The sequence below is a fragment of the Planococcus wigleyi genome, assembly GCF_014836985.1.
In the GTDB taxonomy this organism is placed as follows: domain Bacteria; phylum Bacillota; class Bacilli; order Bacillales_A; family Planococcaceae; genus Planococcus; species Planococcus notacanthi.
This window is the reverse complement of sequence record NZ_JACSPU010000006.1, coordinates 114,836-172,506: the sequence shown is the minus strand read 5'-3', so window position 1 is coordinate 172,506 and position 57,671 is coordinate 114,836. Positions and strand designations below refer to the sequence as shown.

Sequence of the window (57,671 nt, the reverse complement as noted above, 5' to 3'; positions counted from 1 at the left end):
GAACGGCTTCCAATTGATGCGCATCAACCCGAATTACCTGCAGGATGATTTGGCTTCAGGCAAATACGCGACATTGATGGAATGGAACAATGTTGATTACAAGCCGATTTCCAAACGCCATTTCAAAACCAGCTTGCCGGTCCGGATCTGTGTCGTGCAGTATTTGATGCGCGCCATTAAATCATTCGATGACTTGGCCAGCCAGGTTGAATACTTTGTGGACGTGGCTTCAGATGCCCATTCGGATTTCGTCGTATTCCCTGAAATCTTCACGACGCAGCTGATGTCATTCCTGAACGAGCCATCGCCAAGCCAGGCCGTACGCAAGTTGACGGAGTACACGCCTCAGTATATTGAATTGTTTACAGATCTTGCTGTCCGCTACAACGTCAACATCATCGGAGGTTCGCATTTCGTTAAAGAAGAAGATGACGAAATCTACAACATTGCGTACTTGTTCCGCCGTGACGGTTCAATCGACAAACAGTATAAGATCCACATCACACCAAATGAACGCAAATGGTGGGGAATTTCTGCCGGGGATTCTGTCCGCGTCTTCGATACAGATTGCGGAAAAATCGCCATCCAGATCTGTTACGATATTGAATTCCCTGAACTTGCCCGCATTGCGACAGATATGGGAGCGAACATCATCTTCACTCCATTCTGTACGGAAGACCGCCAAGGATACTTGCGCGTCCGTTATTGTGCACAGGCACGTGCTGTGGAAAACCAAATTTACACAGTCATTTCCGGAACTGTCGGCAACTTGCCGCAAACCGAAAATATGGACATCCAATATGCCCAATCAGGTATTTTCGCTCCATCCGATTTCGAATTTGCGCGTGATGGAATTGTCGGAGAAACCAATGCCAACCTGGAAATGGTGCTCATTGGAGATGTCGATTTGGAAATTCTGCGCCGCCAACGCCAGAACGGGACAGTCAAGCAACTGAAAGACCGTCGCCATGATGTCTACCGTGTCGAATACAAAAAAGACTGATCACAGCCGCTTCCAAAAATGGGAGCGGCTTTTCTTTGGAATATTTGCTAAACTGAAGAGTAAACAAAAGAATATTCTTTTTATAGAAGGCTTCAGGCAGAGCTGCTGCAGGAATGCGCAGTTGTTTTGTAGAATATCAACAGATGAGGATGAGTAATTCAAGCTAGATCATTATGGATGGAGGAATGGATATGTCATGGAAAGAACGCATTAAACGGTGGTTGGAGCATGATGCACTTGATGAAGAAACACGTCAGTCATTGACTGTGCTGATGGAAGACGAAAAATCCGCGGAAGATGCTTTTTATCAGGATTTGGTTTTCGGTACTGGAGGCATGCGCGGGGAAATTGGACCGGGCACAAACCGGATGAACGTCTATACCGTCCGAAAAGCGTCACAGGGAATTGCCGATTACATAAAAGAAAATGGCGAATTGGCGATGTCACGTGGAATGGTCATTGCTTATGACAGCCGCCGCATGTCCCCGGAATTTGCGGAAGAAGCAGCGCGTACATTTGCCGCGAACGGAATTCATACGTATTTATACAGCGGTCCACGGACGACACCGCAATTATCATTCAGTGTCCGTTATTTGAATGCTTTCATGGGCATCGTCATTACGGCAAGCCACAATCCGCCGGAATACAACGGCTATAAAGTATATGCAGAAGACGGTGCCCAATTGAATCTGGAAGATGCAGACCGTGTCATCGACTACGTCAGCCGTGTGGAAGATGAACTGTCCATCGTCAATGAAGGCTATGAAGAATCGCTGCTCGTGCGCATTGATGAGAAATTGGATGAAGCTTATTTATCCAATGCACTGACGGTCCAAGAACACTCAGCCAGCCCGATCGAAGCAGTTTTCACACCGCTTCATGGCGCTTCGGGTGCGACAGTCAAAAACCTGCTCGATCGAGCGGGTTATGATCAAATCACCTATGTTGCTGAACAGATGGAACCTAATGGTGAATTTCCGACAGTCGCATCACCGAACCCCGAAGAAGGTTCTGCCTTCGAACTGGCGAAAGAATACGGCAAAAAATCAGGAGCTGATCTGCTGATTGCTGTGGATCCGGATGGAGACCGTGTCGGGATTGCAGTCTGGAGCGGCAGCCAATACGAATTATTGAGCGGCAACCAGACCGGTGCTATTTTGATCGAGTATCTGCTTAGCCAGAAACAGGCAAAAGGCACTTTGCCGACAAACGGGCGCATCTTCAAGACCATCGTTACATCGGAATTCGGCCGAGTGGTTGCTGATTCTTATGGAGTCGGCTGTGAAGATGTCCTGACTGGCTTTAAATTCATCGGCGAAAAATTGAAGCATAATGATGCCAATCCGCAATTTGAGTTTTTATTCGGCTACGAAGAAAGTTACGGCTATTTGATCCGTGATTTTGCACGGGACAAAGATGCTGTGCAGTCGGTCTTATTGCTTGTCGAAGCGGCAGCATTCTATAAGAAACAAGGAAAAAACCTTCACGATGTTCTGGTTGAACTTTATAACCGCTTTGGCTGGTACCGGGAATCGCTGGTATCGGTCACCAAAAAAGGCATTGATGGCGCGCGCGAAATCAAAGCCTTATTGGAAAACTTGCGTACGGAACCGGTTAAGGCTTTGGCAGGGATTCCAGTCGTGTCGATTGAGGACTATGAAACACAGAACCGAGTTTTCGTCGACTTGGGCACAGATGAAAAAATCGAGTTGCCACAGTCGAATGTCATCAAGTACTTCCTGGAGGATGGTTCCTGGGTATGTGTACGCCCAAGCGGCACGGAACCGAAAGTAAAGTATTATTTCGGAATCACCGCCAAAACCCAGCAGGAAAGCGACGAAAAGCTGGAACTGCTGAAGGAATCGTTTTTGGAAGAAGTCAATAGCCGTTGAGGATCGGGCTCCCTGAAAAGGGGGCTTTTCCTTTCTGTCTTATGCCCGGCAGAGCTGCACGGGCGCTTCCGCTTTTCTCGGTGTCCAGACTCCAGCGCCCAGCTCTTTGGGTCATAAGCCAGCCCAACTGCGTGGCAAAGAACGCCACACTGCCGGTCTGTCTTATGCCCGGCAGAGCTACACGGGCGCTTTCGCTTTTCTCGTACAAAAGTACGAGGGAGGATTAGTGTGGAAAAGTGTATGGTTAAATCAGCATGAATGAGGTGGATGATGATGGTTATGAGTGAACCCTCCAATATCACGTTATTGAAAGAAATAGCCGAATTGCTCAATGAAGAAACGGACATGGCGCGTATGTTGGATGGTGCGATCCGGAAATTATTGAGTGCTTCGACTTTTGAGACAGCGTGGATATTTTTTATCAATGAAAAAGGAAAGCATCAACTGGTGGCGCAGGCAAATCTGCCGGCACCATTGGAAGACAATAATTGCCGCCATCTTCAAAAAGGAGGATGCTGGTGCGTCAAACGTTACCATGATGGCGATCTGGATAAAGCGTCGAATATCATCGCCTGCCAACGTATTGAAAATGCCATGCCAGCCAAAGCACGAAAGCAAGGCAGCATCACGCATCATGCGACAGTGCCTCTGCAATCGGGAAAAGAAAAGTTTGGACTGCTGAATATTGCAGCACCGGACACTGTCGGTTTTTCAAAAGATGAATTGGCGTTGTTGGAATCGGTGGCTTTTCAGATCGGATCGGCCATCAAGCGGATCGGACTGACCAAACAGGAACAGGAATTGGCACTCGTGAAAGAGCGCAACCGGTTAGCGCGTGATTTGCATGATTCGGTCAACCAATTGCTGTTTTCGGTGACATTGACTGCCCGTGGAGGCGTCGAAATGTCGGAAGATCTGTCCGTTCAGGAGACATTCCGGGATATCCAACACCTGACGCAGGAAGCGTTGAATGAAATGAGGGCGTTGATTTGGCAACTGCGGCCGAAAGGGCTGGAAAGTGGGCTGTTGGAGGCCATCAAAGGCTATGGCGAAATGCTTGGGTTGACCGTTGAAACAAAAATGACGGGCGTCATCCAATTGCCTTCACGGATTGAAGAGACCTTATTCCGAATTGCTCAGGAATCATTGAATAATGTGCGAAAACACGCCGGCGTCAATAAAGTGGAATTGTATTTATCGGTCACTGCAACCGATGTGTTATTGGTTTTAAGGGATGAAGGACGGGGATTCGCCTTCGATCACGAGGTGCATCTGCCATCTATCGGCATCCAAAGTATACGGGACCGCGCCAAAGCAGAAGGTGGAACAGCCGATTGGTCCAGTGAAATTGGCAAGGGGACGGAAATCCTGGTCCGGATTCCGTATTAATGAAGGAGTGAAGAACATGGTGAAAGTATTGATAGCCGATGACCATCATGTGGTGCGGCGAGGCTTATTGTTCTTTTTGAAAACACAAAAGGACATCGAAGTGGTAGGGGAAGCAGTAAACGGTCAAGAAGCAGTAGAAATGGCTGCTGTCCTTCAGCCGGATATCGTCCTGATGGATTTAGTGATGCCGGTCATGGATGGCATCCAGGCTACCCGGAAAATTAAAGAACAGTATCCTGAGATCATCGTCCTGATGCTGACCAGTTTTTCAGATCAGGATCATGTAGTGCCGGCGATTGAAGCAGGAGCGGCAGGGTATCAGTTAAAAGACATTGAACCCGACGAACTGGTGGCTTCATTGCGCAGTTTGATGCGCGGTGAAAATACCCTTCATCCGAAAGCGTCTTCCGAGCTGATGAAAGCTCCAACGGAACCGGCGCCGCATACCGTCAACCAGTTGACGCCGAGAGAACAAGAAGTATTGGCCGAATTGACAAAAGGCAAAAGCAACCGGGAAATTGCGTCGGCATTGTTCGTTACAGAAAAGACGGTAAAGACCCATATTTCCAATATTTTCATCAAACTGGCTGTCCAAGACCGGACGCAGGCGGCGCTATATGCCGTCAAGCATGGGCTGACAGAACCGGGAAGAAATTAAAAAGAGTGCGACGGAAAATTCCGTCGCACTCTTTTTTAACGTTTTTTAACGGGCCGTTTCCGGCTGTCTTTGGTGACTTGTTTCCATTTGCTGCGCTCGGCTTTTTGGGCAGCGGCATCGCTTTTTCGTTCCATATGGGCAAGCTCACGCTTTAGCTTCAAGTAGCTCCGGTACCGTGCGGCATCCAATTCGCCGTTTTGAAGGGCTTCCTGGACAAGGCATCCCGGTTCATCGTTATGGGCACAGTCACGGAAACGGCAAGCAAGCGCCAATTCTTCGACATCGTTGAAACCTGCTTCCACGCCTTCTGAATAATCACCGAGCTGGAATTCACGCATACCGGGAGTGTCGATCATCAGTCCGCCTCCAGGCAGCAGGATCATTTCCCGGTGTGTTGTCGTATGGCGGCCTTTGCTGTCATCTTCACGAATGTCCTGCACCATCATCATTTCACTGCCGGACAGGGCATTGATTAGAGAGGATTTTCCGACTCCAGAAGAACCGAGCAGGGCACCCGTCTTGGAGCCGGCCAATTGCTTCTGCAATTCCTCGATGCCTTCTCCTGTATGGGCGGATACAGCGTAGACCGGAACGCCAAATGCCACGCTCTCGACTTGGCGCAGGTAAGGTTCGATATCCGCACACTGGTCTTTCTTAGTCAGGACGATAACCGGGTTAGAACCGGAATCCCAAGCTGCCAGCAAATAACGTTCCAATCGGCGAACGTTAAAATCATGGTTCAGTGACATCGTCAGAAATACGGTATCGACGTTGACGGCGATCAATTGAATATCGGATGTTTCTCCTGCCGTTTTTCTGGAAAATTGTGAAGTGCGGGGAAGCACCTGGTGGATGATGCCTTTTTCTTCGCCCGGCATCTGCTCAACGACAACCCAATCCCCGACGCATGGGAACTCGGTGCGGCTATGCTGGTGCCGGTATTTCCCGGATAACGAACAAAGCCATTCTCCGTTGTCTGTTGCTACGCGGTATAAGTTTTTATGTTCTAAAGTTACGCGGCCGGGAATTCCCGGTACGGATATTTTTTCTTTCCAGCTGGAGTTCCAGCCGTACTGGTTAATGTTCGTCAATGATAATTCCTCCTAATTTATGCAAAATAAAAAACCATGGATGCGCGCAATTCGCAGTCCATGGTCTCCGGGCATAATGGAAGAAGCGTATCGTCAGCGATACACAGAAGGAGACACTATAGACTGGAATTGTGTATTCAAAAATAAAATCGCCATAATGCCTCACCTCTTTCTTCAAGTTAAATCTACAATACCGTAAGCCTATTTGAACGTCAAGTTATTTTTCTGAAGATTCTATTGAATAATAAATGAAGACTTGCATTTTTAAATTGGAAACGCTAACATAATGGTAATATTCTGAACATACCAACTGGTTAGTATTTAATGGTATGTCCCACACGTCTTTTTAACTACTAAGGAGGATGAAAATGAAGACAGAACAGACTTGGAAGAGCCATTACCCAAAAGGAATTTCTGCAGAAATGAAGTTTTCGGAGAAGACAATGCCGCAATTGCTTACGGAAACAGCGGAGAAAATTCCGGATCATACCGCAATTAAGTTTTATCAGAAAGAAATCTCCTACAAAGAATTGGACCTTTTCTCGACGCTCTTTGCTTCGTCACTTCAGCAAACTGGAATCCATAAGAATGATCGCGTTGCCATCATGCTGCCGAATTGTCCGCAATACATCATCTCGTATTACGGGATTTTAAAAGCAGCTGCCATTGTCACACAAATAAACCCGATGCTCTTGGAAAAAGAGCTGAGTTATTTATTGAACGATTCAGGAGCGGAAACCATTGTCGTTTATGAGCCTCTATACCCGCGCATTCAAGCGATCGCAAAAGACACTGCTTTAAAAAATATCATTGTCGTCAGTTTTGAAACGGAAAAGCCTGAGCTTGAACAGGCTATTCATTTTGATTCGTTTATTGGAAAAGGGGATGGCAAAGTCGCTTCAGCTGCGATTGACCCAGCAGAAGATGTAGCCGTATTGCAGTATACAGGTGGAACGACCGGGCTATCCAAAGGTGCTATGCTGACTCACCGCAATATTGCTGTCAACGCATTGCAAGCCCAGGAGTTTTTCAAAGATGAAGTGACGTTCGGTGAAGAAAGCTGCCTGACGGTCATTCCATTATTCCACGTATTTGCCATGACCTCTGCGATGAATTTATCGATTTTAAACGGCTCCAAAAATATTTTATTGCCGCGCTTTGATCTTGAAGAGGTACTTGAAACGATCAAGCAGGAGCAACCAACGACATTCCCCGGTGTACCGACGATGTATATTGCCATTACCAACCATCCGAAAGCGAAAGAGTACGGAATAGATAGCATCAATGTATGCAATAGCGGCAGTGCGCCGATGCCTCTGGAAACCATGAAGGAATTTGAAAACAAAACAGGAGCCAAAATTTTAGAGGGCTATGGGTTGTCTGAAGCGTCACCGGTTACGCATTGCAATCCTCCTTTTGCCGAGAGAAAGCCAGGGAGCATCGGAATCGGTTTTCCTTCTACGGAGTACAAAATCGTCGATTTGGCTACGGGAGAAGAAGATATGCCGACCGGAGAGATAGGGGAATTGATCATTCGCGGACCGCAAGTGATGAAAGGCTATTGGAACATGCCGGAAGAGACAGCACATACTTTGAAAAACGGCTGGCTTTTCACAGGTGACATCGCCAAGATGGACGAAAGCGGCTATGTCTATATCGTCGACCGCAAAAAAGACCTGATTATTTCAAGCGGCTATAATGTCTATCCGCGGGATATCGAGGAAGTTCTTTATGAACATCCGGCTGTCCAGGAAGCGGTGGCCATTGGAATTGCTGATCCGTACCGTGGGGAAAGCGTCAAAGCGATTGTTGTGAAAAGACAAGGAGCTGACATCACTGAAGAACAGTTGATAGTTTGGGCAAAAGACAAGATGGCTGCCTATAAAGTACCGCGCGTTATTGAATTCCGCGATGAATTGCCGAAAACCAATGTTGGGAAAATTTTGAGGCGAGCACTTCGGGAAGAACAGAACTGAATGGGGTAGGCGAAAAATACACAAGATTCCGGGTTATTTCTGAATGCAGGAAAATTTAGTTGAAGAGGTGAAGGAGCATGTCGGTACAGAAAAACATGACGATTCCGGTAAGAGCTGGAGAAGAATTGGATTATGCAGAGCTTGAACGTTTTCTGCGCAATCATATCGATGAGCTGCCGACAGGGGAATTGAAGGTCCGGCAATTCGGTACCGGGCATTCGAACTTAACTTATGCACTGCAAATCGGCGGCTGGGAAGCTGTACTCAGAAGACCGCCCTTAGGGCCGGTCGCTCCGAAAGCGCATGACATGGAGCGTGAATATAAAATTTTGTCCGCTCTGCATCCGGTTTTTAAAACAGCACCAAAACCTTTTGTATTTTCAGCTGATGAATCCATTATTGGCAGTCCTTTTTTTGTGATGGAAAGGCGGCATGGCATTGTATTGGATACCGAATTTCCAGAAGGGATTGAACCGACGAAAGAACTGGGCCGAAAAATTTCGGAGAAAATGGTCGATCTGCTTGTTGAACTTCATGCGTTGGATTATACAAAAACACCGCTTGCTGACATCGCCAAGCCTGAAGGTTTCATGCAACGGCAAGTGGAAGGCTGGATTGGGCGTTATGATCGCGCCCGGACCGACGACATTGAAGGCGTAAAGCAGTTGAAGGAGTGGATGCTGAAAAACATTCCAGTTTCAAGGGAACCCGCCATCATCCATTACGATTTCAAACTGAACAACGCTTTGTTTTCGGAAGACTTTTCCGATATGACAGGACTGTTTGATTGGGAAATGACGACAGTTGGCGACCCGCTGGCTGATGTAGGTGTAGCGATGAGTTACTGGATTCAGGCAGATGATCCTGAATTGCTTAAAAATGGGCTTGGCAAACCGCCGGTAACGGTATTGGATGGGTTTTATAGCCGCAATGAATTTATTGCCCGCTACGGTGAAAAAAGTGGGCGGGATGTTTCAAATATGCATTTTTATTTAACTTTTGCGTATTTTAAATTGGCTGTGATCATTCAGCAAATCTACTATCGTTATAAAAAAGGACAAACGCAGGATTCGCGTTTTTCTCATTTTAATCAATTTGTTAAAAGTTTGATGCAGCATGCGTTGGCGACAGCGCAGAGGGAGTGAATCGGTGCCGAAACTTCATGTATTATTGAAAAAAGAAGAAATTGATGATGCCAAAATGCAAGAAGATAAAACCGCAGTGATATTCGATGTGCTGCTGGCGACCTCGACCATCACAGCCTGTTTTTGGCACGGGGCAAACGAAGTCGTGCCGGTGTTGAATGGCGAAGAAGCGCTCCGTGAAGCGAAAGGAAGAGAGGCCGACAGTTTTTGTTTGGTCGGGGAATACAATGGCAAGACCATCGAAGGTTTTTTAGATCCGAATCCGTTGCAGTTGAAGGAGCAAATCAAAGGGAAAACCGTACTGCTGTCGACCACAAATGGAACCGTAGCCATACGGAAATCTGCTGCTGCAAAGAAAGTGTACACCGCTAGTTTGTTGAATGGGGAGGCAGTAGCAAAGAAGATAGTTGCAGTCCATCGTGGAGAAACGATTGTCGCCGTCTGTTCAGGATCAGGCGGAGAATTTTGCATGGAGGATTTATATGGCGCGGGGTATTTTGTGGATTGTCTGATGAACCACACAAACCATTGGGAGTTGACGGATTCGGCAAAAGCAGCGCGTCTTTTTTACCGTTCGAATGCTCACCAGGCAGAAAAAATTTTGAAGGATTCACGGGTAGGAGAAATGCTGATGCGCAGTGGATTTGAAGAAGAAATTGATTTTATTGCTAATTGCGGATTGATCGACCTTGTGCCTTGGCTAGAAGATGGAAAATTGGTTATCAAATAAGATTGAGGGGGAAGCAAAATGGAAAATAAACACTTAAACGTTAAATTGCAAGGGGCTGTACTGTCGCTGCAACTGAATCGGCCTGACAGTTTGAATGCATTCAGCCCTGAAATGATTGAAGGGTTACATCGTGAAATACTGGGCGCTGCCAGCAATCCGGACATCCGGGTAATTATCCTGTCAGGAGCAGGCAGATCATTTTCTGCAGGTGGAGATGTGAAGACGATGGGCCAAGCGGGATCTCAAGAAACATATGACCATATCGGAAAATTGAACAAAGTGGTATTGGCGATGCGTTCACTGGAAAAGCCGATCATCGCAGCGGTCCATGGCTTTGCAGCAGGAGCTGCTTTTAACATCGCTTTGGCGAGCGACATCATCTTAGCGGCTGAAGACAGCAAATTCGTTATGAGCTTTTCTCAAGTGGGGCTGATTTCAGATGGGGGCGGTTTGTATTTCCTGCCACGCCTAATCGGCCCTTACCGCGCCAAGGAATTATTTTTTAACGCACAGCCGATTACTGCTGAAACTGCTCATCAATGGGGCATCGTCAATCATATGCATCCACTGGAAAAATTGGAGCAAGAGGCCTTCCGCTTTGCTGAAAAATTGGCGAACGGCCCAGCTAAAGCCTTCGGGCTGATGAAGAAAATTGCAGATCAATCGGCGACGATGGGATTGGCGGAAATCTTGGAACAGGAACGCATCACGCAAGCAATGATGATTACGACAGAAGATCATTTGGAAGGCGTCTCTGCTTTTAAGGAAAAACGCAAACCCGTGTTTAATGGAGTGCAAAGTGTGCTATGAATTGAAGGAATAACATATAGGAGAATTTGGTAAATTTGAACGAGATGATTCCAGTGGAGGAGGGGTATAGAAAAGGAAAAAGGAGGAGTGGCAATGACTTCAGACCGTACCGGTAATTACGGCTTGTTTTCGGAACAATTTACACAAAATCCCTATCCGGTCTACAGCAAATTACGGGAAGAGGACCCTGTGCACGCGGTTCGTTTTCCCGATGGCCAGAGCGGCTGGATGGTGACGCGATATGCAGACGCAGAAGAAGTCTTGAAAGACCCCCGTTTTATTAAGGATATGTCGAAAATCTATGGGGGCAGTATGGACATGTTGAGTGTCTTTACACAAAACATGCTATTTGCTGACCCACCGGATCACAAACGGCTGCGCGGACTTGCCCAGAAAGCTTTTACGCCTAAAATGATTTCGGGTATGCGGGGCAGGATCCAGGAAATAACGGATGAACTATTAGCGGATATGGAAGGAAAAAATCAAATCGATTTGATTGATGAATTTGCTTTTCCGCTGCCGATTATTGTCATTTGTGAAATTTTAGGTGTTCCTTCGGCTGACCGTAATAAATTCAGGCTTTGGTCCAATTCACTGATTGAAGGGACCAGTGGAGAACTGGGAGCTACTGTCTATCAGCACATGAATGAATTTGTCCAATACCTGGGACAGTGGTTTGCGAAAGTCCGGGAGCAACCGGGAGATGATCTGATCAGCAGCCTCATTCAAGCGGAGGAAGAAGGTGACCGGTTAAGCGAACGTGAGCTGTATGGTGTAGTGACGTTATTGATCATCGCCGGACATGAAACCACGGTGAATTTGATCGGCAATACAGTGTTGTCCCTGATGGAACATCCGGAGCAGCGACAACTGTTGGAACAGCAGCCTGAGCTGATTACTCAAGCCATCGAAGAATCTTTGCGCTTTAATGGACCCGTGGAATTCAGCACGTCGCGATGGGCGGGCGAAGATTTCGAGTTTCAAGGAAAACAACTGAAAAAAGGCGATTTGGTGGTAGTGTCGTTGAATTCTGCAAATCATGACGAAGCGCAATTCGAACATCCTGAGCTATTCAATATCGAGCGTGAAAAAAGTCCGCACTTGGCATTTGGTAAAGGAATTCATATGTGTCTTGGAGCACCTCTAGCGCGCTTGGAAGGGGAAATTGCCATCGCCAGTCTGTTGAAACGGTTTCCGCAAATGAAGCTGGCTGCAGACAGCGATAGATTAGATTGGCGGCCGGGCATGATTGTCCGCGGCGTCAAGGAATTGCCGATGCTGCTAAAATGAAGATGAAACAAAGGCTGGAAGCTATCCAGCCTTTTTTGTTTGTCCAAAAGCCATCAAGGGAAAGGGGATTAGAAAGGGCGTGACAAGAGAGGGGAGGAAATATGAAGTCGCTATCATTTTGGATGAAGGAAAAACTGTGGCTTACTCCAGCTTTGTATATCTTGATGGCAGTTCTCCTGTCGATTACGTTTTTCTACATTGACCTTTTATACATTGAAAGACTCAAGCCTTATATCCCTTCAATTTTATTGCCGAATGTTGATCTGGCTAAGACTATTATGGGGAGTCTATCAGGTGCACTTTTGACCATGACCACCTTTACTTTTTCAACAATACTGGTTGTTCTGACTATGTATTCTTCACAATTTTCACCACGAACATTAAAAAATTTCATTCACGATAAAATTACCTGGCGAGTTTTGGGGATTTTTCTCAGTGGCTTCATTTACAATACATTATCATTGCTGTTTATGAGAGATGATTTATATAGTACTGACGTAATTTCCACGTTTGTTGGAATTGTTATCGCCTTTTTCTGTCTCTCCACTTTTGCTTACTTTATTCATTACATTGCTACCCATGTGCAGGTTGGTCAATTAGTCAATGAGTTGATTGGAGATACAGAACGAGCTATTTCCAAAATCAGAGAATTGCAAGAAAGCGAAAACGGAGAAGCAATAGAATGGAATCCGATTGGCATCAAAGAAATCCATCAGGCAGAAAAAGAAGGCTATATTCACTATCTTTCTTTTGGCAAGCTGGTGGATTACGCAGAAAAACATGACTTGAAAGTAGAGATTCTTGTCAAAACTGGAGATTATGTATACGAAGGCAAGCCGATTTTTCATATTTACAAAGTAAAGGAGTTGGAGCTTCCTGCTGCAAGATTTTATTCGCTCGGGACTTCCAGGACTTCTGAACAGGATTTCGATTTTGCGATTCAAAAACTAGTCGAAGTTGCCTTGCGTGCTATTTCTCCTGGGATTAACGATCCCAACACTGCCAATGAAATCATCATCCGGCTAGGTCGCCTGTTAGGGCAATTAGGCTGTTTGAAAACTGGCCCATTCCTTTTGGGGGGCGGCAAGAAAAGTGAGCGGGTGCTGTACCGTTTTCCATCTTATAAAAATATCTTGTACAATACTTTTTACCAGTTATCCCATTATGGAAAAGAAGATATCTCGGTTTTGACCTCCATGATGGAATCATTGAAAGTGGCAGCTGAACTTGCACCCTGCCAGCATCACCAAGAACTATGGGAAGTTCACGGCTATATTCTGGAAAACATCGATCAAAATCAGTTGAAATCATACGATCATATTGCGCTTCAACGAAAGGTCGACCAACTTGCTGAAGCCACTGGCCGGCATTCTTATAATATCTTATTAGAATCGCCCGTCATCAGCCGGTAAAGGAGGGAAATGATGCAAAGCAGCCAGTTGTTTAAAGGAATTGATTTCTTACGGAATTTGTCTATCGGGGAATTTTTCATGTTCTTCGTTTATCTTGCATTGATACTCATAGCAAAATCTCTGGTTTTATTCCTCTTTAGGAAGCTGAGCCCTTCCAAAGATTTCAAAGAGCGTATTTACCCAGTGATTGAAGATGTCTTAAATTGGCTTGTGCTCTACGGAGGCATCCTTTTCTTCCTCTTCTATTTTTCCAGAGAACAATGGTTAACGCTGCCTTTTTACGAAACAGAAGGAGTGGAGATATCCATTCTGCTCATAATAGTGGCTATAATGATTGTGACATTTGCCAGCCGCCTCATAAAAGCATTTAACCATTACGTCATGCCGTTTGTTTATGAACAATTCAATATTGACATTGGCATGGGCTATACTATTAATCGGCTTCTGTATTACGTGGTGATGTTCCTGGCATTGGCCATCAGTTTCACGACAGTTGGCTTAGATTTAACAGCTCTCGGTTTCGTGTTCAGTGTTCTAGGAATCGGCATCGGCTTCGGTGTGCGCAATATAGCTGCCAACTTTGTATCAGGCATTATTATTCTGTTTGAAAGGCCGATGGAAGTCGGTGAAATGGTGGAAATCGATAAAAAGATTGGACGTATTACAAAAATTAAACTCAGATCAACTGTTATCGAGACATTGAAAGAAGGGACATTGGTAGTTCCCAATCAGTATTTTATCGAACAAATCGTTAAAAATCGTTCCAGTGCACAATTATATGCTCGGGTTGTCGTAAGTGTCGAATACGGCAGCGATACAGAACGAATTGAAAGGATTCTCAAAGATGCCGCAATAAAGGCGGCGGAATTGATGAAAGGGATACCTGAAAAAAAAGCCGATGTTCGGTTTATTGATTTCCGGAATTCGGCATTGGATTTCCAAGTGGAAGTACAAGTGGCTGATGTTGAAATGAAAGAAAGGCTTGAAAGCAATATTCGCCATGCCATTGCGGAAGATTTTATTAACCATGATGTGAAATTGGCTAAAACGGTATATGAAACACAATAAAAGTCCATGGCTTCCGAAAAGCCATGGACTTTTATTGTGTTTGAGCATCTTACTTCATTTATTCGTCAAAGTCATCTTCCTGAGCGGCCGTAAAAGAATAATCCGGTTCAATATGGACGAGAATGACGCAATGCGGTTTCACCTTTTGGATTTTGCGTTCGATTTCTTCAGTAATCCAATGGCTTTCCACTACATTCAAGTTAGGAGCGACACTGACCGTCAAATCGATGAACATGACATTGCCGTGGTTGCGTCCTTTAAAGTCACGCAGTGTAATGACACCGGGGACTCTTCTTACCAGCACAGACAAGGTCTCCACTTCATCTTCGTCAAAGCCATCCGTCAAGGTAATGACAGACTCTTTGAAGATATCCAGTGCGGTCTTGATGATGATCAACCCGACGATGAAAGCTGTAATGATATCAAGGACCGGTGCTCCGAAAATTGCACCGATGATTCCGATTCCGGCACCGATACTGACCAGTGCATCTGAACGGTTGTCATAGGCTGCGGCACGGACCGCCGAGCTCTTGATTTCCCTGCTGAGTTTTAAATTATAGCGATAGACGCCATACATGACGATAGCGGAGAAAAAAGCGATCCAGGCGGTGAATAAAGAAGGAACTTCAGCAACCGGCTCGAAAATCGAACGGACCGCATTCATCAGAACTTGCAGCCCGATAACCGCCATGATGAACGAAGCCAACAAGGAGGCAATGGTTTCGGCGCGCAAATGTCCGTAGTGATGGTTTTCGTCCGGCGGCTTCTGGGAAATCCTCAGACCAACGAGGACCGCGATTGAAGCGATAATATCCGTCAAGTTGTTTAAACCATCAGCTTTAAGGGCTTCAGAAGAACCCAAAAAACCGAAAGTTAGTTTAATGGCACTGAGGAAGACGTACGCACCGATACTGATCCAGGCACCTTTTTCCCCTTTGCGCAAATTTGTATACAGGTCCATAAAGTTTCCCGCCTCCAAGTCTCTGAAACAAAGTGAAACGACCCTCAAAGGAGGGCCGCTTCATGATCTTTATCTATCATATAAGTTGTGGACTGTATTTTGGTAATGTTGAACTGGACCCGAATATAAGCCCGATTCGACAGGCATGCAGAAATAGAGATTAGCAAAGCGTCTTTAAATAGTATCAATGTCTTTTTCAGCAATGTCAATAGTAAATGACTTTATGACAGGTCGGTTCATAATCTTTACATAAATTTAATGTTCACTTATATAAGCAAAAGATTATACTTGAAGTGAGAATAATTTTTTTAAAGGAGAGGGCTATGGCTAAGAAAAAAAACAACTATGCAGAAATTTTAAAGGCATCTACGAAATTGGGGCTGACGTCCTTTGGAGGACCGGCAGCGCATATTGGTTATTTCAGAGATGAGTATGTCACGAAAAGAAAGTGGTTGGATGACAAGGCTTACGCAGACTTAGTGGCTCTTTGCCAATTCCTTCCGGGACCGGCAAGTTCTCAGGTGGGGATTTCCATCGGAATGCTGCGAGGCGGAATGTTCGGTGGGTTTTTATCGTGGTTCGGATTTACAATGCCTTCGGTCATTTTATTGGTATTGTTTGCACTGCTTGTCACCAATGGTTCATTCGACAGCGGATGGATACAGGGGTTAAAAATTGTAGCGGTGGCTGTAGTGGCGCACGCTCTCTTAGGTATGGGCAAAAATCTGGCACCTGATAGGCAACGGATTGCAATCGCCGTAGGAGCAGCTATTGTGATTTTATTAATACCGACCACTTGGGCTCAAATTGGAGTGATTGTTCTAGCAGGCGTCCTGGGATATGCCATTTACCGTAAGGAAGATGCACCGGAACCTGTGAAGCTGGCATTAAGTTTCGGCAAAAAAACCGGCATTGCGGCTTGGTCGATTTTTGCGGCTTTGTTGATCGGTTTGCCGCTGATCCGCCCGTTTATCGAGTCTGCTTCCTTTGCAATTTTTGATATCTTCTATCGTGTCGGTTCGATTGTTTTCGGCGGCGGACATGTTGTACTGCCGATGCTGGAGCGTGAAGTAGTGTCGGATTGGATGACACCGGATTCGTTTATTGCCGGTTATGGTGCGGCACAGGCTGTTCCAGGACCACTCTTTACCCTGGCTGGTTACTTGGGGCAATTGATGAATGGGGGATGGGGAGTGGTCATTGCTGTAATTGCCATGTTTTTGCCATCATTCTTGCTGATCGTGGGAACTTTGCCGTTTTGGAGTATTATCCGGACAAAATCCGGTGTGCAAGCTGCATTGAAAGGGGTTAATGCAAGTGTGGTCGGAATTTTGCTGGCTGCTTTGTACGATCCTGTCTTCACATCAGGAATCCGTGGCCCTGTCGACTTTGCAATTGCGATAACCGCCTTTACAATGTTAGTCTATTTTAAACTGGCTCCTTGGATTGTCGTACTGGTGACGGCAGTTCTAGGCGCAGTCGCTTATGCGATTTAATGGCTAGAGGGGGATGGAAATGAATTCAGGCAAAAGATTGGATCAACAGGATCCGTTGGCGAATTTTAAACAGGAGTTTTTTGTGGAGAAAGAAATGGTGTACATGGACGGCAATTCCCTTGGATTGATGTCTAAGCGAGCAGAAACAGCATTGCAGAACTTGATGGAAAGCTGGAAGACATTCGGTATCGATGGATGGACCGAAGGGGAGCATCCGTGGTTTACGTTAGCGGAATCGTTGAGTGCGCGTGTTGCGCCTTTAGTAGGTGCACAGCCGCATGAAGTGATGGTGACGGGATCGATCACCTCAAACATCCATCAAATGCTGTCGACAGTGTTCCAGCCGAGGCCTGAGCGGTTTGCAATCGTCGTGGACGATTTGAATTTCCCATCGGATATTTACGCGGTGGAAAGCCACCTTCGTCTGCGTGGATTGGATCCGGCTGAAGCGATGCGCAAAGTGGGGAGCCGAGATGGGTATACATTAGATCTGAATGATATTATCGAACAGCTGACAGACGACGTGGCTGTATTGCTGTTGCCGTCTGTGTTGTACCGGAGTGGCCAGTTGTTGCCGATACGGGAAATTGCAGAAGCTGCCCATCAAAAAGGCATTCTTGTCGGCTTTGATTTAGCGCACTCAATTGGCGCTATGCCACACGAACTTCATGACGCTGGTGTGGATTTTGCTGTTTGGTGCCATTATAAATACATGAACTCCGGACCGGGTGGAACTGGCGGCCTTTATTTGCATGAACGGCATCATCACCTATTGCCAGGAAATGCTGGCTGGTTCGGTTCTGATAAGACGCGCCAGTTCGATATGGATCATGAATTTTCCAAAGCTGAAGGAGCAGGTGCCTATCAGATCGGGACACCGCATATTTTCAGCATGGCTCCTCTTCTGGGCAGCCTGGAACTGTTCGAAGAAGCAGGCATTGAAGCAATCCGCCAAAAATCGCTGCAGCTGACAACACTTCTAAGACAGCTTATTGGCCAACAGGTTCCTGAACTGGTCGATGTGACACCGATAGAGGACGATGCCAGAGGCGGGCATATCGCTTTTGCCCATCCGGAAGCGGCAAGAATCTGCAAAGCTTTGAAAGAAGCAAAAATCATTCCGGATTTCCGCGCACCGAACATTATCCGGTTGGCGCCAATCTCTTTCTATACATCGTTCAGCGATGTCGAACAAGTGGCAGAAAAGCTGAAGAACATTATGGAAAATGAAACTTATAAAAATTTCAGCAACGAACGAAATGTGGTGGCTTGAATGAAACCTGAAAAAATTATTGATATTTCGATGGAATTGAGTGGCACAACGCCGGAATGGCCGGGAGATGTGCCGTTTAGCTATGAACTTTCTGTAACTAAACAAGAAAGCGGATCAGTCAATGTCGGGAAACTGCAGAGCAGTACCCATATCGGCACTCATATCGATGCACCTTTTCATTACGATGACCAAGGGTTGCAAACGCATGAGCTGCCATTGGACATCTATTTATGCAAAGCGCAGGTCATGGACGTCAGTGGACTTAACAAAATCAATTTATCTGATTTGAAACCACTTGAAGAAGGCGTTACAGCTGTCTTGTTGAAAACGGCTTCCTGGAAAAACAGAACTGCATTTCCGGAAACCTGGCCAGTGTTCGATGTATCGATTGCCCAATGGTTGACAGACAATGGAGTCAATCTTTTAGGAGTCGATGTGCCATCGGTCGATCCCGAAACCAGCAAGGAATTGCCGATGCATCAGGCAATGAACCGTCATCAGCGTTTTATCTTGGAAGGAATCGTACTCGATGATGTAGCAGAAGGGATATTCCGATTAGCGGCATTGCCCCTGAAGATTAAAGGCGGGGACGGGAGTCCGGTCCGAGCGGTTTTGTATAGTTAGAAAAGCACAAGCGCCCGTTTAGTGGACCATGAACTAAAAGTGAGATTTCCTGTTGCAACGTTCAGCTGATCCGGCGCCTTCGGAACTCTGGAATAACATTTAGCGAAAAATATCTATAAGACGCACAAAACCTTCACCAATATACCGGTGAAGGTTTTATACGTAATCTGCACGGAAATAAGGTTCCATGTTTTTTATATTCACAGCGATTTCGTCGCAAATTTCCTGATAAAGTGCCCATTGTTCAATGCTGTCGCTACTGCGCAGCTCGGGGTTGCGAATGTCCCATCGCAGTAATTTTTGGCTCGGTAGATCCGTTGGGATATCTCCATGCTCCAGCTCTCCATCATGTAAAGCGATGATCAGATCGGCTTCACTCACTTCTTCAGAATTATATTTGCGTGGTTCAACTGGCGGCAAATCCAATATCACTTCTTTCATTACTTCTAGAGGAATTTCATTGAAAGAAGATTGAGGGCTTTGCGTCCATGCAGCGCTGCGAATTTCCCAGTCAGGAAGCATTAATCGATTAGCCCAGATTTCAGCCATCAATCCACGGTCCTGGTGAGAAGATAGAAAATAAACAGTATGTCTTGGCATGGGTGATCCCTTCTTCCTATTGGTCGAACTGAATTTTGCTACTAGTAATCTTTACCCATCTATCGTAAAGTTAAACTGCTCAATTTGTGATGAAAATGTGATCGTTTTTCACTTTTATGCTAAAAAGACCCGGTACTGCTGATGGTTATATAAGTCCAGCAGACCGGGTTTCTTATTTGACGACTAAAATGGAGCTGGCTGAATCTTTGATCAGCTTTTTGCTGACTGAACCCACAAAGAATTTCTGCAATCCCGATTTTCCGCTGTTGCCGATGACCAGTAAGTCAATCTTCTGCTCTTCGATAAAAGCGGCAATCGTTTTAGCTGCATTTCCTTCCAGAGCCAGTACGGAAGCTTTAATTTGGTGTATATCCAATTGCTGCTGGATAGAGTTATGCATGTGCTTTGAATATTCCACTGTTGAGTTATCGTAGTCGTTTGGTGGCCGGTAACCTTCATCGCCAATTTCAGGTGGCATGAACTGAGCATAATTACTGTCGACATTTGCTGAGATTACGGGAGCTGAAGCAGTGCCTGTACTCATGTAACCGACACTCTCACGATAATCTTCATTGACATAAATCACTGAAAGTTTGGTATCGGGCAACGCTTTAACAAATTCAACAGCTTTATCGAATGCAATCCGGCTTCCGTCAGATCCATCATAAGCCACTGCAATGTTTTTATACATTTCCTTTCACCTCGCCTTATTCTCTTAGTTCTAAATTACCCTCAGACCTCAGAATGAAACATCCGCTATTTTTTGGAAAATTTATTTTCGAAAAATGTTGACAATTCAAAAAAGACTTTGGTACTCTTGATTTAACAAATAAAGTGAAACTTCAGTCAGTGTCGAATTTTTGCTGAGTGTTAGTTGATCAAATCGGACTGACCGTTAACGTGGGATAAGAGAAAAGGAGGTAATGACGATGGAAAAGTTTAAAAATACAACTTCAATCAATTTAATATCATCGCCAGACCCTTCTGTTATTATTCTTTAAATTTATTTCGGAATTAGAAGTAAACAGGACGGGTCTGCTACCTTGTCTTGTTTATATGAGCGTGCGCCCATAAACCAGGCGTGCGCTTTTTTGTGTTTTATTCAGTTTTTTAACTGTTTAAATAAAGAGAAACTTCACTCAGTGGAAGTTTTTCCCCACTGAGTGTTAGTTGATCCAATCGGACTTTTACGGACAGTAGACTCCCACTCGGAGAAGAAGGAGTCGTACTGAACGTTAAAGCGGGATAAAAAAATACGAGGAGATGTTGGAGATGAAACAAATTCAAAAAGGGAAAATCATGATTAAGGAATCGTTAGAAGGCGATTAGCCAACGGGAAAAAGAAAGAAGGCGTAAGTAATGTTTGATGTGTTATGGAAATTAAGATGGTTTTTTAAAGAAAATTGGGTGCGATACACCACAGCTATCGGCCTGCTTTTCATTGCAAATATTATAGAAATTATTCCGCCCTGGCTGATTGGGGTCGCCATCGATTCGATCGCACAGGAACAACTGACGGCAGAATTGATGTGGCAGTATATTGCTGTTCTCGCCGTGGCGATGGTGTTGGCTTACTTCATCAACTTTGTCTGGCAGTATCAATTGTTTGGCGGAGCCTATGTCATTGAACGCCAATTGCGGTCAAGTTTAATGGGGCATTTCCTGAAGATGACACCGACTTTTTACGAGAAAAATCGGACAGGTGATCTAATGGCCCGTTCAACAAATGACTTGAAGGCGATTTCCGAAACAGCCGGATTTGGTATTTTGACATTGGTGGACTCGACTTTATACATGGCGACCATCATTGTGGCTATGGGGATGCTGGTGTCTTGGGAATTGACGTTCCTGGCGATGATTCCTTTGCCGATACTGGCAATTATCGTTCAGATGCTGGGCAAAAAGATCCACGTGCGCTATATGGAAGCACAGGAAGCGTTTGGAGATATGAATGACAATGTTTTGGAATCAGTCGGAGGCGTTCGGGTGATTCGGGCATATGTCCAAGAACGTGCGTCAGAGCAGCAATTTGCTGAGATGACCGATGATGTCTATGAGAAAAACATGGCTGTTGAGCGGATCGATGCGCTGTTTGCTCCAGTGACCAAGGTGCTGACTGCTATCAGTTATATGATCGGGCTCGGTTATGGAGCGTTTCTGGTGGCGGAAGGAACCATGTCGCTTGGAGATCTGGTCGCTTTCAATGTCTATTTGGGCATGATTGTCTGGCCGATGTTTGCAATCGGCGAACTGATCAATATTCTTCAGCGGGGCAATGCTTCCCTTGACCGTGTCAATGAGACATTGGATTATCCGGAAGACGTAACGGATCCAAAAGAACCCGCAATAACAGGGCTGCCGGAACGAATCGGCTTCAAGGACTTCAGTTTCACTTATCCACAGTCTAATGCCATCAATCTACAAGGCATCAATTTGTCCATGAACAGTGGCCAAACACTCGGCATTGTCGGCAAGACGGGCAGCGGAAAAACGACTTTCGTCAAACAATTGATGAGAGAGTATCCGACGGGACAAGGATCTATTTTGATGAATGGCATTGAATTAAAGAAATTGACGAAAGACCAATTGCGCAGTTGGATTGGTTATGTGCCTCAAGACCATGTCTTGTTTTCACGGACAATCCGGGAAAATATCCTGTTCGGAAAATCGGATGCCAGTGAAGAAGAATTGATTGAAGCGCTGCGCTTGTCCTATTTCGAAAAAGATTTGGCCTTGTTGCCGAATGGACTGGATACGCTGGTCGGTGAAAAAGGCGTAGCTTTATCCGGAGGACAGAAACAACGGATTTCTATTGCGCGTGCTTTGATCAAGAATCCGGAAATCCTGATTCTTGATGATTCGCTGTCAGCCGTCGATGCGAAAACGGAAGCACGCATCATTGAAAATATCCAGGCAGAACGTTCCGGTAAAACTACGATCATCACTACGCACAGGCTGTCTACAGTACAGCACGCCGATTGGATTGTGGTGCTGGAAGATGGCAAGATACTTGAAGAAGGAACTCATGGTGATTTGCTGGAAACGAATGGCTGGTATAACGAACAATACCTCCGACAGCAAATCGAGGAGGTGTAGTCATGGGAACAGGAAGACGTTTAGTACAATATGCTTTAAATTTTAAATCTGTGCTGATTTTGGGATTGGTGATGCTGGCGATTGCAGTAGCTGCCGATTTGGCAGCGCCGCTGATTGCCAAGGAAATTATCGATAACCACATAGCCGTTTCAGGAGATGCGTTGGACTTTGAACCGATTGCTTATCTGCTGGCTTTGTTTTTCGCATTGGCGATTGTTACGGCGATTTTCCGGTATTGGCAATCCATTCTTTTGCAGAAGGGAGCTAACCGGATTATTCGCAAGATGCGCAATGATGTCTACGAGCATACACAAACCTTGCCGATCCGCTATTTTGATAATTTGCCGGCGGGTAAGGTGGTATCGCGCATCACCAATGACACAGAAGCCATCCGTGACTTGTTTGTGACTGTCTTGTCTGAATTTGCCACCAGTTTCATGTATATGGGCGGTATTTACATCGCCTTGTTTTACCTTGACTGGAAAATGGCTGCGATGACCCTGGTTTTGATTCCGCTGCTTTATGTCTGGATGTTGGTCTACCGAAAATATGCGGCCCGCTACAATCATGTGGTACGGGAAAAAGTCAGTGAAATGAATGCCATGATCAATGAATCGATTCAAGGCATGACGATTATTCAGGCGTTCCGCCGTGAGCGCCAGATGAAGGATGAGTTTGCTGAACTGAACGATGAACATTATAAATACCAGAAGAAATTATTGGTGCTTGAAGGAGCGGCTTCCTATAACTTAGTGGGCGTGCTCCGCTCCATGACGTTCATTTTGTTTGTCTGGTATTTCGGGGGAGCGTCCATGTCCGGCAGCACAGTTGTGACGGTCGGTGTCCTGTATGCGTTTATCGATTACATTATCCGTCTCTTCAATCCAATCAACGGCATCGTCAATCAGTTCGGCCGCTTAGAGCAGGCTTTGGTGGCGGCTGAACGGGTATTCCGTCTGCTGGATCAAAAAGGGGAGCCTGTAGTGGACAAAAAGGTAGCTCGCTATCAAGGCAATGTCCGTTTTGAAAATGTTTGGTTTGCTTATAAGGAGCAGGAATATGTTCTGAAAGATATTTCATTTGAAGCGAAGCAAGGAGAAACAGTGGCTTTAGTTGGCCATACCGGTTCCGGAAAAAGTTCGATTATGAACCTGCTGTTCCGTTTCTATGATGTATCGGATGGTGCCATCACGATTGACGGCACCAATGTCAACGATATGCCGAGACAAGCAGTCAGGGAGCATATGGGGATTGTGCTGCAGGATCCGTACCTGTTCAGTGGAACAATCGAATCGAATGTCACGCTGGGTGATGAACGGATTACCAGGGAAATGGTGGTCGATGCGCTGGCGGCAGTCGGAGGCGATCGAGTATTGAATCATTTGCCGAAAGGCATCGATGAGCCGGTAGTGGAAAAAGGCAGTACCCTTTCTTCCGGTCAACGGCAATTGGTCTCTTTTGCCAGAGCTTTGGCATTTGATCCCGCGATTTTAATCCTGGATGAAGCAACTTCCAATATCGATACAGAAACGGAAGAAATCATCCAGCATGCCATGGATGTCCTTAAAAAAGGGAGAACGACATTCATCATTGCGCATCGCTTGTCGACGATTAAAAATGCTGACCGTATATTGGTCCTGGAAAAAGGAGAAATTGCCGAAGCGGGTTCTCATGAAGAATTGATGAAGCTTGGCGGCACCTATTTCCAAATGTACAAAATCCAATCAGGAATGTCCCAAACCCAATCAGTTGGGTAAAGGGGCATTCCCTTTTTTATTTGTCGAGAAGCTCTCGCTGTTCAATTCTTCCGGTGTTCCCTATAATTGAAAGAGCGGACGAAAAAAAGCGCTGGAACTTTCCAGCGCTTTAATCGTATACATGATAGAGCATCAGCTCGTGAATCATTGTTTTGATGGTTTCTTCGTCTTGAGGCGGTTTAGAGCGCCAAACGATGCTGCCATCCGGATGGTATTCTCCAGTGATCCGTTCGTTTTTATAGAAAAAGGAAATGTCCCACCCCGGCAGTTGACGATTTTCGAACATCGGCTTAAATTTAAAATGTTGAAGCATGCAGATCCCCCTTTGCTATACTCTTTCTATTATAGGGGATTCCAGGAAATACACAAAGCAGAAAAAGAAATGAGTGACAAAAGTGAATATTATAGGGACTTTAGTTTTTATGGCAATTGTAGGCGCGCTGATCGGTGGCCTGACAAATCACTTGGCGATCAAGATGCTATTCTGGCCTTACGAAGCAAAATACATTGGAAAATGGCGCATGCCCTTTACGCCTGGGTTGATTCCGAAACGAAGAGATGAATTATCCCGTCAATTGGGCCGTACCGTGGTTGAACATCTGTTGACTCCAGAAACTTTCAAAAAACGTTTTTTCAATGATGAAATGCGTGTGAAAGTAGAAAACTGGATCAATCGGCAGCTGAATAAACACGTATTCGATTCGCCAAAATCGTTTAACGATTGGCTGTTGGCAGCAGGACAAACCGGTGTGGATGTTAAAATTGAAGGCAAATTGGATGAATTGGTCGAGATTCAGAAAGATTCGCTGCAAGCATACATTGAAGGGAAAACCATTCGTGAATTGATGCCGGACAATTGGAAAGCGGAAGCGGAAACAAAGTTATTTGAAGGAGTACAGTACGCAATCGATCAAGGGACGGTTTACTTTGAATCGCCGCATGGCAGACAGACCATCAAGTCATTGCTGGATGAATTCCTGGAGTCGCGCGGGCGCTTCGGGCATATGCTGCATTCGCTTCTTGGCGAGTCAAGGCCATTAGTTGACCGCATCCAACCGGAGATCATCAAATTCCTTAACTCGCCGCGTACGTTTGAATTGGTCGGAACATTAGCATTCAGTGAATGGGAAAAAGTCCAGGACCGGAGAGCCGATGAACTGCTGAAAGAATTCGACTTTGATACGGCATTGGCAGCAGTCAAACAATATGTCCGTGAAAAAGCGGCGGTATCCCGCCGTTTAAACGCAACACTTGCAGAGACTTGGCCAGGAGGGTTAGAATGGACAAGTGTCAATATTACTCCACTTGTGACAGACTTTGTCTTCGAGCAAGCAGAGCATAAATTGGAAGAAACCATATTGAAGATTGATATGGAAGGTATGGTGAAAGAGCAAGTCGATTCTCTGCCGCTCAGCCGCCTGGAAGAATTGGTGCTTGGGATATCACGGAGAGAATTTAAGATGATTACCGTATTGGGCGCATTTCTGGGAGGATTCATCGGAATCTTCCAAGGGATTTTCGTCATGGTACTAAACTAATTACAGAGGAGATTGATGAAAATGGCAGTAAACATTTACGACGACATCAACAAATTGGAAAGCACGTTCCGTTCTACAGATGAGTTCAAAAAATTAGAAGAAGCCGTAGCACAAGTGACTTCAGACAACGAAGCGAACGAATTGTTCAAAAGCTTCCGTGATTTGCAGATTTCTCTTCAGCAAAAACAGACTCAAGGCGAAGAAATCACAGAAGAAGAAATGATGGACGCGCAGAGCACTGCACAAGCTGCTCAGCAAAACGAAAAAATCCTGGCTATGCTTGAAGCGGAAATGGGATTGAGCCAAATGATCGAAGAAGTGAACCGTGTCTTGATCAAACCGGTACAGGCGTTATACGAAAGCATGTAATTTTAAATAAATAGAGGATTTTTTAAGGGAGACACCGAATACGTAAACGTGAATGACAATTCATTTTTACGAAGGGGTGTCTTTTTTTATGTATGAAACGATTGAATTGACAAAGCAGGGACGGATTGGCCATTTGGTTTTGAATCGTCCCAAATCCATGAACGCAATGAACGGAACCATGATGAAAGAGCTGGCTGATTGCTTTGAATCGCTGCTGCAGGACAGCACACTGCAAGTGCTGATCATCCGGGGCGAAGGCAGAGCGTTTTCAGCGGGTGGAGACATCAAAGAAATGATGGATCCGGAAAATCCGATGGATATCGAATTGGTCATGAAAGATGTCAGCCGATTGGCGAAAGCACTTTATACGCTTCCGCAAATTACAATTGCGGCAATTCACGGAGCCTCAGCAGGACTCGGTTTCAGCATGTCCTTGGCATGCGACCATGTCATCGCGGAAGAAAACAGTAAATTGGCGATGAACTTTATCGGCATTGGACTGGTGCCGGATGGCGGCGGCCATTTCTTTATGAAAGAACGTGTCGGCGTACCGAAAGCCAAGCAGATTATATGGGCAGGACAAACTTTAAAAGCGCATGATGCATTGGCAAAAGGGTTGATTGAGGAAGTGACAGCTGAAGGACGCGGGCTTGAACAAGCTGAAAGCTACGCAGCTGAAGCGATTGCGTCGCCGCTAAGCGCCAAATTGGCGTCCAAGCATATCCTGCATCAATTGAAAGTCAAAGAATTGGAACAGGTACTGGAGATGGAGGCAAAAGCCCAGTCAGCTATGCGGAAATCAGCCGATCATCTAGAAGGCATCCAGGCGTTCGTGGAAAAGCGCAAACCCGAATTTAAAGGTGTATAAAATATAGAAAAACCCACAGATCTTTTTGTTGTCTGTTGGAGTTGAAGTGAAATATAAAAGCATGGCGGAAATGTTCTCCGCCATGCTTTTTAGGTTCCTATGAATGGAAAAGAAGAAGTTTTCCGGCAGGTGATGCCAAACGATGCGTTTGCTTGGTCAATCCCTTTTCTTCCAAAATGGCTTTTCCTTTATCGCGTGCTTCTTCATCAGTTTCAGCAGTGAAGGTTTCGTCCATTATCTGCTTGCCTGTTTGTTCGAATGCAGTCAATTTGTAGGTCCTCAAGAAGAATCAATCCTTTCTGAATGGATATTCATTTTAAGTATATAGGGTTTCTGTGAAAATGTCCTGCAATTTTTGAAACATTTCGTCATATGCTTCGTAGTATGTATAAAGGAAGGGGCGAACGGAAATGGCTTTATATGTAGAACAAGTAACAAAGAAGTTCGGTGATTTCACCGCAGTGGACAATCTTTCGCTGTCCATTGAAGAAGGAGGCATGCACGGATTCCTCGGTGCCAACGGAGCCGGCAAGACGACGACGTTCCGGATGATTCTAGGTTTATTGGACCCCACGCAAGGGACAGTCCGTTGGAAAGGCAAACCCATTACATATGCCAGCAGTCCAGATATCGGCTATTTGCCTGAAGAACGCGGTCTGTATCCAAAAATGAAAGTGGAAGATCAATTGGTGTATCTGGCGCAGCTGCGAAAGATGTCAAAAACAGATGCCAAGCGCGAAACAGCTGGCTGGCTGGAACGTTTTGAAGTGCCTCATTATGGCCAGAAAAAAGTGGAGGAATTATCAAAAGGCAACCAGCAAAAAATCCAGCTGATTGCATCACTATTGCACAAACCTTCACTGTTGATATTGGATGAACCTTTTTCAGGACTCGATCCCGTCAATGTGGAAATGTTGAAAAAAGCCATTCTGGACTTTCAGAAACAAGGAGCAACGATTGTCTTTTCCAGCCATAGGATGGATCACGTAGAGGAATTATGCGACGACATGAGCATTTTGGATCGTGGAAAAGTCGTGGTTGGCGGATCGATTAAAGAAGTGAAACGTTCCTTCGGCAAACAAAAAGTCCGTTTGAACGTAGATGCCGACCTCAGCCACTTGAGTGCTCTTCCGGGTGTCGAAAATTTTACCAAAACAAAAGAGGGCGCATTGTTTCAAGTAACGGATGAAGAGGTGGCACAGGTCTTGTTGGCCAAAGCGATGGAGTTGGGGACACTTCGTCATTTTGCGTTGGAAGAACCTTCTTTGGAAGAAATTTTCATTGCAAAGGTGGGGAAACACCATGCATAGTTTCTGGATTATCTTCAAGCAGGCATTCATGACTAAAGCAAGAACAAAATCTTTTATCATTACAACACTGGTTGTCGTTGCGGCTTTTTTTCTCTTAGCGAATATATCGAATATTATCGCCGTCTTTGATGGTGATGAAACAGAGGAAAACGTTCTGCATGTTTTGGAAGAGGCTCCGGGCCTTGTGCCGGACCTGCAGGCTCAGCTGGAAGCACTGGACAGTGGCATCCAAGTTGTTCCGACTTATCTGACTGAAGAGGAGTTACAGGAAAGCATTGCGGAAGGCACAATCGATGATTACTTGGTTTTAACGCAAAATGAGCAATTGAGTGCCCGCTATGTATCCGAATCTGCCAACGAAATGGGGAGCGGCAGTGAAATTGAAATTGCAGTTCAAGCCATACATACAGCATTGACGGCAGAATCACTCGGATTGGATGACAATCAGGTAGGCCAATTGTTTATGCCGGTCGAATTTGAACGGCAAGCCATTTCAGAATCATCCAAATCACAGGAAGAATTAAGCCAGGCAAGAGGACTGGTTTATGTCCTGATTATGCTCATTTATGTAGCAGTTATTTATTACCCGAACATGATTGCCATGGAAGTGGCAACAGAGAAATCATCCCGTGTTATGGAGATCCTCATTTCCAGTGTGTCGCCAGTTAAGCATATGTTTGCGAAAATTGCAGGCATCGGCAGCTTGGGTATTCTGCAAATGATGATTTTCGGACTGGCCGGTTATTTTGCCATAAAAACGGCCGGTACGGACCTGACAGAAGGTTTCTTCAGCGTCATGGGCTTTTCGGAAGTGAAGATCAGCACGTTCCTGTTTGCCATTCTGTTTTTCCTGCTGGGTTATTTCCTCTATGCTGTACTGGCGGCCTTGCTCGGTTCATTGGTCAGCCGGACTGAAGATGTGCAGCAGTTGATGTTGCCGATGATGGTTTTGATCATCATCGCATCGCTCATTGCATTTTCAGGGATTTCCATTCCGGAAGCCCGCTATGTGACCATTTCTTCTTTTATTCCATTCTTTGCGCCATTAGTGATGTTTCTGCGTGTCGGCATGTTGGACTTGCCGCTATGGGAGCCGCTGTTGTCGATTGCAATCATGCTGGTGACCATCGGAATTCTGGGTTGGTTCGGAGCCCGTGTTTACCGAGGAGGAGTGCTGATGTACGGTTCGTCGCAATCGCTGAAGGACATCCGCAAAGCGATCCGTTTGGGCAATAGCAAGTAAGGATATGCCTTCAACGCAGCTGAAGAATCACGAGACGTTACTTTAAATTCGAACCAAATGGGCTGTTTGCAGGAAACTTTCTGCAAACAGTTTTTTTTATGGAAATTCCATGGTAAAATAGGAACAAATATTCGGTCTTTTAAAAGGGGTTAATTATGGAATCCATTCGATTTATCCACACGGCAGATTTACACTTGGGAAGCCCGTTTGTCGGCATGAAAGGTTTACAGAAAGAACAGTGGAACAAGCTGAAAGACAGCACGATGGATGCTTTCGATCGGCTGATTCAGTATGCCCTTGAACAGCAGCCGGATTTTGTGCTGATTGTCGGAGACATTTACGACGGTGAAGACCGCAGCCTCCGTGCACAAGCCCGCTTTCAGCAGGGGATGAAAAGGCTGGAGGAACAGCGGATTCCAGTGATTATCAGCTACGGCAACCACGATCACTTGAGCGGCAATTGGACACGTTTTGAACTCCCGGAGAATGTCCATGCTTTCGATGATGCAGTCTCCCAATATACTTTGGAAACTGCAGGAGGGCAGGTGGTGTTTACCGGTTTCAGTTACGGCAAACGGCATATCAGTGAAGCAATGATTGAGCAGTACCCGGAAGCGCGAGGGACAGCCGGTTTTCATATCGGTATGCTGCATGGCAGCCTTGACGGCGATGCGTCACATGCCGTGTATGCGCCATTCAGGAAAGAGCAGTTGCTCAGCAGGCATTATGATTATTGGGCACTTGGCCATATCCATAAACGCCAGGAGCTTCATCAGGATCCGTCAATCATTTATCCCGGAAACATTCAAGGGCGCCATCTCAAGGAGTCCGGACCAAAAGGCTTTTATGATGTTACCTTGACTAAAACGGACACCTCTTTGGATTTCATCCCGACATCCGTCGTCCAATTCGATCGGTTGGCCATTTCAGCAAAAGGGCTTCTTCATATGAATGAATTGATTGATGTCTGCCATAAAGAGCTCAGCGCTTATGGGGCAACCATTGGGACAGGAATTGTGGAAGTGATGTTTACTGAACTGGATACCGAGAGTTTTGGACTGATTGCAGAGATTCCGGAAAATGAATTACTTGAAATGCTCCGTGAATCGATGGAGGCACTCGATCACCTTGTATGGATTCAAGGGGTTGGGTTTGAGCAGATAGAAAGTGAAAGCGAACTTTCGCCGCTTGGAGCCCTGCTTATTCAGACGGTGGAAGAATGGAATATCGAAGAATGGAAGACGGTACTGAAGGATTTATACAGGCATCCGAAGATCAGCCGTTTTTTGGAACCGCTGGAAAATGAAGCCGTCGAAGATCTTCAGCTGGCAGCTGAACAAAAAATCCGGCGCAGCATGCAGGCAGGAGAGTGACATCATGAGAATTGATAAAATGATCATATATGGTTTTGGCAAACATGAAAACCGCACCATCGACCTGCAGGACCAAATGGCCTTGTTTTATGGTCCCAATGAAGCCGGAAAGACAACCATGCAGCAATTCATTGTCCAGATTCTGTTCGGATTCCCTTCACGCAAAGGTGCACAATTGCGCTATGAACCGAAAAATGGCGGAAAATATGGAGGCAAACTCCACGTAACGGACCCCGACTATGGGGAAGTGGTGATTGAGCGGATCAAAGGCAAATCAGCGGGGGATGTTACGGTTTGGTTTGCGGATGGCCGGCGGGGAGCGGAAGCCGAGTTAAAGCAGCTATTGCGCAATTACGATCGCTCCTCTTTTGAGGCGATTTTTTCATTTTCTATTCATGAATTGCAGGGGCTTGATGTACTCAGTGAAAATGAACTGAGCCGCACGCTGCTGGCTTCTGGAACTACAGGCATTGATGCAGTGACACGCCTGGAAAACCAACTTGAAAAGGAAATGTCCTTGCTGTTCAAAAAAGGAGGGCGCAATCCGGAAATGAATATGCGGGCTGAAGAGCTTCGGGATATTGAAGGACAGCTGAAGGAATACAGACAGCGGACCGAATTATACAGTCCTTATCTGGAGCGGCTGCAGGAAATTGGCGGGCGCTTGACGGCTATTGAAGCAGAGGAAACGGAAGCAGAGAAGGAATTGAAAAAAATCAGCAAATGGCAGCAGGCAGCTCCCTTAATCGCCGATCAACATGCTTTGACCGAACAGCTCAGCGCAATAGGGCGGGTGCAGTTTCCTCTGGATGGCAAAAGGCAGATGGACCGCTTGATAGACAAGCTGTCAGAGGCGAAAGCAGGAGTGGAACATTTAACGCAGCAGCTAGACAGCTTGCCGCCGGCTGAAGAACCTGATCAGTTCTTGGATTTGGAAAATCTATTGAACCGGGAGTCGGATTGGCATCAGCTGTCCCTTCAACTAAAAGAAAAGGGTGAAGAACAATTAAGGCTGTCCGAAGACCGGGAGGCCACATTAGCCCTGCTCGGACTGTCGGAACAACAGGCAATGGCGGTGGATGTGTCTTTAAGCAATGAAGAACAATTGCTTAAGCACCTTCAGGAACTGGACGTCGAAGAAGAAGATGAACGTTTCCGGCTGCGCAATCAGCAGGATGCAAAAGACCGATTGTCCCAAACAGAAAAAGAGCTGACTGTTTTCCTGGCAGGAGAACCTACTGGGAAAGAACGGCTGGCTGCTGAAGAATGGCCAGCCATTTCAGCTGAATTGGCAGAAGCCAAGGCAGCGGAAAAATTTCAAACAAGCAGTGGTGGGAACAGCCGGATGGTCAATTATGCGCTGATTGCGTTAGGCCTGATTATCGCAGGTTATGGAATGTCCCAATCCATGGTTTTGCTGATTGTTGTGGGTTTGGCGGCTGTTGGAGCCGCGGCATGGCTTTTCTTTAACACAGCAAAGCCTGGTGAGTTGTCAGGCAAATACAAGACAGTCTTGAAGAACTATGCAGGCAAAGAAAGTGAATACCAGACAATCACGAAAAAAGTGGCGGAGTTTGATCATCAGCTTGACGGATTGATGGCAAAGCGGGATGCCATTAAAAACGAAATTGCAACTTATTCAATAGGGGATTTTCAGCGTCCGGCCAAAGCCGCTTATCAGAAAATGCTGCAGAATATCGGTTTACAGCCTGATACCAGCCGGACAATGGTGCTGGAGCTATTCGAAAAACTCCGTAACGTGCATGCCGGCCATGCGCGTTTGCAGCGGCTAAAACATGAAATCGGTTTATTGGAGGACCAGCAACAGGGATGGCTCAAGAAAGCGGAAGTTGCATGCGGCAAAGAATTAGCAATCAGTGAATTGATGCCCTCACTGCGCTCCGAACTGTCATTGAGAAGACAGCAGCAGGAGAAATACGCTAAAATAAAAGAACAACAATCCACATTGCAGCAGGAGAGCAGTCGTTTGGCTGCTTTTCAGCAACAACTTGAAAACGAGCAGCAGGTATTGCTGGATTATGCCCAAGCAAAAGATGCATTTGATTTTTACGGGGCAGCGGATGCCTGGGAGCGCAAACAACAGCTGGAAAAAGAAATGAATCTCGTTTCAGGGCAATTAAAAACAATGGATGAAATTGACTTGCCAAAAGAATGGCAACCGGATGATGCACCGCTTGCTGTTAGCCGGCTTGAAGAACACCTGGCAGCGCTGAAGACAGAGCGCAACGGGTTGTTGGCTGAACAGGCCGATAAACAGCAAGTGACCCGTAATCTGTTGTCTGATAGCTCCTATGAAGAAAAGCTTCAGCTTTTTGAAGAGAAAAAAGCGGAATTCGCTGATCTAGCCAAACAGTGGTCCATCAATAAAGCGATTATAGAAGCAGTTAACCGAACGATGAATGAGTTGAAAGAAAAGAAGCTGCCTGCAGTATTGGCTCAGGCCCAACATTACTTCAACAAATTGACTGCTGGCGCTTATCACGGATTAACCATGAACATGGATGGGTATTTTGAGGCGGAACGGAAAGACGGCACTTATTTTCGGATTGCTGAACTCAGCCAGGCAACTAAAGAACAGGCTTATCTGGCCTTGAGGCTGTCTTTGGCCGTATCAATGAAGGAAAGCCATCCGTTTCCTCTCATAATGGATGATGCTTTTGTCCATTTTGATCGCAGTCGGCTGCAGCAAATGATAAACTTAGTGACAGAGCTGCAAAAGGATCACCAGTTCATTTATTTTACTTGCCACGAGGGTATGCAGGAGGCTTGGCCTAATGCGCAGATCATCAAGGTGGCCAACACCGAAAGGAGCGTTCATTCATGACTAAAGGAATTACACAGCGTGCAGTTGGAGAAACGGTTGATGAATTCCTGCTGATTAAGCAATCAGTCAAAGGAGTCACTACTACTGGCAATCCATTTATTTCATTGGTTTTGCAGGATAAGAGCGGAGATATCGAAGCAAAGTTATGGGATACGAAAGATGAACAGGAAAAAATCTTTGCAGCGGAAACCATTGTCCGTGTCGGAGGGGAAATCCATAACTACCGAGGGAAAAACCAATTGCGGATCAAAAGCATCCGACCGGCAAAGCCCGAGGAAAACCAGTCGATTTCAGATCTGATGCCGTCTTCGGAAAAATCGACGGATGAATTACTAGAAGAAGTGATGAAATATCTGTTTGAAATGGAGAACCCGCAGATTCAACGCATTACCCGTTTTATGCTGAAAAAATACCAGCAGCAATTTTTGACATATCCTGCGGCGACGCGCAATCATCATGATTACGTATCCGGTTTAGCAGATCATGTAGTGTCGATGCTGAAATTAGGAAAAGCCTTGATTGAAATTTATCCGGGGTTGAACAAAGATTTACTGTATGCGGGAATCATTCTTCATGACATCGGCAAAGTCATCGAACTTTCCGGACCGATTGCAACGACGTATACCGTTGAAGGCAATTTAATCGGCCATATTTCCATCATGGTGACGGAAGTGGCAAAAGCGGCTGAAGAGCTGGAAATAGAAGGCGAAGAAGTGATGCTGCTGCAACACATCATCCTTTCCCACCACGGCAAAGAAGAGTGGGGCAGCCCGAAAAAACCGATGATCAAAGAAGCGGAAATTCTGCATTATATCGATAATATTGATGCCAAGATGATGATGCTCGATCGCGTTCTTGGAAAAACCAAGGAAGGCGAGTTTTCTGAACGCGTCTTCGCTTTGGACAACCGTTCCTTCTACAAACCGAAAATTTAGTCAGAAGAAATGCTGCCCGAGTTTGAACCTGAATGAAAAGTTAAAATAGCATGGTTTCTTAAGACTGAAAACCCCCGCTTCCAAAAAAGGGAGCGGGGGTTTTTGCATTCATGTATTATTCTGCTGGTGCAGCTTCTGGAGCGGGTTGTGGATTCAAGATATCATCCAAAGCGCCTTCCAGATCTTCGTCTTTGATTTCAACGTTTGCTTCTTTCATCAAGTCAGCGACTTTCGGAAGCAATGTGGTTTGATCCGCTTTTGAGATTGCAAGTTCAGAACGGATATCTTCTTTTTGGTCTTCAAAAGCAGGCTGGTCTTCAACCTTGCGCTTATCAAGAACCTGGATGATATGGAATCCGAATTCAGATGCCACAGGCTCGCTGATTTCGTCAACTTCCAACCCGTATGCAACTTCCTCGAATTCAGGAACCATTGCGCCAGGGCCGAACCAGTCAAGGTTTCCGCCGTTTGCGGCAGATCCTGTATCAGTTGAGTTTTTCTCAGCTAATGCGGCAAAATCGCCGCCTTCATCCAATTCCTTTTTGAGTGAGTTGGCAGTTTCTTCATCAGCCACTAAAATGTGGCGGGCGTTCAACTCTGTACCTTGGCGGTCATATTGTGCTTGGATTTCTTCGTCCGTTACTTCAACGTCTTCAGTCAACGCTTTTTCCTGCAATAAATTCAAGCGGATGACTTTCTTGTAGCTTTCTTCCGTTTGGTTATTTTGTGCCAGGAATTGATCGAAGCTTTCGCCTAATTCTTCTTTATTGCTGTTGTATTCTGCGTCTACTTCTTTGTCGGTCACTTCGTAGTTTTCGGCAAGTACTTTTTCAATCATCAGAATCTGTACAGCCTGTTCACCGATTGACGTTTTCATTTCTTGGTAAAGCTCATCTTTTGTTACATCACCAGCATCAGAAGATACGATGACTTCTCCATCTCCGCTATCACTGCATGCGGCCAAGGCTAATACGGATGCTGCCAGGGTAACTGTTAAAAAGGACTTTTTCATTGAATTTCGCTCCCAACTTTCTATCTAGATGCATTATTTATTCTACTATAAATATTCAAAGAAGTGTAAATTTCCTAAAAAAAGACACTTGCCAGGAGGCAAGTGGATTTAAGGGGTAAATTCTACGCCTACATACAACGATACCAATAGTATTGTAATCAATATATTAATGGTACGGAATATTTTCTGGTGATTTTCTTCCGGAATTTCCCGTGAAGTGACAAGTGCTAATGTCATCCGATTTATCTGGAAAAGGTAAAATACGGAGAACATAACGATGAATGCGATAATCATGGATTTCCTCCCCTCTGACTTTACAACCTAGTATAACAAATCCGAGAAGAAAAAACAGGAATCAACTAACCACCGGCGGCACAAGAATTTCAAAGCCGGTGTCTGTTTCCTCGATTAATGCATACTTCGGAGAACGTGCCAAATTCCGCAGATAGATGATATCGGTTAAACATAGCCCGCTATGATAGGCCAATAGCATAGCAAAATAATGGCCATAGGCTGGCATCAACGTACTCATCGTCACAATGGCTGTGTTCATGATAAGGAAAGGCGCAGCCAATGAGAGAAGAAAGCGGGTTTTCGGAACAGGTTCATTTATATGAAGCAATATAGCCGGACAGATTTTCAACTGCTTACGAATAATAAGTTTCAATGACTTATAACAGCCGATCAGCGGCAGAAAATGCAGAATCTTATGAAGCGGATAAATAGCAAGCAAGGCTAAGATGAATAATAGGAAATACTGATCGGATAGAGGTGTAGCGTATACGATTGCCAGTCCGATATAGGAGGCCATGAAAACAGCGATTCCAAAAAGCGCTGAAATCATGAAAAGCCGGTCAAATCCATATTGTTTTTTTACATTGATCGTTTTCCAGCAGTGCATATGTGCATCTCCTATTACTAAAATCATTTTTGAGTCGATACATACAATACAATGATTTTTTAGGAAATGCAACCATAAATTAATTTTGGAAATTCACTGATTATTGCTGGCTTTCCTGGTGCACAATTACATGGTTTTCTTCACTAAACCGGTTCTCGATATTTTTAAAGGAAGCTTCAAAAATCTCCATGAAATCATCGCCGTAAATGTTGCGGATTACTGCCATAATATCCATAAACTCAGGGAATTTTCCATACAGTTCGCGCAGTTGAAGAGAACCGTCTATTACAGAATGGGGGGTTTCGTGATAATTTTCAATCATTTCCTGCATGAGCTTTTCGCCTTTCTCAGTCAGTTGGACGTATGTATTGCGTTTGTCGGTATCCCGTTTTGAAAAAGACAGCAATTCACGTTCTTCCAGTTTTTTTGAAAAGTTAAAAGCAGTCGAAACATGCATGACGCCAAACTTTGCGACATCAGAAATGGAAGCTCCTTTTAAATGGTAGGAGATCCAAAGGATGTGGTGCTCATTAATATTCAGGTCATAAGGTTTTATCCATAACTGCCAGTCTTTTTCTACAGCTTTCCAAAGAGCTTTTGACAATTGTCCGATGCGCTGGCTAAACAGCATAGCCTCTTTCATGGTATATTCCTTCTCGTTCATGTAGGCACCAACTTTCCTCCGAAATATTTTCTTTATTATAGCAGTAAAGCAAACGTAATTAAAGTAAGAATAGTAAAATAATTTACATTTGAAAAATTCCTTTAATCTATTGCTTTTTTCTACGTATGAAACGCAAAAAAAAACAGCCGCCCGAAGGCAGCTGCTCTAGTCCGTTCTTCTGTAAAGAAGGGATAAAGAACTTCACTGAGCGTAAAATCCAGCTTTACGCAGTTTGTGTATCGTCATCGACTTTTTCTTTTTTCGGTTTATCATCGTCGTCTTTGTCTTTTTTATCTTTGCTGAGTGTATTCTGCAATTCTTCAATAGCATTCTGGATTGCCATGATCTCCAATTGAAGATGCTCTTTAGCTGGTGCAGTGCTTTCTGTCCAATTTTCCAAAGAAGACTTTAATCCTTCAACTGTTTCAGGCAGTTGGGATTTTGCTTCTTCTGTTAAATGGTTAATCGACTCTTTTAAGCCATTCACTTTTACCTTCAGTTCGTTTAAGTACTCTTTCCATTCAGATGATGTCGACTTTACCGATGTACGCAAATCCTGCCCTGATTGCGGTGCAGAAAATAAGGCCGTTGCAGCTCCTGCTGCCAAACCTGTAGCGAGTCCTAAGAAAAACCTTGATGCTCTCATGTATGAAACGCCCCTTTCTTCCTATAAGCTTCTTTTCCTTTATTTTAACTAATTAAAACATAAAATTGAATGACTATTCAATAAAAAAAGCTTTTCGCCAAAAATAATGACGAAAAGCTTTAGGTTTAAGCTGCTTGCGAAACAGCCGTTTCAAATTTTGAACGCTTGACCAATGTAATGACAATCGGGTAAATCAAAGCGAAAGCGACTCCGTTCATCACTACTGCAGGCAATACCACTGTCACAACCAACAGGCTGAATGGGATATTGGCGCCAATTACAAAAATGGCAGCAGACAGGAAAATCGTTCCAGACAATAAAGTTCCGACTGAACAAAGGGCAATGGTTACTGGCAATTTGGAAACGAATTTCTTCAGGATCATCACCAAAGCAAGGAAAACAAATGCCGTGATGAATTTATCGATGATATTCGGGAAAAATCCTCCTGGGAATGTAGAAAACAGTCCGGATAGAACACCCGTCGTTACCGCCAATAAAAACACATTTTTTACATTCGGGAATAATAGGATGCCGACAAACATCATGGTCAACATGAAATCGGGCTTCATCCCGCCGTTAATGCCTGGAATCACCACATAAAGAGTGGCTCCGACGCTGACCAGCAACGCCATTAAAACTAAATTCTTCGTATTCATTTCTCATCTCTCCTCAGCTCTGTGCTAGTTTCTTTTTCCCGGACGTGTCCTCATGACCGCCGGCGAAAAACTTATACTGATTCTATCCTGTTCACCCTAGAAAATCAAGCATCAGCGGCTAATTTTTCTTTGACGCTTTCCGCAAGTTCCTGGATGCGTTCAGATGTGAATTCCTTTTCTTTAGTCATCCATTTTGCACCGAACCCATCACTTTCACCATAGCGGGGGATAAAATGCAGATGGAAATGGAACACGCTTTGGCCCGCTTTGGCACCGTTGTTGTTCAATAGATTCATGCCTTCAGGCTCAAACGTTTCTTTGATGGCTTTGGCAATTCTAGGCGCTACGGAAAATAGATTGGCTGCTTCTTCAGGTGCCAAGTCATAGACAAATTCGCGATGTGTTTTGGGAATAAGCAAAGTATGGCCTTTTGACAAGGGCATGATATCCATAAAAGCAAAAACATGTTCGTCTTCGTAAATTTTCACGCTTGGGATTTCACCTGCAATGATTTTGCAGAAAATACAATTTGTCATTGGTATCATCCTTTCCATTTTTCCCATTTTACCACAATTGCCATATCAGAAAAGAATTCGACAGCTGGATTTGGTACAATAGTTTAATAGAAAGAAAGAGGTGTTGTATATGGCAATATTGGAAGTTGACGCGTTGACAGGCGGGTATACACGCAAACCTGTTCTGCAGGAAGTGACGTTTTCAATAAAAAAAGGAGAACTTGTTGGGCTCATCGGATTGAACGGTGCCGGAAAGAGTACAACGATTAAACATATCATCGGATTGATGCAACCGAAATCGGGGCAAATCCGCTTGAACGGCAAAACTTTTGAAGAAGACATGGACGCTTATCGTTCTTCTTTTTCATACATACCGGAAACTCCGGTATTGTATGAGGAACTGACGCTTCGAGAACACTTGGAACTGACAGCGATGGCTTATAATATGGATCCAAAATTGTTTGAAAAGCGTTCTGCTGAGCTGTTGAAGGAGTTTCGGATGGAAAAGCGCCTGAGATGGTTTCCGTCACATTTCTCGAAAGGGATGCGCCAGAAAGTGATGATCATGAGTGCCTTTCTCGTAAATCCAGCGCTCTATATCATTGATGAGCCGTTTGTCGGGCTGGATCCACTCGGCATTAAATCCTTATTGGACCAGATGGAGAAACAAAAGAAAAAAGGGGCATCGGTGCTGATGTCGACCCACATTTTGTCTACGGCAGAACGCTATTGCGACCGGATCATCCTGCTTCATAATGGACGGGTTCGCGCCAGTGGCACAATGGATGACTTGCGGAAAGCCTTCAATATGCCGGAAGCATCATTGGATGATTTGTACATTGCGATGACCGAGGATGAGCTAAATGAAGAGTTTGCATGATGTTTGGTCACGGAGACTTCAGAAATACACATTGGAAGTCCAAAACTATTTAAAATATATTTTCACTGGCCATATTGCTGTAGTTTTGCTGTTTGCTTTAGGCGCTGCTGGATTTGCCTATAGTGAATGGATTCAAAACATCCCGCCGGAATTTCCTGGAGCTTTGGTGTTGGCCATTATCTTTGGTTTATTGCTGGCTTTCAGTCCGCCCTCAACTTTGTTGAAGGAAGCAGACTCGGTGTATTTTCTGCCTTTGGAAAGCAAACTGGATGAATTTCTGAAGCCGGCTTTAAAATGGTCGTTCTTTTCCCAATTGTATTTGCCGGTCATTGTCTTTGTCGTTTCATTGCCGATGGTCAACGCACTATATGGCTTACCTTCGTCCTATTTGATCGGCTTCCCGATTTTGCTGTTGCTGATCAAATGGTGGAGTGTCCAAACGGAATTTGCTTTCCGTCGTCAAGGGGCAGGGGACAACGTCTGGCTGGACCGGATGTTGCGGCTCTTGCTGGTTGGGCTGTTTGTTTACTTCTATATAGAAGAGCAATTGATAATCGCGGTCGTTGTCCTTTTCGCCATTATATTGTACGGAAAATGGGTATCAGGGAAAGCGGTTGGAAAACCTTTTGCTTATGAACATTTTATTGGACTGGAAGAAAACCGCATGCTGCGTTTTTACCAATTCGCCAATTACTTTACCGACGTCCCTCATTTAAAAGGAAAAATTAAACCGAGAACATGGCTGAATGGGCTTTATCGCCTTATCAAGCCGGGTCCCCAAAATGCGCATCTTTACTTGGTGTGGCGAACTTTTGTCCGTTCCGATGAATTATTTTACTTATGGGTTCGCCTAACTGTTATCATCATGGTAGGAGCATGGTTTATTCCATTCCAAATCGGTGTGGCGTTATTTGCAGGTGCTCTGGCATTCGCAACGGTCATCCAGATATGGCAGGGGCTGACCCATACCCAGCATTTCCGGATGGACAATCTGTTCCCACTGACCCGCTTCAGCAGGCAGCAGGCTGTCTGGAAACTCATCATGGCCGTGCAGGTTCTGCAAAGTGCAGCAGCAGCTGTGACATTGCTGTTGCTGGGAGAGCCGGTAACCGCTTTATTGACCTTCGCTGTCATTCTGCTGGTTTCCCTCATTTCAGCAACCGTATTGAAACAGAAAAATTAAAAAATCCAAACCCGTCAGCTGACATGAGCCGGCGGGTTTGGATTTTTATTTGTGAAAATTAAGGGCCGCGGCACCAAGTGTTTTAGCTGCCAGCAGCATGGCTTCTTCTTTGAAATCGAATTTCGGATGATGATGGGGGTATACATCGCCATCCGGCATAGCGCCTGTAAAGAAGAAAGTTCCAGGAATCTCCTCCAGATAATAAGCGAAATCCTCTCCGCCCATTTGAGGTGGGCAATCATAGACTTCTGAAACTCCAGGCACGGTTTCGGCGACACCTTTTACATAATGCGTTTCCTTTTCATGATTGACGACTGGTGGGTAGCCACGTTTGAAATTGAATTCGTAGTGGCTGTTGTTAGCCATACTGGTGCCTTCGATGACGCGTTCCATTTCTGTTTCCATCAGACTTCGGACATCTTCTTTGAATGAGCGGACAGTACCGGACAAGACCGCTTGATCCGCGATGATATTGAACGGATTCTGTGCTACGAACGAGCCGACGGAAAGCACAGCTGATTCCAATGGATCCACTCGTCTGGACACCAATGGCTGCAGGTTAGAGACGATTTGTGAACCGATGACGACTGCGTCGATTGTTTCGTGGGGGCTGGCGCCATGGCCACCGCGTCCTTGAACTTTCAGCTCGAAGCTGTCTGCAGCGGCCATGATCGGGCCGACACGCAAGTCGATTCTGCCAAATGGCGTGGTGGACCAAAGATGAGTGCCAAAAATCACATCGACTCCTTCTAAAACACCAGCTTCGATCATCGATTTAGCTCCACCGGGAACCAGCTCTTCGGCATGCTGGTGAATCAATACGTAAGTGCCTTCCAATTCATTGCGCATATTGTGCAAGGTTTTTCCAAGCACCAGCAGAGTGGCTGTGTGGCCATCATGTCCGCAGGCATGCATGACGCCCTCAACAGTTGATTTATAAGGCACATTTTCTTTCTGGTCCTGAATCGGCAAAGCATCGAAATCAGCACGCAAGGCGACGGTTTTGCCAGGTTTGGCGCCTTGAATTCTGGCGACGACGCCATTTCCACCGACACCGTGCTCGACTTCCACACCTAATTTTTCGTAATACTGGCGTATATACTGGGCTGTTTTGGTTTCGTGAAAAGAAGGTTCAGGATTCATATGCAAATGACGGCGAATTTCCACCATCTCTGGATAAGCGGCATCTAAGCCGGCGTATAGTTTTTCATTCATTGTCATAACTCCTTTCTGTTATAAAAGCATATCACAAAAATCTGTCAATTATGAAAAAGGAGTTCGAAAGAACTGTGAAAATGGACAGGCCGAAGATACAGATTCATGGAAACAAAAAAACGCAGCCACCTCCCGCTTGGAAGATGGCTGCGCTTTGGGGCGATTTGATTAATAAGTAAAGTTTAAATAGGATGCTGCAAAGTATATAACGATGATAATTGCCGATGGAAGTGCATAAGATAGTGTAGAAGCACTTTTCTTCCGGTAAAGTGAAAATAGCGCCAAAACAGACATGATCAGAACACCGACCGCGATGATCATGTTCGCACCGGAAACATCCAACATGATAGGGCCCGCCGTGTAAACAGGGTCGGACAAAGCCAAAATGATCATGTTGAAGATGTTGCTTCCAAGAATTGCTCCGACAGCCATATTGACATTACTCAAGCGCAAGGCAACAAAAACAGAGATGGCTTCGGGCAATGAAGTAGCTGCTGCAATCAGGAAACTTCCGATAAAGCTGGAGCCGATTCCCGTAATGATTGCAATCTGATCGCCGGTTATAGATAAGGCGGTACCAGCAGCAAGAATGACCAGAGCGGCAATGATAAAGCGGGCAATTGCCGCTTTTGATGAAAGCGAAGCACTTGGATTTTCAGGCTCTTCTTCCGATTCAACAATTGCTTCGGCTTCAGGATCCAAAGAAGGCAATTTGTTGATGGCCACCATCCCGGCAATATACGTAATAGCGATAATTAAAGCATCCAAGCCGACGCCTAAAATTTGTATATCCAGACGCAGCCAAAGTGAAAGAATGACCATAATCGTCAACAGAATCCCAAGAAGGGCCGTGTAGATGTTATCACGCGAGGCGCGGTGTAAGATCTGGCGTCTTCTCAAAAGAAAGTCGAATCCGGCAAGGATGAACAAATTAAAAAGGTTTGAACCGATCATGTTGCCGACTGCAATATCCGCATTCCCGATTGCTGCTGCTGAGAAACTGGTTGATACTTCCGGCAGGGAAGTAGCCCCCGCCAATAATAAGGTACCGACCATCATACCGCCCATCGCCGTTTTAGAACTGATGACATCGGCGTATTGGGACAGCTTGATGGATGCGAACACGGTAAGTGCCGCTGCTAAAATAAAGATAACAAAAACCAATTAATTTCCTCCTTTTCAGGTATGTTTCCATTCAGATTAATGAAGGCTGTATTTATTCTTCTTCAGGTTTTGCTTTGTACGTACTGATGTATGATACACCTGAAAAAATATTGGGGCGTTGAGTTCCAGCCTTGTTTTCGGGTTGTCCTGAATGAGCTTGTGCAAATGCTTGAGATTCTTTCCATTTTTCATAAAAAGCAGGTGACTCCCATTCAGTCAGAACGATGTACGTATCTGAATCAAGCGGTCTCAACACACGGAAGGCAATGTATCCCGGCTCATTTTCGATGGCGCCAGCACGATTTTTAAACCGGTGCTCAAAAACAGGGCGGCCTTCATCGGATACCGGCACATTATTGAAGACGAAAAATCCTTTTTCTTTAAACTCTCCTGTGCCGTCCACAACTTCGTAACGGCGCGGTGTTTGGAAAATGGTTTTTCCTTCTGTTTCGTGGAGCATCAAGGTTGTATTTTCACCTTGCATAAGGACCATCGTTTCTTCGGGGTGCTTGTCACGCATTTTTTTCATGAAATCGTATGTTCCAGTCGTCATATAAAGCTTCATTGAAATCCCTCCTGAAATAAATAATACATTCTTTATATTCTTCCCTTAAGAAAACTAGATGAAACAGGTTTGACGAACAAGTGAAAAGAGAAGCGTCTAATTTATGACAAATGCGCCGGCAATCTATACAATAAAGGGCGGAACGTCTATAGTATAGACGGATATGGGTAGACGAACAGAAAAGCAGAAGATTGAAGGGATGAAAAATTCATGACATTTAACGACACATACCTCCGCGCAGCACGAGGAGAGAAAACAGAACATACACCAGTTTGGTATATGAGACAGGCTGGACGTTCTCAGCCGGAATACCGCAAAATCAAGGAGAAATACTCATTAGAGGAAATCACGCATCAGCCGGAACTATGTGCATACGTGACTAAACTTCCTGTAGATCAGTATAATAACGACGCAGCGATCCTGTATAAAGACATTGTTACGCCATTGCCTGCAATCGGAGTGGATGTAAAAATTAAATCAGGCATCGGTCCCGTTATCGACAACCCGATCCGCAGTATGGCGGATATCGAACGTCTAGGCGAAATCAATCCTGAGCAAGATGTTGATTTTGTACTGGAGACGATCCGCATGCTGACGAAAGATCAATTGAATGTGCCGTTGATCGGTTTTTCAGGCGCACCATTCACATTAGCCAGCTACATGATCGAAGGCGGACCTTCGAAGAGTTACAATAAAACTAAAGCGATGATGGTTTCAGAACCAGCGATGTGGTTTGCTTTGATGGATAAATTGGCAGATACCATTATCCCTTATGTAAAAGCACAAGTCAAAGCGGGTGCCAAAGCGATTCAAATTTTCGATTCGTGGGTCGGTGCGTTAAACGTTGAAGATTACCGCATCTTCATTAAACCGGTCATGGACCGTATTTTTGCTGAGTTGCGTACTGAAGGCGTGCCGTTGACGATCTTTGGTGTCGGTGCAAGCCATTTGGCAAAAGAGTGGCATGAGCTTCCAGTAGACGTAGTCGGCTTGGATTGGCGCCTGCCGATTTCCGAAGCGCGTTCTATGGGCTTGACCAAAGCTCTTCAAGGCAACTTCGATCCGTCTTACTTACTGGCAGACTGGCCGGTAATTGAAGAACGGGCGAAAAAGATTTTGGATATGGGCTTACAGAACGATGGCTATATCTTTAACCTTGGCCACGGCGTATTCCCGGAAGTTAACCCGGATACATTGAAACGTCTGACAGCATTTGTCCATGAATACAGTGCGGCTTATAAAAGTAATTTAAAATAGAATAAAATTCATTTCGAGGTGATTATGTTGAAGAAGACAATGGGATTATTAGTGATGGCGTATGGAACGCCTTATTCAGAAGAAGATATTGAACGTTACTACACACATATCCGACGCGGCCGTAAGCCAAGCGAAGAAAGCTTAGAAGATTTGCGCAGCCGCTACAAAGCGATTGGCGGACTTTCACCGCTTGCAAAAATCACCAAAGATCAAGCACAAGGCTTGTGCGACCGTTTAAATGAAGTACAGGACGAAATTGACTTTAAAGTATATCTTGGCCTTAAACACATCGAGCCGTTTGTTGAAGACGGTGTGGAAGAGATGAGAAAAGATGGCATCACAGAAGCCGTTTCAATCGTTTTGGCTCCTCATTTCTCTACTTTCTCGGTTAAATCATACAATGGCCGTGCAGCAGAAGCTGCTGAAAAAGCGGGCATTTCATTGACTTCAGTTGAAAGCTGGTACAAAGAACCGAAGTTCATCCAATACTGGAGCGAAAAAGTCAGTGCTGCATTTGCTGAAATGTCAGAAGAAGAACGTGCGAAATCTTGCCTGATTGTTTCGGCGCATTCATTGCCTGAGAAGATCATCGCAAGCGGAGATCCTTACCCCGACCAATTAAAAGAAACAGCTGAGATGATCCAACAAGCTACGGGTGTTGAAAACGTTGAAATCGGTTGGCAGAGTGCCGGACAAACAGGAGAACCTTGGATTGGACCGGACGTTCAGGATTTGACGCGCGATTTGTTTGAACAAAAAGGATACACATCTTTCGTTTACACACCGGTTGGCTTTGTAGCCGACCACTTGGAAGTTCTTTTCGATAACGATTATGAATGTAAAGTTGTTTGCGACGATATTGGTGCAACCTACCGCCGTCCAGAAATGCCAAACGTTCAGCCATTATTCATTGATGGATTGACTGACGTTGTATTGAGAAAACTGGCGGAAAAATAAAGCAATTGAAAGTGAGGATTAAACGTGGCCGAACAAACGCATAAAGTAATCGTCGTGGGCGGGGGCATCACAGGTCTGTCATCGGCATATTACTTACAAAAACTGGCGATAGAACAAGGTTTGGCGATTGATATTACAGTGATTGAAGCAGCCCATCGCCTTGGTGGAAAAATCCAAACCCTTCAAAAAGACGGTTTTGTAATTGAGCGTGGTCCGGATTCGTTTGTCTCACGAAAAAACAGTATCCAGCAATTAGCGAAAGAGTTGGGCATTGAAGACCAATTGATCCAAAGTGCTCCTGGCACCACTAAAGTGGCGGTCGAAAATGAACTTTATTCGATACCGGCAGGGTCTGTTATGGGGGTCCCGACGAATTTTGGGTCATTTCTTGCTTCAGGCATCAGTTCCTGGTCCGGCAAAGCTCGGGCTATGGGAGATTTCTTCCTGCCCACAACAACTTCTGCTGAAGACCAGCCGCTTGGACCTTTCTTGAGACGGAGATTTGGCAATGAGTTGGTCGAAAACTTGATTGAACCGTTGTTTTCAGGTGTATTTGCCGGAGATATCGACCGTTTGAGCATAAAGTCGACTTTTCCTGAATTGCTGGAAGCAGGAGAACAGCAACGAAGCTTGATTCGTGGCTTGAAGAAAAATCAAGTAGCCAATTACCGCGCATTTGATACCGAAAAAACAGGCATCTTTCAAACTTTTTCCAACGGCATTGAAACACTTGTGCAAACCATGGAAAAAGAGCTGCATACATGCACCATTTTAAAAGGTATCAAAGTTGAAAAGCTGGTGCAAAAAGGCAAACAAGTGGAATTGCGTTTGAACAATGAAGCATCGATGATTGCAGATAGTGTCATTTTCGCTTTGCCGCATGCCAAGTTGATGCCGATTTTTGAACCTTTGGGTTTGCTGAAAGGCTTGAAAGACATGCCCTCCACATCCATTGCGACAGTATCGATTGCATTTCCCGAAGGGGCAGTAAAAAACCCTAAGGATTGTACGGGATTTGTGGTTGCACGAAACAGCGATTTCACCATAACAGCCTGTTCGGCTGCACACCTGAAATGGCCGACGTTGATTCCGCCGGGCAAAGCTCTTTACCGGTCATTTATCGGGCGTGTCGGGGACGAGGCGGTCGTTGAGTTGTCTGATGGAGAGATTGTTAAAGCCGTATTGGAAGACCTGCACAAATTGATGGATATACGGGAAGAGCCTGAATTTACCATCGTCTCGCGTTGGAAAGAAGCGATGCCGCAATATCTGGTAGGTCATGGAGAACGGATTGCGGCAGCGAAAAAGGAAGTGCAGGACGCTTTGCCGATGGTGCAGATTGCAGGAGGTTCTTTTGAAGGATTTGGATTGCCTGCTTGTGTTGATCAAGGAAAAGCGGCTGCCGAACTATCGCTTGAACGATTTGTTGCTGAGTCACTCAGCATGGAGGGAACTGCAAAATGAAAAAAATGATGTGGCTTGGATTGCCATTTTTATTGTTGGCTGGCTGCGGATCGGAAGAAGCGGATTCTGCAGGCACTGGTGAGATGATTGAAGAAGTGATGGTGGAGTTCAATACCGAACCGCAAGCCGATCCGGCTGAGGAAGTTCTGCTGTCAGTGGCGTTGAGCCAAGGAGACGAAGCTGTGGAAGATGCAAGTGAAGTTGTCTATGAAGTATGGGAGTCGGGCGACCGCAACAACAGCGAGATGATTACTGCTGAACATACGAAAGATGGCATCTACGAAGCGGAAACCAGCTTTGAAGAGGAAGGTCTGTATTACATGCAGGCCCATACAACAGCAAGAGGTATGCACGTTATGCCGAAACAGGAAATCACGGTCGGCAACCCAGACCCGGATTCCATTGTTCCGGATGACAGTGACGATTCACAAGGCATGGACAAAATGGACGGCCACTCTGGGCATTGATCCATTATTGAAAAAGCACCGCTTAGGCGGTGCCTTTTTTATGTGGAAAAGAGAAAGAGTAATATTGATAGATTTTAGTAAGGTTCTATAAGTCGCTTCGGCCGCTTTGGAGTGGGTTCCCACAATAAGCCAGGAAACCTAGAGAGGTAATAGTTTTAGTGAAGTTCTAAAAGCAGCTTCGACCGCTCTGGAGAGGACTCCCGCCATAAGCCGGGCATCGCTTCTCTTGCCAGTCCTATAGCTCCGTCCCCTCCTGGACGCGGCTCAGCCCGGAGTGTGGGAGATAAATAGTGAGCCATATTTGCATGGAGTAGTTAGGTAATGTGGAGTTTTGGAAACGCTCGGCAGCGGTAATGCACGCGCCTTCGCTTCGACTGGGTGAGGTTACATGTGGTTTTGTGGTTCTACAGGATAATTTGGTGTTTCTACATGAACTATGCAGGTTTCTACCGGGAGATGTGGCGCTTCTACATGAATTAGCTGCTTCTCTACATGAAGTTTCTGCGTTCCTACACGAATTTCGCGAAAAGTCATGCAAACTAGAATGCTCAATGGGTGAATAATCGATCCTGGTATGTGAGCCAAACTGTAACAGGAAGTGTCGCTGCCTATTCAGGCTGTTCGCACGGCGAACAGCTTCCAGTCCGAGCTTGATCTTTTGTGAAACAGATGAAATGCAGGTAAGGATATGGATAGTGCAGGTAAAGGAGCGATTAGTTCAGATAGAAAGATATCATGTTCAGGCAGCTGCCCCAAATATTATGATAGCAAGAAGAGTTACCCAGATAGAAGCAGTTTTTCACCATTTGGATTCAATACAAAAAGAAACAGCGCCAGTAAGCGCTGCTTCGTTTTTTATAAGTATGTTTGCTGAATCTTATAAGTTGTTGCAGGAATCACATTGAGTACCATAACATTCATGCTGCTCTTCCATTTTTTCTCCACAAGATGCGCATTGTTTCGGGGGCAAGTTCTTGAAAAATTCGACTACGTTTTCAATCATAACTTCCATCTCCTTTTTGTTATAGTACTGTTGGTGTTTAGAACAGTGTATTATAACAGTTTGGATTCGTCAACCCTAAACCGTGAATTTATTTGAAAAATCCGTTAAACTAATAAAAGGAACGCAGCCAAAGGAGAGAGATTATGTATTTCGTAGATAATAAAGGCATTACAGACCCACGCATCAACTTGGCAATTGAAGAATACTTATTGAAAACGATGGATGTTGAAAAAGATCCGTTTCTTCTGTTCTATATCAATGAACCTTCTATTATTATCGGCAAAAATCAAAACACAGCTGAAGAAATCAATACTGATTATGTAGATTCAAATGGCATCCACGTCGTACGCCGTTTATCTGGCGGCGGAGCGGTCTATCATGACCTTGGCAATTTGAACTATAGCTTTATTACGGTCGATGACGGAAACAGCTTCCGCAATTTCCGTAAATTCACGGAGCCAGTGGTAAAAGCACTTCAAAGCCTGGGCGTCAATGCTGAGCTTTCAGGACGCAATGACTTAATGGCAGAAGGCCGGAAAGTATCGGGCAATGCCCAGTTTTCTACAAGAGGCCGTATGTTCAGCCATGGCACGTTAATGTTTGATACAGAAGTGGATGCGGTGGTCTCAGCATTGAAAGTCAGCAAAGAAAAAATTGAATCAAAAGGGATCAAGTCGATTCGCAGCCGGGTGGCAAACATTTCCGAGTTTTTGAAAGAGCCGATGACCGTGACCGAATTCCGCAACGCGATTCTGCACTCGATATTTGAAGGGGAAGAAAATGTCCGCTACTACGAATTGACCGACGAAGATTGGAAGAAAATCCATGAATTATCAAAAGAGCGCTACGGCAATTGGGACTGGAACTACGGCAAATCGCCGAAGTTCAATATTAAGCATTCCCATCGCTTCCCGGTCGGCGGCATCGATGTCCGTCTCCAAGTAGAGAATGGCATTGTCCAAGACGCCCATATTTACGGTGACTTCTTCGGGGTCGGCGACGTTTCTGAAATTGAACAAGCCATCACCCGTTCGAAATACGAACGTGCATCTTTAGATAAAGCGATTGCCGGAATTGATATCCCGAAACTTCTCGGAGGCATCACGACGGAGGAATTTTTGAAATTAATTTATTAAGAATTTCCGGGAGCCTGCTTTTATGCAGGCTCTTTTGTTAAAATGGAAAGAAAAAGGAAAGGGGGAATCATTGTGGCTGTTCAACGGATCTTCATTGTAGAAGATGATTTGAAAATAGCGGAGTTGTTGGCAGAAACCTTACGGAAATACCATTACGAAGTGGAGACCGCAAAAGATTTTGATCAAATCATCGAAGAATTCGAAGCTTTTGATCCCCATTTGATTTTACTCGATATTAATTTGCCTTCTTATGATGGTTATTATTGGTGCCGTCAATTAAGGCAGCAGACCACATGTCCGATATTATTCATTTCTGCCCGTTCTGGAGAAATGGACCAAGTCTTCGCTTTGGAAAATGGTGGAGATGATTTTATTACGAAACCTTTCCATTACGAAATCGTCCTTGCAAAAATAAGAAGCCATCTGCGCAGAGCCTATGGTGAATATGCACCAAAGCAGGAAGAACGATCGGTCAAAGCAGGCCGTATCGTGCTGTTCATGGAGCGCATGGAACTGCATGTCAAAACGGAAGCGATTCCGCTGCAGAAAAAGGAATGCACAATAATAGAGCTGTTGCTGTCTCATTACCCGAAAGTGGTATCACGGGAGCAGCTGCTGGAAGAACTATGGGATGATCAGGCATTCGTTGATGAAAATACGCTTAATGTCAATATGACACGCGTCCGGAAAAAGTTGGCTGACTATGGCGTTAAATCGGTCATTGAAACGGTAAGAGGAGCAGGATACCGCCTGTTGTTGCATGAGGAGGAAGCCTGATGCTGCGATTGTTTTTGAAAGAACATGCGGCGTTCATTGTTTTCCAAATTGTGCTTGTGGCGTTTATCATGCTGCTGTATTGGCTGGATGGTTTCCGCAACGTGGATACGGCCATTTATTCCTTTGTGATCAGCAGCGTATTGGTGATTACGTTTCTGACGGCGCGCTTCGTCAAAAGGTATCAATATTATCAGCGGATTTTGGCGAAACCGCAAAGCATGGAGCATGCCTTGCAGCGGGAAGGGAAATCACCTGAACAGGTTCAAACAGAGATCTATCTTCAGGAATTGTATCGCCTGTATCAGCACGAAGTGCAAACATTGTATGCCACTCAAAATCGGCACCTGCAATTCATGAACCAGTGGGTGCATCAAATGAAAACGCCGTTATCCGTCATGCATCTGCTGTTGCAGGAAGAACAGGAACTTGATAAGAGCAGCGTCCGTGAAGAAATGGATCGGTTAAAAGCAGGCTTGGATACAGTGTTGATGAATGCGCGTTTGGATACATTTGAACAGGACATGCAGATTGAACAAGTATCGCTGCGGTCGTTGGTCAGCGAAGTCACCAATGAAAACAAACGGTTGTTCATATCAAAGCGCGTCTATCCGGAGATTTCAATTGGAGAAGAGCATATCGTTGCGACCGACCAGAAATGGATGAAATTTATCATCGGCCAATTTTTGACGAATGCAGTCAAATACACCTTTGAAGCCAATAAAAAAGTGTTTATTGCTGCAGAATGTACAAATGGCAATACTTTGCTGACCATACGGGATGAAGGGATTGGAATTCCTTCATCTGATCTGCCGCGCATCACTAAGGCATTTTTCACCGGAGAAAACGGACGGAAGACTGGAGAATCCACCGGCATGGGCCTGTATCTGGCAAAAGAAGTTTGCCGCAAGCTGGGCCATGAATTGGAGATTTCTTCGGTTCAAGGAGAAGGGACGACCATCTCTGTTCTGTTCTTCAACCAAGATCTTGCAACACAGGAGGAAAACGATGACAGTAGTAAAAATCGACGAAGTGACAAAAGTATACGAGGGGAAAGTGGCACACCGGGCAGTCAACCAGCTGAGCTTCACAGTGGAAAAAGGTGAATTCCTGGCAGTGATGGGACCCTCAGGCAGCGGCAAAACGACGTTGTTGAACTTGATTTCAACCATTGACTCGTTGACTTCGGGAGAGATTTTGATTGATGGCATCAACCCGCATTTATTGGGTAAAAATGAGTTGGCCCTGTTCCGCAGAAGGGAATTGGGTTTTGTATTTCAGGACTTCAATTTGCTGCAGATGCTGACCGTTGAGGAAAATCTTGTGTTGCCGTTAACGCTCGATTATGTACCAATCGATGAAATGGCGCGCCGTGTACTGGTCATTGCCAAACGGCTGGGACTGACATCCATCCTTCATAAACGGCCAAACGAAATTTCTGGAGGAGAAGCACAGCGTACTGCAATCGGACGGGCGCTTATTCATCAGCCGGCATTGATACTGGCTGATGAGCCAACAGGAAACTTGGACTCAAAGTCTTCACGTGACGTGCTGGAGATCTTATCCAATGTGGCCAATGACAGTGAAACAACCATCATCATGGTGACGCACGATCCGATTGCTGCAAGTTACTGTGACCGTGTGCTGTTCATCAAAGACGGTGAATATTTCAATGAAATCTATGGAGATGACCGGCGCCAGACATTTTATCAGCGAATTTTGAATGTCTTGTCTTTGCTAGGAGGATCCGTGAATGACCTTTCGGCAACTCGCTTACCATAACGTTGTCCGCAATCGCAGAAATTATGCGGCTTTCTTTTTAGCCAGTGTTTTTTCAGTCATGGTATTCTTCGTCTACTCGATGTTCATTTTTCATCCGGCATTTGAAGAAGAAGGTCTGCGGCTATTGGCAATCCGCGGAATGCTGATTGCTGAAGTCGTTCTGTACATTTTCACTTTGTTTTTCCTGTTCTATTCCATGAGCGCCTTTTTACAGGCAAGGTCAAAGGAATTCGGGGTCTTGATGCATCTAGGAATGACGAAAAAGCAATTGAATAAATTGATTTTCTTTGAAATGCTGATCCTTGGGACGGTATCAACCGTAACGGGCATCGCTTTCGGCTTTGCTTTTTCGAAATTCTTTTTCATGGTCGGCCGTGAAATCATGGATCTTGATAGCTTGCCGCTGTATGTCTCCTGGGAACCTTTCCTGTTGACGATTGCAGCGTTTGCCAGTTTGTTCGTTATCATCTCTTTCATCAGCGTAGGCTTTATCCGTACGAAGCAAGTTGTCGATTTGCTGCAGGGATTTTGGAAAGTGGAAGAAGAGTCGAAATCGTCAACCGTGCTTTCTGTTATGGGCATTGTCTTTTTGGCTATAGCCTATACATTTGCTGCGAATGTTTCAGACCGTACTGTATACCAGATGATTTTCATTGTTCCGCCACTTGCCACATTCGGCACGTATTTGTTTTTCACCCATACGCTGCATTCATTATTGCGTTTATACAAGCGCAAAAAAAATGTCTATTGGGAAAAGACGAGGCTGGTGTCTTTAGCGGAAGCTTCAGTCAAACTGAAAGACAGTGCCCAGATGTTCTTTATCGTCACAATCGTGTCGACTGTTGCATTTTTGACAGTGGGTACACTGGCGTCTTTCATGTCGTATACAGGAGATTTCCGCGAATCAAATCCATTGGGGCTCGTTTATATTTCATTTAATGGCAACGAGCAGGAAACAGAGCATATCGAACGCCTTACCCGCCAATTGGAAAATGAACAATTGGCTTACGATATGGTGGAATTGACGGTCAAACGGCAAACTTCCGGTGCCACTGGAAACGATGTCGATATCTTAGCACTGTCTGAGTTTAATCGCTTGGCAGCCAGCCTCGGCTTTCAAGCGGCAGAATTGCAGCAGGGAGAAGGCATGTTTGTTCCATTTTCGTTGGATGCCTTAAAAGAGCTGGAGGAAACCAGTGTTGAAACGGTGCTGTTTGAAAGTGATGTTGGCTTATCGATTGAGTCGACGTATCCACATGTCGTCTTCCCGATCCATACTTTGAACATCAATACGATTGTTGTGAGCGACGCTGATTATGAAGCAATTGATGAACCCTTATTGGGATATGAACCCGGTGCGTCTGATTTCTCCTACTATGCTTTTGATGTATTGAATTGGACGGAAACAGTGAATGTTGGGAATCGATTAACGGAAACCGTCAACAACGCAGTGGAAAACGCTGATTTTAATGGAGTCAATTTCTTTTTTGAAAATCCAGGCGATGATTACCGTTGGTTTAAATCTTCATTCGCTTTGCTGTTGTTTATCGGGGTCATGGTAGCGGCCGTGTTCTTGCTGGCAGCAGGCAGCTTTATTTACTTTAAATTGTATACAGGACTTGAACGGGACCGGAAGCAATACAAGCTGCTGATCCGCATGGGCATGACCGACAAAGAACTGGGCAAAATCGTGAATCGCCAATTGATACCTCAATTCTTTTTGCCATGGGGCCTTGCTCTGCTGCACAGTGCATTTGCTTTTATCTCGCTGCAAGTCGTCTGGGAAGAATTTGCCGAGCTGTCAATCCTCATCGAGATGGCCATTGTACTTGGCGGCTTTACCGTTGCCCAAATCTTATATTTCTTTTTGATCAGATGGCGTTATATAGCTCATCTTCAGGCACCGTAATTTTACGGTGCCTGTTGTATTGTCTGAAGATTTATTTTATAATGAAAACAGGGTAAAATATGAATGAGTATTCATTCAACACGAAAGAGGGATGGAAATGGATTTAATGTCACGTGTTCATGAAATTGCTGAACAGGATTCTTCCAGAATTGCGTACAGCTTTATGGGGAAAGATACGAGTTACGGCGAATTCGATCAGTCGATTGCAGTTTTTGCTGGAGCTTTAAAAGGTTTAGGCGTGGAAAAAGGGGACCACGTCGCATTTCTTTTGGGCAACACACCACATTTTCTGATTTCGTTGTATGCGACGATGCGTTTAGGCGCAACAGCAGTTCCGATCAATCCAATCTACAGCCCGGATGAAATCGCTTACATATTGAATAATAGCGATGCCAAAGTGGTTGTGGCACTTGATTTGCTTCTACCGCTGGTTGAAAAAGCACATAAAGCGCTGCCAGCTGTTGAATCCTATATTATTTGTGAAACAGATCCGTCTACGCCGGAAAAAATGGCACAACTGCCTGAAGAAGTAGAAGGGAAAGTCCATTCATTCACTGGCCTGCTGGGCAAGTCAGCGCCTCATGCCGAATTTGCGCAAGTAGAAGCCACCGACAACGCCGTCATTTTGTATACGTCCGGAACAACCGGTAAACCAAAAGGCGCCATGCTGACACACGAAAATCTATACTCGAACGCACGGGATGTTGGGGAATACCTGCAGATTGGCGCAAACGACCGCGTAGTTGCAACGTTGCCGGTATTTCACGTGTTTGCTTTGACAGTTGTAGTGAATGCACCTCTATTGCAGGGGGCGACGATTATTTTGGTACCGCGTTTCAATCCGAAAGAGGTATTCGATGCTATTAAACATTACAAAGCAAGCGTTTTTGCCGGCGTACCAACGATGTTCAATTTCATGAATCAATTACCGGATGTCGATCCGGCGGATTTCGCATCTGTCCGATTGGCTGTTTCCGGTGGTTCGGCCATGCCGGTAGCTTTGTTGCACAGTTTTGAAGAAAAATTCAATGTCCGCATTTCAGAAGGATATGGCCTGTCGGAAGCTTCACCGGTTACTTGCTTTAATCCAATTGATCGGGAGCGAAAAGCCGGTTCGATCGGCACGTCCATTATCAATGTGGAAAACAAGGTCGTCAACGAATTGGGCGAAGAAGTGGCAGCCAATGAAGTCGGCGAACTGATCGTTCGTGGACCGAACGTTATGAAGGGGTATTACAAAATGCCGGAAGAAACAGCTTCGGCAATTCGTGAAGGCTGGTTGTACACAGGCGATTTGGCCCGTGTCGATGAAGAAGGCTACTTCTATATTGTTGACCGCAAGAAAGACATGATCATCGTAGGTGGCTATAACGTTTACCCACGTGAAGTCGAAGAAGTGCTGTTTGCGCATCCAGCGGTTTTAGAAGCTGCTGTAGTCGGCTTGCCGGACCCGGATTTCGGTGAAGAGGTCAATGCATATGTGGTACTGACCGATTATTCAGTTACAGTAGAAGAATTAAAAGCTTACTGTGCAGAACATTTAGCGAAATACAAGGTGCCAAGACAGTTTGAAATTCTGCAAGAATTGCCGAAGAACACTACAGGGAAAATCCTGCGGCGGTCGTTGAAAGACCAGGCGATGCAGAAATAACCTGTTACATGTTTAGATCTTATGAATGATTGGAGAACTCTGGATGATTATTCCAGAGTTTTCTTTTGATTTGATTGAAAAAACTGACATTTTTTATTATAGTTAAGGAGCAGTATTACGATTTACGAAATAGTTGAATCCGAGGAGGAAGTAGTATGGTGAAAAAAGCAATGGAAATTAAGGATTTAACGAAGTTGGTATCAGTGACGGATCCCCGGATTTCACCGGATGGAACAAGAGCGGTGTTTATCCATACACAAATCGATGAAGAAGAAAATACATACAGAGCCCATCTTTACCACATCAACCTGGAAACGGGAGAACAAACCCAATGGACGTATGGCAAAGAACGCGTAAGTTCACCACGGTGGTCGGCTGATGGAACGGCAGTGGCTTTCTTATCGGATCGCAACGAGAAGAACCAATTGTTCGTTATGCCAGCCTTTGGAGGAGAAGCACGCTCATTGACTGATTTTGAAAAAGGAGTCAATGGGTTTGAATGGGCGCCTTGCGGAACAAAGATCTGGTTTAATGCCTTGGCCAAAGAAGGAAAAACCTTCACCGACAAGGAAGAAAAAGAAGAAAAGAAACAGCCTGAGCCCTACCATGTCGACAAAATGAAATACAAGATGGATGGAATGGGCCTGTTGCCGAAAGAGTTCCATCGCCACATTGGATCAGTGGATCTCAATACGAAAAAAGTAGAACAGCTGACAGAAGGAAATTATCATTACAGCCTGGAAACCGTCTCACATGACGGAACAAAATTGATCTATGGCGTGACGCGAGAAGAAAACTTGGATTTTGTATTCCGCCAGCCTCTTTATCTAATGGATCTCGAGACGAAAGAAGAATCCGTATTAATTGAAGAAGAAGGATACTTTGGCGGCGCTGCTTTCTCTCATGACGATACAAAAGTGGCTTTTGTCGGCAGCATGCGGCAATTTGAAAATGCCACACACACAGAAGTGTATGTGGCGGATTTAAAGGCGCATACTCGGATTTCCCTGACAGAAGGCTTGGACGTACCGGTGGGTGATTATGTCGTAGCTGATCATCAACAAGGAGCAGTTGCACCGGATGTGGTATGGACAAAAGATGATCATTTGTATTTTCAA

General features: G+C 45.2%; 54 protein-coding genes (2 of these 54 running past the window's edge). 37 read left to right on the top strand and 17 right to left on the bottom strand.

Going from position 1 to position 57,671, the window contains the following annotated elements; translation table 11 throughout:
• From H9630_RS16640 to H9630_RS16625, 4 genes are all read left to right on the top strand, one after another.
• Window positions 1-1,003, top strand: the 3' portion of a protein-coding gene (locus tag H9630_RS16640) for a carbon-nitrogen hydrolase family protein (RefSeq protein WP_191716632.1). 542 nt of this gene lie to the left of the window's left edge; 1,003 of the gene's 1,545 nt are visible here — the last part of the coding sequence; the start codon falls outside the window, past its left edge; it ends in the stop codon at window positions 1,001-1,003.
• A 191-nt stretch (window positions 1,004-1,194) separates the two neighbouring features.
• The gene (locus tag H9630_RS16635; RefSeq protein ID WP_191716631.1) at window positions 1,195-2,895 is read left to right on the top strand and encodes a phospho-sugar mutase; all 1,701 of its coding nucleotides are present in this window, start codon (window positions 1,195-1,197) and stop codon (window positions 2,893-2,895) included.
• Between the two features lie 273 nt (window positions 2,896-3,168).
• The gene (locus H9630_RS16630) at window positions 3,169-4,284 is read left to right on the top strand and encodes a GAF domain-containing sensor histidine kinase (protein ID WP_191716651.1); all 1,116 of its coding nucleotides are present in this window, start codon (window positions 3,169-3,171) and stop codon (window positions 4,282-4,284) included.
• 16 nt (window positions 4,285-4,300) lie between these two features.
• Window positions 4,301-4,942, top strand: a complete 642-nt coding sequence (locus H9630_RS16625; protein WP_191716630.1) for a response regulator — start codon at window positions 4,301-4,303, stop codon at window positions 4,940-4,942.
• Window positions 4,943-4,977: 35 nt separating this feature from the next.
• Here the strand turns inward: H9630_RS16625 and rsgA are convergent, their stop codons facing one another.
• Window positions 4,978-6,033, bottom strand: coding sequence for a ribosome small subunit-dependent GTPase A (rsgA, locus tag H9630_RS16620; RefSeq protein WP_191716629.1), 1,056 nt, complete (start codon window positions 6,031-6,033; stop codon window positions 4,978-4,980).
• A gap of 368 nt (window positions 6,034-6,401) precedes the next feature.
• Between rsgA and H9630_RS16615 the strand changes: the two genes are divergently transcribed.
• From H9630_RS16615 to H9630_RS16585, 7 genes are all read left to right on the top strand, one after another.
• A complete protein-coding gene (locus tag H9630_RS16615; protein ID WP_191716628.1) occupies window positions 6,402-8,009 on the top strand; it encodes a long-chain-fatty-acid--CoA ligase in 1,608 nt (535 codons plus the stop codon).
• Between the two features lie 77 nt (window positions 8,010-8,086).
• A complete protein-coding gene (locus H9630_RS16610) occupies window positions 8,087-9,154 on the top strand; it encodes a phosphotransferase family protein (RefSeq protein ID WP_191716627.1) in 1,068 nt (355 codons plus the stop codon).
• Between the two features lie 4 nt (window positions 9,155-9,158).
• Window positions 9,159-9,884, top strand: a complete 726-nt coding sequence (locus tag H9630_RS16605; RefSeq protein ID WP_191716626.1) for a 2-phosphosulfolactate phosphatase — start codon at window positions 9,159-9,161, stop codon at window positions 9,882-9,884.
• A gap of 18 nt (window positions 9,885-9,902) precedes the next feature.
• Window positions 9,903-10,694 (top strand): enoyl-CoA hydratase/isomerase family protein, encoded by a 792-nt coding sequence (locus H9630_RS16600; protein ID WP_191716625.1) that lies wholly within the window; start codon window positions 9,903-9,905, stop codon window positions 10,692-10,694.
• 93 nt (window positions 10,695-10,787) lie between these two features.
• Window positions 10,788-11,984, top strand: coding sequence for a cytochrome P450 family protein (locus tag H9630_RS16595; protein ID WP_191716624.1), 1,197 nt, complete (start codon window positions 10,788-10,790; stop codon window positions 11,982-11,984).
• Window positions 11,985-12,085: 101 nt separating this feature from the next.
• On the top strand, window positions 12,086-13,396 hold the full coding sequence (locus tag H9630_RS16590; RefSeq protein ID WP_191716623.1) for a DUF2254 domain-containing protein: 1,311 nt from the start codon (window positions 12,086-12,088) through the stop codon (window positions 13,394-13,396).
• A 9-nt stretch (window positions 13,397-13,405) separates the two neighbouring features.
• The gene (locus H9630_RS16585) at window positions 13,406-14,464 is read left to right on the top strand and encodes a mechanosensitive ion channel family protein (protein ID WP_225218621.1); all 1,059 of its coding nucleotides are present in this window, start codon (window positions 13,406-13,408) and stop codon (window positions 14,462-14,464) included.
• A 58-nt stretch (window positions 14,465-14,522) separates the two neighbouring features.
• Here the strand turns inward: H9630_RS16585 and H9630_RS16580 are convergent, their stop codons facing one another.
• On the bottom strand, window positions 14,523-15,425 hold the full coding sequence (locus tag H9630_RS16580; protein ID WP_191716622.1) for a cation diffusion facilitator family transporter: 903 nt from the start codon (window positions 15,423-15,425) through the stop codon (window positions 14,523-14,525).
• A gap of 323 nt (window positions 15,426-15,748) precedes the next feature.
• Between H9630_RS16580 and chrA the strand changes: the two genes are divergently transcribed.
• The 3 genes from chrA to H9630_RS16565 are packed head-to-tail and all read left to right on the top strand — an operon-like array spanning window position 15,749 to window position 18,818.
• Window positions 15,749-16,921 carry a chromate efflux transporter gene (gene chrA, locus H9630_RS16575; RefSeq protein WP_191716621.1) on the top strand — a complete coding sequence of 391 codons (1,173 nt, stop codon included), beginning with the start codon at window positions 15,749-15,751 and terminating at the stop codon, window positions 16,919-16,921.
• 19 nt (window positions 16,922-16,940) lie between these two features.
• Window positions 16,941-18,194 (top strand): kynureninase, encoded by a 1,254-nt coding sequence (gene kynU / locus H9630_RS16570; protein ID WP_191716620.1) that lies wholly within the window; start codon window positions 16,941-16,943, stop codon window positions 18,192-18,194.
• On the top strand, window positions 18,195-18,818 hold the full coding sequence (locus tag H9630_RS16565; RefSeq protein ID WP_191716619.1) for a cyclase family protein: 624 nt from the start codon (window positions 18,195-18,197) through the stop codon (window positions 18,816-18,818).
• A gap of 156 nt (window positions 18,819-18,974) precedes the next feature.
• Here H9630_RS16565 and H9630_RS16560 read toward each other — a convergent pair whose 3' ends face one another.
• On the bottom strand, window positions 18,975-19,418 hold the full coding sequence (locus H9630_RS16560; protein WP_191716618.1) for an arsenate-mycothiol transferase ArsC: 444 nt from the start codon (window positions 19,416-19,418) through the stop codon (window positions 18,975-18,977).
• Between the two features lie 172 nt (window positions 19,419-19,590).
• Entirely contained in the window at window positions 19,591-20,109 is a 519-nt protein-coding gene (locus H9630_RS16555) for a universal stress protein (protein ID WP_191716617.1), read from the bottom strand.
• A 668-nt stretch (window positions 20,110-20,777) separates the two neighbouring features.
• Between H9630_RS16555 and H9630_RS16550 the strand changes: the two genes are divergently transcribed.
• Both H9630_RS16550 and H9630_RS16545 read left to right on the top strand, forming a co-directional pair.
• Window positions 20,778-22,514 (top strand): ABC transporter ATP-binding protein, encoded by a 1,737-nt coding sequence (locus tag H9630_RS16550; RefSeq protein WP_191716616.1) that lies wholly within the window; start codon window positions 20,778-20,780, stop codon window positions 22,512-22,514.
• 2 nt (window positions 22,515-22,516) lie between these two features.
• Window positions 22,517-24,271: an ABC transporter ATP-binding protein gene (locus H9630_RS16545; RefSeq protein ID WP_191716615.1), complete on the top strand. Its 1,755-nt coding sequence runs from the start codon at window positions 22,517-22,519 to the stop codon at window positions 24,269-24,271.
• A gap of 109 nt (window positions 24,272-24,380) precedes the next feature.
• Here H9630_RS16545 and H9630_RS16540 read toward each other — a convergent pair whose 3' ends face one another.
• Complete coding sequence (locus tag H9630_RS16540) at window positions 24,381-24,584, bottom strand: YheE family protein (RefSeq protein ID WP_146559143.1); 204 nt, start codon at window positions 24,582-24,584, stop codon at window positions 24,381-24,383.
• 109 nt (window positions 24,585-24,693) lie between these two features.
• Between H9630_RS16540 and H9630_RS16535 the strand changes: the two genes are divergently transcribed.
• The 3 genes from H9630_RS16535 (at window position 24,694) to H9630_RS16525 (ending at window position 27,046) form a co-directional block, all read left to right on the top strand.
• Window positions 24,694-25,809 carry a DUF445 domain-containing protein gene (locus H9630_RS16535; RefSeq protein WP_191716614.1) on the top strand — a complete coding sequence of 372 codons (1,116 nt, stop codon included), beginning with the start codon at window positions 24,694-24,696 and terminating at the stop codon, window positions 25,807-25,809.
• 21 nt (window positions 25,810-25,830) lie between these two features.
• Window positions 25,831-26,178: a YlbF family regulator gene (locus tag H9630_RS16530; protein WP_191716613.1), complete on the top strand. Its 348-nt coding sequence runs from the start codon at window positions 25,831-25,833 to the stop codon at window positions 26,176-26,178.
• An 88-nt stretch (window positions 26,179-26,266) separates the two neighbouring features.
• On the top strand, window positions 26,267-27,046 hold the full coding sequence (locus H9630_RS16525) for an enoyl-CoA hydratase (protein WP_191716612.1): 780 nt from the start codon (window positions 26,267-26,269) through the stop codon (window positions 27,044-27,046).
• A gap of 97 nt (window positions 27,047-27,143) precedes the next feature.
• Here H9630_RS16525 and H9630_RS16520 read toward each other — a convergent pair whose 3' ends face one another.
• Window positions 27,144-27,329: a YhzD family protein gene (locus H9630_RS16520; protein ID WP_191716611.1), complete on the bottom strand. Its 186-nt coding sequence runs from the start codon at window positions 27,327-27,329 to the stop codon at window positions 27,144-27,146.
• A 127-nt stretch (window positions 27,330-27,456) separates the two neighbouring features.
• Here H9630_RS16520 and H9630_RS16515 point away from each other — a divergent pair, with 127 nt between their 5' ends.
• The 5 genes from H9630_RS16515 to yhaM all read left to right on the top strand — a co-directional run bounded on the left by H9630_RS16515 (window position 27,457) and on the right by yhaM (window position 34,752).
• On the top strand, window positions 27,457-28,356 hold the full coding sequence (locus tag H9630_RS16515; protein WP_191716610.1) for an ABC transporter ATP-binding protein: 900 nt from the start codon (window positions 27,457-27,459) through the stop codon (window positions 28,354-28,356).
• Entirely contained in the window at window positions 28,349-29,599 is a 1,251-nt protein-coding gene (locus H9630_RS16510) for an ABC transporter permease (protein WP_191716609.1), read from the top strand. Before H9630_RS16515 ends, H9630_RS16510 begins: the two co-directional genes overlap by 8 nt.
• Window positions 29,600-29,754: 155 nt before the next feature.
• A complete protein-coding gene (locus H9630_RS16505; RefSeq protein ID WP_191716608.1) occupies window positions 29,755-30,972 on the top strand; it encodes a metallophosphoesterase family protein in 1,218 nt (405 codons plus the stop codon).
• A 4-nt stretch (window positions 30,973-30,976) separates the two neighbouring features.
• Window positions 30,977-33,817, top strand: coding sequence for an ATP-binding protein (locus H9630_RS16500; protein WP_191716607.1), 2,841 nt, complete (start codon window positions 30,977-30,979; stop codon window positions 33,815-33,817).
• Entirely contained in the window at window positions 33,814-34,752 is a 939-nt protein-coding gene (gene yhaM, locus H9630_RS16495; RefSeq protein ID WP_191716606.1) for a 3'-5' exoribonuclease YhaM, read from the top strand. Before H9630_RS16500 ends, yhaM begins: the two co-directional genes overlap by 4 nt.
• Window positions 34,753-34,867: 115 nt before the next feature.
• On the opposite strand, the gene H9630_RS16490 is transcribed toward yhaM, so the two are convergent.
• The 7 genes from H9630_RS16490 to H9630_RS16460 form a co-directional block, all read right to left on the bottom strand.
• Window positions 34,868-35,764: a peptidylprolyl isomerase gene (locus H9630_RS16490; RefSeq protein WP_191716605.1), complete on the bottom strand. Its 897-nt coding sequence runs from the start codon at window positions 35,762-35,764 to the stop codon at window positions 34,868-34,870.
• Window positions 35,765-35,872: 108 nt separating this feature from the next.
• Window positions 35,873-36,058, bottom strand: a complete 186-nt coding sequence (locus tag H9630_RS16485; protein ID WP_006828367.1) for a hypothetical protein — start codon at window positions 36,056-36,058, stop codon at window positions 35,873-35,875.
• Window positions 36,059-36,119: 61 nt separating this feature from the next.
• Complete coding sequence (locus tag H9630_RS16480; RefSeq protein WP_191716604.1) at window positions 36,120-36,665, bottom strand: DUF3267 domain-containing protein; 546 nt, start codon at window positions 36,663-36,665, stop codon at window positions 36,120-36,122.
• 100 nt (window positions 36,666-36,765) lie between these two features.
• A complete protein-coding gene (locus H9630_RS16475) occupies window positions 36,766-37,329 on the bottom strand; it encodes an HTH-type transcriptional regulator Hpr (RefSeq protein WP_191716603.1) in 564 nt (187 codons plus the stop codon).
• Between the two features lie 223 nt (window positions 37,330-37,552).
• Window positions 37,553-37,975 (bottom strand): YtxH domain-containing protein, encoded by a 423-nt coding sequence (locus H9630_RS16470; protein WP_191716602.1) that lies wholly within the window; start codon window positions 37,973-37,975, stop codon window positions 37,553-37,555.
• A gap of 125 nt (window positions 37,976-38,100) precedes the next feature.
• The gene (locus tag H9630_RS16465; RefSeq protein WP_191716601.1) at window positions 38,101-38,631 is read right to left on the bottom strand and encodes a tryptophan transporter; all 531 of its coding nucleotides are present in this window, start codon (window positions 38,629-38,631) and stop codon (window positions 38,101-38,103) included.
• 104 nt (window positions 38,632-38,735) lie between these two features.
• Window positions 38,736-39,167, bottom strand: a complete 432-nt coding sequence (locus tag H9630_RS16460) for an HIT family protein (protein ID WP_191716600.1) — start codon at window positions 39,165-39,167, stop codon at window positions 38,736-38,738.
• 109 nt (window positions 39,168-39,276) lie between these two features.
• Here H9630_RS16460 and H9630_RS16455 point away from each other — a divergent pair, with 109 nt between their 5' ends.
• Together H9630_RS16455 and H9630_RS16450 are read left to right on the top strand one after the other, a co-directional pair.
• Window positions 39,277-40,026 (top strand): ABC transporter ATP-binding protein, encoded by a 750-nt coding sequence (locus H9630_RS16455; protein ID WP_191716599.1) that lies wholly within the window; start codon window positions 39,277-39,279, stop codon window positions 40,024-40,026.
• A complete protein-coding gene (locus H9630_RS16450) occupies window positions 40,010-41,209 on the top strand; it encodes an ABC transporter permease (RefSeq protein ID WP_191716598.1) in 1,200 nt (399 codons plus the stop codon). The genes H9630_RS16455 and H9630_RS16450 overlap by 17 nt, the downstream gene beginning before the upstream one ends.
• Window positions 41,210-41,254: 45 nt before the next feature.
• Here the strand turns inward: H9630_RS16450 and H9630_RS16445 are convergent, their stop codons facing one another.
• The 3 genes from H9630_RS16445 to H9630_RS16435 all read right to left on the bottom strand — a co-directional run bounded on the left by H9630_RS16445 (window position 41,255) and on the right by H9630_RS16435 (window position 44,153).
• Entirely contained in the window at window positions 41,255-42,424 is a 1,170-nt protein-coding gene (locus tag H9630_RS16445; protein WP_191716597.1) for an amidohydrolase, read from the bottom strand.
• 168 nt (window positions 42,425-42,592) lie between these two features.
• Entirely contained in the window at window positions 42,593-43,588 is a 996-nt protein-coding gene (locus H9630_RS16440; protein ID WP_191716596.1) for a sodium:calcium antiporter, read from the bottom strand.
• Between the two features lie 52 nt (window positions 43,589-43,640).
• The gene (locus H9630_RS16435; RefSeq protein WP_191716595.1) at window positions 43,641-44,153 is read right to left on the bottom strand and encodes an antibiotic biosynthesis monooxygenase family protein; all 513 of its coding nucleotides are present in this window, start codon (window positions 44,151-44,153) and stop codon (window positions 43,641-43,643) included.
• A 210-nt stretch (window positions 44,154-44,363) separates the two neighbouring features.
• Here H9630_RS16435 and hemE point away from each other — a divergent pair, with 210 nt between their 5' ends.
• From hemE to H9630_RS16415, 4 genes are read left to right on the top strand one after another with little or no spacing between them, the layout of a single operon-like run.
• Window positions 44,364-45,410 carry a uroporphyrinogen decarboxylase gene (gene hemE / locus H9630_RS16430; protein ID WP_191716594.1) on the top strand — a complete coding sequence of 349 codons (1,047 nt, stop codon included), beginning with the start codon at window positions 44,364-44,366 and terminating at the stop codon, window positions 45,408-45,410.
• A 24-nt stretch (window positions 45,411-45,434) separates the two neighbouring features.
• Window positions 45,435-46,367 (top strand): ferrochelatase, encoded by a 933-nt coding sequence (hemH, locus tag H9630_RS16425; protein ID WP_191716593.1) that lies wholly within the window; start codon window positions 45,435-45,437, stop codon window positions 46,365-46,367.
• Window positions 46,368-46,391: 24 nt separating this feature from the next.
• Window positions 46,392-47,831, top strand: a complete 1,440-nt coding sequence (hemY, locus tag H9630_RS16420; RefSeq protein WP_191716592.1) for a protoporphyrinogen oxidase — start codon at window positions 46,392-46,394, stop codon at window positions 47,829-47,831.
• Window positions 47,828-48,298 carry a FixH family protein gene (locus H9630_RS16415; RefSeq protein ID WP_191716591.1) on the top strand — a complete coding sequence of 157 codons (471 nt, stop codon included), beginning with the start codon at window positions 47,828-47,830 and terminating at the stop codon, window positions 48,296-48,298. Before hemY ends, H9630_RS16415 begins: the two co-directional genes overlap by 4 nt.
• Before the next feature lie 877 nt (window positions 48,299-49,175).
• Here the strand turns inward: H9630_RS16415 and yhfH are convergent.
• Window positions 49,176-49,301 carry a protein YhfH gene (yhfH, locus tag H9630_RS16410; RefSeq protein WP_008430608.1) on the bottom strand — a complete coding sequence of 42 codons (126 nt, stop codon included), beginning with the start codon at window positions 49,299-49,301 and terminating at the stop codon, window positions 49,176-49,178.
• A 143-nt stretch (window positions 49,302-49,444) separates the two neighbouring features.
• Here yhfH and H9630_RS16405 point away from each other — a divergent pair, with 143 nt between their 5' ends.
• The 7 genes from H9630_RS16405 to H9630_RS16375 all read left to right on the top strand — a co-directional run.
• Window positions 49,445-50,437 carry a lipoate--protein ligase gene (locus tag H9630_RS16405; RefSeq protein WP_191716590.1) on the top strand — a complete coding sequence of 331 codons (993 nt, stop codon included), beginning with the start codon at window positions 49,445-49,447 and terminating at the stop codon, window positions 50,435-50,437.
• A 72-nt stretch (window positions 50,438-50,509) separates the two neighbouring features.
• The gene (locus H9630_RS16400) at window positions 50,510-51,214 is read left to right on the top strand and encodes a response regulator transcription factor (RefSeq protein ID WP_191716589.1); all 705 of its coding nucleotides are present in this window, start codon (window positions 50,510-50,512) and stop codon (window positions 51,212-51,214) included.
• Window positions 51,214-52,317, top strand: coding sequence for a sensor histidine kinase (locus H9630_RS16395; protein WP_191716588.1), 1,104 nt, complete (start codon window positions 51,214-51,216; stop codon window positions 52,315-52,317). Before H9630_RS16400 ends, H9630_RS16395 begins: the two co-directional genes overlap by 1 nt.
• On the top strand, window positions 52,220-52,993 hold the full coding sequence (locus tag H9630_RS16390; RefSeq protein WP_191716587.1) for an ABC transporter ATP-binding protein: 774 nt from the start codon (window positions 52,220-52,222) through the stop codon (window positions 52,991-52,993). Before H9630_RS16395 ends, H9630_RS16390 begins: the two co-directional genes overlap by 98 nt.
• Window positions 52,965-54,902 (top strand): ABC transporter permease, encoded by a 1,938-nt coding sequence (locus tag H9630_RS16385; RefSeq protein ID WP_191716586.1) that lies wholly within the window; start codon window positions 52,965-52,967, stop codon window positions 54,900-54,902. The genes H9630_RS16390 and H9630_RS16385 overlap by 29 nt, the downstream gene beginning before the upstream one ends.
• Window positions 54,903-54,999: 97 nt before the next feature.
• Window positions 55,000-56,553, top strand: a complete 1,554-nt coding sequence (locus tag H9630_RS16380) for a fatty acid--CoA ligase family protein (protein ID WP_191716585.1) — start codon at window positions 55,000-55,002, stop codon at window positions 56,551-56,553.
• Window positions 56,554-56,708: 155 nt separating this feature from the next.
• On the top strand, window positions 56,709-57,671 hold the 5' end (the start) of the coding sequence (locus tag H9630_RS16375) for a S9 family peptidase (protein ID WP_191716584.1). Its footprint extends 1,014 nt past the window's final position; 963 of the gene's 1,977 nt are visible here — the first part of the coding sequence; it begins with the start codon at window positions 56,709-56,711; the stop codon falls past the right edge of the window.

Excerpts from the sequence above, each read along its gene's own strand:
- H9630_RS16635 (WP_191716631.1), top strand. The coding sequence starts at position 1,195 with ATGTCATGGAAAGAACGCATTAAACGGTGGTTGGAGCATGATGCACTT.
- H9630_RS16630 (WP_191716651.1), top strand. The coding sequence starts at position 3,169 with ATGGTTATGAGTGAACCCTCCAATATCACGTTATTGAAAGAAATAGCC.
- H9630_RS16625 (WP_191716630.1), top strand. The coding sequence starts at position 4,301 with ATGGTGAAAGTATTGATAGCCGATGACCATCATGTGGTGCGGCGAGGC.
- H9630_RS16615 (WP_191716628.1), top strand. The coding sequence starts at position 6,402 with ATGAAGACAGAACAGACTTGGAAGAGCCATTACCCAAAAGGAATTTCT.
- H9630_RS16610 (WP_191716627.1), top strand. The coding sequence starts at position 8,087 with ATGTCGGTACAGAAAAACATGACGATTCCGGTAAGAGCTGGAGAAGAA.
- H9630_RS16600 (WP_191716625.1), top strand. The coding sequence starts at position 9,903 with ATGGAAAATAAACACTTAAACGTTAAATTGCAAGGGGCTGTACTGTCG.
- H9630_RS16595 (WP_191716624.1), top strand. The coding sequence starts at position 10,788 with ATGACTTCAGACCGTACCGGTAATTACGGCTTGTTTTCGGAACAATTT.
- H9630_RS16590 (WP_191716623.1), top strand. The coding sequence starts at position 12,086 with ATGAAGTCGCTATCATTTTGGATGAAGGAAAAACTGTGGCTTACTCCA.
- H9630_RS16585 (WP_225218621.1), top strand. The coding sequence starts at position 13,406 with ATGATGCAAAGCAGCCAGTTGTTTAAAGGAATTGATTTCTTACGGAAT.
- H9630_RS16580 (WP_191716622.1), bottom strand. The coding sequence starts at position 15,425 with ATGGACCTGTATACAAATTTGCGCAAAGGGGAAAAAGGTGCCTGGATC.
- chrA (WP_191716621.1), top strand. The coding sequence starts at position 15,749 with ATGGCTAAGAAAAAAAACAACTATGCAGAAATTTTAAAGGCATCTACG.
- kynU (WP_191716620.1), top strand. The coding sequence starts at position 16,941 with ATGAATTCAGGCAAAAGATTGGATCAACAGGATCCGTTGGCGAATTTT.
- H9630_RS16565 (WP_191716619.1), top strand. The coding sequence starts at position 18,195 with ATGAAACCTGAAAAAATTATTGATATTTCGATGGAATTGAGTGGCACA.
- H9630_RS16560 (WP_191716618.1), bottom strand. The coding sequence starts at position 19,418 with ATGCCAAGACATACTGTTTATTTTCTATCTTCTCACCAGGACCGTGGA.
- H9630_RS16555 (WP_191716617.1), bottom strand. The coding sequence starts at position 20,109 with ATGTATAAAAACATTGCAGTGGCTTATGATGGATCTGACGGAAGCCGG.
- H9630_RS16550 (WP_191716616.1), top strand. The coding sequence starts at position 20,778 with ATGTTTGATGTGTTATGGAAATTAAGATGGTTTTTTAAAGAAAATTGG.
- H9630_RS16545 (WP_191716615.1), top strand. The coding sequence starts at position 22,517 with ATGGGAACAGGAAGACGTTTAGTACAATATGCTTTAAATTTTAAATCT.
- H9630_RS16540 (WP_146559143.1), bottom strand. The coding sequence starts at position 24,584 with ATGCTTCAACATTTTAAATTTAAGCCGATGTTCGAAAATCGTCAACTG.
- H9630_RS16535 (WP_191716614.1), top strand. The coding sequence starts at position 24,694 with ATGGCAATTGTAGGCGCGCTGATCGGTGGCCTGACAAATCACTTGGCG.
- H9630_RS16530 (WP_191716613.1), top strand. The coding sequence starts at position 25,831 with ATGGCAGTAAACATTTACGACGACATCAACAAATTGGAAAGCACGTTC.
- H9630_RS16525 (WP_191716612.1), top strand. The coding sequence starts at position 26,267 with ATGTATGAAACGATTGAATTGACAAAGCAGGGACGGATTGGCCATTTG.
- H9630_RS16515 (WP_191716610.1), top strand. The coding sequence starts at position 27,457 with ATGGCTTTATATGTAGAACAAGTAACAAAGAAGTTCGGTGATTTCACC.
- H9630_RS16510 (WP_191716609.1), top strand. The coding sequence starts at position 28,349 with ATGCATAGTTTCTGGATTATCTTCAAGCAGGCATTCATGACTAAAGCA.
- H9630_RS16505 (WP_191716608.1), top strand. The coding sequence starts at position 29,755 with ATGGAATCCATTCGATTTATCCACACGGCAGATTTACACTTGGGAAGC.
- H9630_RS16500 (WP_191716607.1), top strand. The coding sequence starts at position 30,977 with ATGAGAATTGATAAAATGATCATATATGGTTTTGGCAAACATGAAAAC.
- yhaM (WP_191716606.1), top strand. The coding sequence starts at position 33,814 with ATGACTAAAGGAATTACACAGCGTGCAGTTGGAGAAACGGTTGATGAA.
- H9630_RS16490 (WP_191716605.1), bottom strand. The coding sequence starts at position 35,764 with ATGAAAAAGTCCTTTTTAACAGTTACCCTGGCAGCATCCGTATTAGCC.
- H9630_RS16485 (WP_006828367.1), bottom strand. The coding sequence starts at position 36,058 with ATGATTATCGCATTCATCGTTATGTTCTCCGTATTTTACCTTTTCCAG.
- H9630_RS16480 (WP_191716604.1), bottom strand. The coding sequence starts at position 36,665 with ATGCACTGCTGGAAAACGATCAATGTAAAAAAACAATATGGATTTGAC.
- H9630_RS16475 (WP_191716603.1), bottom strand. The coding sequence starts at position 37,329 with ATGAACGAGAAGGAATATACCATGAAAGAGGCTATGCTGTTTAGCCAG.
- H9630_RS16470 (WP_191716602.1), bottom strand. The coding sequence starts at position 37,975 with ATGAGAGCATCAAGGTTTTTCTTAGGACTCGCTACAGGTTTGGCAGCA.
- H9630_RS16465 (WP_191716601.1), bottom strand. The coding sequence starts at position 38,631 with ATGAATACGAAGAATTTAGTTTTAATGGCGTTGCTGGTCAGCGTCGGA.
- H9630_RS16460 (WP_191716600.1), bottom strand. The coding sequence starts at position 39,167 with ATGACAAATTGTATTTTCTGCAAAATCATTGCAGGTGAAATCCCAAGC.
- H9630_RS16455 (WP_191716599.1), top strand. The coding sequence starts at position 39,277 with ATGGCAATATTGGAAGTTGACGCGTTGACAGGCGGGTATACACGCAAA.
- H9630_RS16450 (WP_191716598.1), top strand. The coding sequence starts at position 40,010 with ATGAAGAGTTTGCATGATGTTTGGTCACGGAGACTTCAGAAATACACA.
- H9630_RS16445 (WP_191716597.1), bottom strand. The coding sequence starts at position 42,424 with ATGAATGAAAAACTATACGCCGGCTTAGATGCCGCTTATCCAGAGATG.
- H9630_RS16435 (WP_191716595.1), bottom strand. The coding sequence starts at position 44,153 with ATGAAGCTTTATATGACGACTGGAACATACGATTTCATGAAAAAAATG.
- hemE (WP_191716594.1), top strand. The coding sequence starts at position 44,364 with ATGACATTTAACGACACATACCTCCGCGCAGCACGAGGAGAGAAAACA.
- hemH (WP_191716593.1), top strand. The coding sequence starts at position 45,435 with ATGTTGAAGAAGACAATGGGATTATTAGTGATGGCGTATGGAACGCCT.
- H9630_RS16415 (WP_191716591.1), top strand. The coding sequence starts at position 47,828 with ATGAAAAAAATGATGTGGCTTGGATTGCCATTTTTATTGTTGGCTGGC.
- yhfH (WP_008430608.1), bottom strand. The coding sequence starts at position 49,301 with ATGATTGAAAACGTAGTCGAATTTTTCAAGAACTTGCCCCCGAAACAA.
- H9630_RS16405 (WP_191716590.1), top strand. The coding sequence starts at position 49,445 with ATGTATTTCGTAGATAATAAAGGCATTACAGACCCACGCATCAACTTG.
- H9630_RS16395 (WP_191716588.1), top strand. The coding sequence starts at position 51,214 with ATGCTGCGATTGTTTTTGAAAGAACATGCGGCGTTCATTGTTTTCCAA.
- H9630_RS16390 (WP_191716587.1), top strand. The coding sequence starts at position 52,220 with ATGACAGTAGTAAAAATCGACGAAGTGACAAAAGTATACGAGGGGAAA.
- H9630_RS16385 (WP_191716586.1), top strand. The coding sequence starts at position 52,965 with ATGACCTTTCGGCAACTCGCTTACCATAACGTTGTCCGCAATCGCAGA.
- H9630_RS16380 (WP_191716585.1), top strand. The coding sequence starts at position 55,000 with ATGGATTTAATGTCACGTGTTCATGAAATTGCTGAACAGGATTCTTCC.